At 61.9% G+C, this 56,312-nt stretch carries 50 protein-coding genes, 3 tRNA genes, 1 pseudogene and 1 riboswitch (1 of these 55 cut by a window edge); of the genes and pseudogenes, 25 read left to right on the top strand and 29 right to left on the bottom strand.

The features are described from left to right. Positions 1-491: pseudogene (locus HMPREF1022_RS12015) on the top strand (IS5 family transposase); the annotation flags it as partial. A 101-nt stretch (positions 492-592) separates the two neighbouring features. Here the strand turns inward: HMPREF1022_RS12015 and HMPREF1022_RS12010 are convergent. From HMPREF1022_RS12010 to HMPREF1022_RS11970, 10 genes are all read right to left on the bottom strand, one after another. Then, entirely contained in the window at positions 593-5,404 is a 4,812-nt protein-coding gene (locus HMPREF1022_RS12010) for an ATP-binding response regulator (protein ID WP_009303322.1), read from the bottom strand. Between the two features lie 205 nt (positions 5,405-5,609). After that, entirely contained in the window at positions 5,610-6,368 is a 759-nt protein-coding gene (locus tag HMPREF1022_RS12005; protein WP_009303321.1) for a tetratricopeptide repeat protein, read from the bottom strand. 135 nt (positions 6,369-6,503) lie between these two features. Beyond that, complete coding sequence (locus tag HMPREF1022_RS12000; RefSeq protein ID WP_009303320.1) at positions 6,504-7,175, bottom strand: tetratricopeptide repeat protein; 672 nt, start codon at positions 7,173-7,175, stop codon at positions 6,504-6,506. Next, complete coding sequence (locus tag HMPREF1022_RS17500) at positions 7,168-7,305, bottom strand: CcmD family protein (protein ID WP_009303319.1); 138 nt, start codon at positions 7,303-7,305, stop codon at positions 7,168-7,170. Before HMPREF1022_RS17500 ends, HMPREF1022_RS12000 begins: the two co-directional genes overlap by 8 nt. Before the next feature lie 33 nt (positions 7,306-7,338). Next, positions 7,339-8,010 (bottom strand): cytochrome c biogenesis protein, encoded by a 672-nt coding sequence (locus HMPREF1022_RS11995; RefSeq protein WP_009303318.1) that lies wholly within the window; start codon positions 8,008-8,010, stop codon positions 7,339-7,341. Further along, positions 8,011-8,688 carry a heme exporter protein CcmB gene (locus tag HMPREF1022_RS11990; protein WP_009303317.1) on the bottom strand — a complete coding sequence of 226 codons (678 nt, stop codon included), beginning with the start codon at positions 8,686-8,688 and terminating at the stop codon, positions 8,011-8,013. After that, complete coding sequence (gene ccmA / locus HMPREF1022_RS11985) at positions 8,676-9,398, bottom strand: heme ABC exporter ATP-binding protein CcmA (protein WP_009303316.1); 723 nt, start codon at positions 9,396-9,398, stop codon at positions 8,676-8,678. The genes HMPREF1022_RS11990 and ccmA overlap by 13 nt, the downstream gene beginning before the upstream one ends. Positions 9,399-9,415: 17 nt before the next feature. Next, positions 9,416-11,344, bottom strand: a complete 1,929-nt coding sequence (locus tag HMPREF1022_RS11980) for a heme lyase CcmF/NrfE family subunit (protein WP_009303315.1) — start codon at positions 11,342-11,344, stop codon at positions 9,416-9,418. A 401-nt stretch (positions 11,345-11,745) separates the two neighbouring features. Beyond that, positions 11,746-12,159, bottom strand: coding sequence for a cytochrome c maturation protein CcmE (locus HMPREF1022_RS11975; protein ID WP_008682862.1), 414 nt, complete (start codon positions 12,157-12,159; stop codon positions 11,746-11,748). A gap of 134 nt (positions 12,160-12,293) precedes the next feature. Further along, positions 12,294-13,364 carry a hemolysin family protein gene (locus HMPREF1022_RS11970; protein WP_008682861.1) on the bottom strand — a complete coding sequence of 357 codons (1,071 nt, stop codon included), beginning with the start codon at positions 13,362-13,364 and terminating at the stop codon, positions 12,294-12,296. A gap of 311 nt (positions 13,365-13,675) precedes the next feature. Here HMPREF1022_RS11970 and HMPREF1022_RS11965 point away from each other — a divergent pair. Then, positions 13,676-13,752: transfer RNA gene (locus HMPREF1022_RS11965), tRNA-Met, on the top strand. 74 nt (positions 13,753-13,826) lie between these two features. After that, complete coding sequence (locus HMPREF1022_RS18225; protein ID WP_009303314.1) at positions 13,827-14,486, top strand: hypothetical protein; 660 nt, start codon at positions 13,827-13,829, stop codon at positions 14,484-14,486. Positions 14,487-14,650: 164 nt separating this feature from the next. Here HMPREF1022_RS18225 and HMPREF1022_RS18220 read toward each other — a convergent pair whose 3' ends face one another. After that, positions 14,651-15,217 (bottom strand): hypothetical protein, encoded by a 567-nt coding sequence (locus HMPREF1022_RS18220; RefSeq protein WP_156802962.1) that lies wholly within the window; start codon positions 15,215-15,217, stop codon positions 14,651-14,653. On the opposite strand from HMPREF1022_RS18220, the gene HMPREF1022_RS11955 reads away from it, so the two are divergent. From HMPREF1022_RS11955 to HMPREF1022_RS11940, 4 genes are all read left to right on the top strand, one after another. Further along, on the top strand, positions 15,216-15,725 hold the full coding sequence (locus HMPREF1022_RS11955) for a hypothetical protein (RefSeq protein ID WP_009303313.1): 510 nt from the start codon (positions 15,216-15,218) through the stop codon (positions 15,723-15,725). The genes HMPREF1022_RS18220 and HMPREF1022_RS11955 overlap by 2 nt on opposite strands. A gap of 153 nt (positions 15,726-15,878) precedes the next feature. Beyond that, complete coding sequence (locus tag HMPREF1022_RS11950; protein ID WP_009303312.1) at positions 15,879-17,162, top strand: MFS transporter; 1,284 nt, start codon at positions 15,879-15,881, stop codon at positions 17,160-17,162. Beyond that, a complete protein-coding gene (locus HMPREF1022_RS11945) occupies positions 17,159-17,647 on the top strand; it encodes a methylated-DNA--[protein]-cysteine S-methyltransferase (protein WP_009303311.1) in 489 nt (162 codons plus the stop codon). Before HMPREF1022_RS11950 ends, HMPREF1022_RS11945 begins: the two co-directional genes overlap by 4 nt. Positions 17,648-17,852: 205 nt before the next feature. Beyond that, complete coding sequence (locus tag HMPREF1022_RS11940; protein ID WP_009303310.1) at positions 17,853-22,481, top strand: PAS domain-containing protein; 4,629 nt, start codon at positions 17,853-17,855, stop codon at positions 22,479-22,481. A 115-nt stretch (positions 22,482-22,596) separates the two neighbouring features. Here HMPREF1022_RS11940 and HMPREF1022_RS11935 read toward each other — a convergent pair whose 3' ends face one another. The 3 genes from HMPREF1022_RS11935 to HMPREF1022_RS11925 all read right to left on the bottom strand — a co-directional run bounded on the left by HMPREF1022_RS11935 (position 22,597) and on the right by HMPREF1022_RS11925 (position 26,264). Further along, entirely contained in the window at positions 22,597-23,214 is a 618-nt protein-coding gene (locus HMPREF1022_RS11935; RefSeq protein WP_009303309.1) for a nitroreductase family protein, read from the bottom strand. Between the two features lie 149 nt (positions 23,215-23,363). Next, the gene (locus HMPREF1022_RS11930) at positions 23,364-24,449 is read right to left on the bottom strand and encodes a glycerol dehydrogenase (RefSeq protein ID WP_008682838.1); all 1,086 of its coding nucleotides are present in this window, start codon (positions 24,447-24,449) and stop codon (positions 23,364-23,366) included. A gap of 117 nt (positions 24,450-24,566) precedes the next feature. Further along, positions 24,567-26,264, bottom strand: a complete 1,698-nt coding sequence (locus HMPREF1022_RS11925) for a sensor domain-containing diguanylate cyclase (RefSeq protein WP_009303308.1) — start codon at positions 26,262-26,264, stop codon at positions 24,567-24,569. 207 nt (positions 26,265-26,471) lie between these two features. Between HMPREF1022_RS11925 and HMPREF1022_RS11920 the strand changes: the two genes are divergently transcribed. Both HMPREF1022_RS11920 and HMPREF1022_RS11915 read left to right on the top strand, forming a co-directional pair. Further along, positions 26,472-26,816 (top strand): helix-turn-helix domain-containing protein, encoded by a 345-nt coding sequence (locus HMPREF1022_RS11920; protein ID WP_008682836.1) that lies wholly within the window; start codon positions 26,472-26,474, stop codon positions 26,814-26,816. Positions 26,817-27,071: 255 nt separating this feature from the next. Further along, positions 27,072-27,365: a helix-turn-helix domain-containing protein gene (locus HMPREF1022_RS11915; RefSeq protein WP_008682835.1), complete on the top strand. Its 294-nt coding sequence runs from the start codon at positions 27,072-27,074 to the stop codon at positions 27,363-27,365. A 39-nt stretch (positions 27,366-27,404) separates the two neighbouring features. Here HMPREF1022_RS11915 and HMPREF1022_RS11910 read toward each other — a convergent pair whose 3' ends face one another. Beyond that, positions 27,405-27,953: a CGNR zinc finger domain-containing protein gene (locus HMPREF1022_RS11910; RefSeq protein WP_009303307.1), complete on the bottom strand. Its 549-nt coding sequence runs from the start codon at positions 27,951-27,953 to the stop codon at positions 27,405-27,407. 127 nt (positions 27,954-28,080) lie between these two features. Here HMPREF1022_RS11910 and HMPREF1022_RS11905 point away from each other — a divergent pair, with 127 nt between their 5' ends. From HMPREF1022_RS11905 to HMPREF1022_RS11870, 8 genes are all read left to right on the top strand, one after another. Further along, a complete protein-coding gene (locus HMPREF1022_RS11905) occupies positions 28,081-29,028 on the top strand; it encodes a DMT family transporter (RefSeq protein WP_009303306.1) in 948 nt (315 codons plus the stop codon). Between the two features lie 159 nt (positions 29,029-29,187). After that, on the top strand, positions 29,188-30,699 hold the full coding sequence (locus HMPREF1022_RS11900) for a glutamate synthase-related protein (protein WP_009303305.1): 1,512 nt from the start codon (positions 29,188-29,190) through the stop codon (positions 30,697-30,699). Positions 30,700-30,968: 269 nt separating this feature from the next. After that, positions 30,969-31,973 (top strand): methionine ABC transporter ATP-binding protein, encoded by a 1,005-nt coding sequence (locus tag HMPREF1022_RS11895; RefSeq protein WP_008682830.1) that lies wholly within the window; start codon positions 30,969-30,971, stop codon positions 31,971-31,973. Next, complete coding sequence (locus HMPREF1022_RS11890) at positions 31,966-32,628, top strand: methionine ABC transporter permease (protein WP_008682829.1); 663 nt, start codon at positions 31,966-31,968, stop codon at positions 32,626-32,628. Before HMPREF1022_RS11895 ends, HMPREF1022_RS11890 begins: the two co-directional genes overlap by 8 nt. 34 nt (positions 32,629-32,662) lie before the next feature. Beyond that, entirely contained in the window at positions 32,663-33,463 is an 801-nt protein-coding gene (locus tag HMPREF1022_RS11885; RefSeq protein WP_008682827.1) for a MetQ/NlpA family ABC transporter substrate-binding protein, read from the top strand. Between the two features lie 384 nt (positions 33,464-33,847). Then, positions 33,848-34,162 (top strand): DUF883 family protein, encoded by a 315-nt coding sequence (locus HMPREF1022_RS11880; RefSeq protein ID WP_008682825.1) that lies wholly within the window; start codon positions 33,848-33,850, stop codon positions 34,160-34,162. Positions 34,163-34,170: 8 nt separating this feature from the next. Beyond that, positions 34,171-34,455 (top strand): hypothetical protein, encoded by a 285-nt coding sequence (locus HMPREF1022_RS11875; RefSeq protein ID WP_008682822.1) that lies wholly within the window; start codon positions 34,171-34,173, stop codon positions 34,453-34,455. Beyond that, the gene (locus HMPREF1022_RS11870; protein ID WP_009303304.1) at positions 34,419-34,682 is read left to right on the top strand and encodes a hypothetical protein; all 264 of its coding nucleotides are present in this window, start codon (positions 34,419-34,421) and stop codon (positions 34,680-34,682) included. Before HMPREF1022_RS11875 ends, HMPREF1022_RS11870 begins: the two co-directional genes overlap by 37 nt. 599 nt (positions 34,683-35,281) lie before the next feature. Here the strand turns inward: HMPREF1022_RS11870 and HMPREF1022_RS11865 are convergent. Beyond that, positions 35,282-35,357: transfer RNA gene (locus HMPREF1022_RS11865), tRNA-Ala, on the bottom strand. A gap of 133 nt (positions 35,358-35,490) precedes the next feature. Next, positions 35,491-36,684 carry a pyridoxal phosphate-dependent aminotransferase gene (locus tag HMPREF1022_RS11860; RefSeq protein WP_008682818.1) on the bottom strand — a complete coding sequence of 398 codons (1,194 nt, stop codon included), beginning with the start codon at positions 36,682-36,684 and terminating at the stop codon, positions 35,491-35,493. Positions 36,685-36,811: 127 nt separating this feature from the next. Between HMPREF1022_RS11860 and sfsA the strand changes: the two genes are divergently transcribed. Then, complete coding sequence (gene sfsA / locus HMPREF1022_RS11855) at positions 36,812-37,663, top strand: DNA/RNA nuclease SfsA (protein ID WP_009303303.1); 852 nt, start codon at positions 36,812-36,814, stop codon at positions 37,661-37,663. A 163-nt stretch (positions 37,664-37,826) separates the two neighbouring features. Beyond that, on the top strand, positions 37,827-39,116 hold the full coding sequence (locus tag HMPREF1022_RS11850) for a phenylacetate--CoA ligase family protein (RefSeq protein ID WP_009303302.1): 1,290 nt from the start codon (positions 37,827-37,829) through the stop codon (positions 39,114-39,116). A gap of 40 nt (positions 39,117-39,156) precedes the next feature. Here HMPREF1022_RS11850 and HMPREF1022_RS11845 read toward each other — a convergent pair whose 3' ends face one another. The 5 genes from HMPREF1022_RS11845 to HMPREF1022_RS11820 all read right to left on the bottom strand — a co-directional run bounded on the left by HMPREF1022_RS11845 (position 39,157) and on the right by HMPREF1022_RS11820 (position 45,540). Further along, on the bottom strand, positions 39,157-40,356 hold the full coding sequence (locus tag HMPREF1022_RS11845; RefSeq protein WP_009303301.1) for a threonine synthase: 1,200 nt from the start codon (positions 40,354-40,356) through the stop codon (positions 39,157-39,159). Positions 40,357-40,421: 65 nt separating this feature from the next. Next, entirely contained in the window at positions 40,422-41,606 is a 1,185-nt protein-coding gene (gene metC, locus HMPREF1022_RS11840) for a cystathionine beta-lyase (protein ID WP_009303300.1), read from the bottom strand. 33 nt (positions 41,607-41,639) lie between these two features. Continuing rightward, the gene (locus HMPREF1022_RS11835) at positions 41,640-42,932 is read right to left on the bottom strand and encodes a hypothetical protein (protein WP_009303299.1); all 1,293 of its coding nucleotides are present in this window, start codon (positions 42,930-42,932) and stop codon (positions 41,640-41,642) included. A gap of 783 nt (positions 42,933-43,715) precedes the next feature. Beyond that, on the bottom strand, positions 43,716-44,465 hold the full coding sequence (locus tag HMPREF1022_RS11825) for a helix-turn-helix transcriptional regulator (RefSeq protein ID WP_009303297.1): 750 nt from the start codon (positions 44,463-44,465) through the stop codon (positions 43,716-43,718). 163 nt (positions 44,466-44,628) lie between these two features. Beyond that, positions 44,629-45,540, bottom strand: coding sequence for a sirohydrochlorin cobaltochelatase (locus HMPREF1022_RS11820; RefSeq protein ID WP_009303296.1), 912 nt, complete (start codon positions 45,538-45,540; stop codon positions 44,629-44,631). A gap of 47 nt (positions 45,541-45,587) precedes the next feature. Further along, positions 45,588-45,839: riboswitch (cobalamin riboswitch) on the bottom strand. Positions 45,840-45,996: 157 nt separating this feature from the next. On the opposite strand from HMPREF1022_RS11820, the gene HMPREF1022_RS11815 reads away from it, so the two are divergent. Beyond that, positions 45,997-46,617: a hypothetical protein gene (locus HMPREF1022_RS11815; RefSeq protein WP_232221598.1), complete on the top strand. Its 621-nt coding sequence runs from the start codon at positions 45,997-45,999 to the stop codon at positions 46,615-46,617. 96 nt (positions 46,618-46,713) lie between these two features. Continuing rightward, positions 46,714-48,423: a 30S ribosomal protein S1 gene (locus HMPREF1022_RS11810; RefSeq protein WP_008682811.1), complete on the top strand. Its 1,710-nt coding sequence runs from the start codon at positions 46,714-46,716 to the stop codon at positions 48,421-48,423. A 242-nt stretch (positions 48,424-48,665) separates the two neighbouring features. On the opposite strand, the gene HMPREF1022_RS16665 is transcribed toward HMPREF1022_RS11810, so the two are convergent. The 3 genes from HMPREF1022_RS16665 to HMPREF1022_RS11795 form a co-directional block, all read right to left on the bottom strand. Beyond that, on the bottom strand, positions 48,666-49,166 hold the full coding sequence (locus tag HMPREF1022_RS16665; RefSeq protein ID WP_050801272.1) for a helix-turn-helix transcriptional regulator: 501 nt from the start codon (positions 49,164-49,166) through the stop codon (positions 48,666-48,668). Positions 49,167-49,274: 108 nt separating this feature from the next. Further along, positions 49,275-49,826, bottom strand: coding sequence for a hypothetical protein (locus HMPREF1022_RS17490; protein ID WP_009303290.1), 552 nt, complete (start codon positions 49,824-49,826; stop codon positions 49,275-49,277). Between the two features lie 60 nt (positions 49,827-49,886). Next, complete coding sequence (locus HMPREF1022_RS11795; protein WP_009303288.1) at positions 49,887-50,420, bottom strand: helix-turn-helix domain-containing protein; 534 nt, start codon at positions 50,418-50,420, stop codon at positions 49,887-49,889. Between the two features lie 127 nt (positions 50,421-50,547). Between HMPREF1022_RS11795 and HMPREF1022_RS11790 the strand changes: the two genes are divergently transcribed. After that, complete coding sequence (locus HMPREF1022_RS11790; RefSeq protein WP_009303286.1) at positions 50,548-51,234, top strand: LexA family transcriptional regulator; 687 nt, start codon at positions 50,548-50,550, stop codon at positions 51,232-51,234. Between the two features lie 168 nt (positions 51,235-51,402). On the opposite strand, the gene HMPREF1022_RS11785 is transcribed toward HMPREF1022_RS11790, so the two are convergent. From HMPREF1022_RS11785 to HMPREF1022_RS11770, 4 genes are all read right to left on the bottom strand, one after another. Continuing rightward, positions 51,403-51,492 (bottom strand) — tRNA-Ser (locus HMPREF1022_RS11785). Between the two features lie 116 nt (positions 51,493-51,608). Continuing rightward, the gene (locus tag HMPREF1022_RS11780) at positions 51,609-51,887 is read right to left on the bottom strand and encodes an HU family DNA-binding protein (RefSeq protein ID WP_269544304.1); all 279 of its coding nucleotides are present in this window, start codon (positions 51,885-51,887) and stop codon (positions 51,609-51,611) included. Positions 51,888-52,226: 339 nt separating this feature from the next. Next, on the bottom strand, positions 52,227-53,057 hold the full coding sequence (gene murI / locus HMPREF1022_RS11775; RefSeq protein ID WP_009303283.1) for a glutamate racemase: 831 nt from the start codon (positions 53,055-53,057) through the stop codon (positions 52,227-52,229). A gap of 41 nt (positions 53,058-53,098) precedes the next feature. After that, positions 53,099-54,010 (bottom strand): sulfite exporter TauE/SafE family protein, encoded by a 912-nt coding sequence (locus tag HMPREF1022_RS11770; RefSeq protein ID WP_009303281.1) that lies wholly within the window; start codon positions 54,008-54,010, stop codon positions 53,099-53,101. A 311-nt stretch (positions 54,011-54,321) separates the two neighbouring features. Between HMPREF1022_RS11770 and hisH the strand changes: the two genes are divergently transcribed. The 3 genes in view from hisH to HMPREF1022_RS11755 are tightly spaced (at most 14 nt apart) and all read left to right on the top strand, a layout consistent with a single transcriptional unit that may run on beyond the window. Continuing rightward, the gene (gene hisH, locus HMPREF1022_RS11765) at positions 54,322-54,963 is read left to right on the top strand and encodes an imidazole glycerol phosphate synthase subunit HisH (protein ID WP_009303279.1); all 642 of its coding nucleotides are present in this window, start codon (positions 54,322-54,324) and stop codon (positions 54,961-54,963) included. After that, positions 54,953-55,732 (top strand): imidazole glycerol phosphate synthase subunit HisF, encoded by a 780-nt coding sequence (gene hisF / locus HMPREF1022_RS11760; protein WP_008682777.1) that lies wholly within the window; start codon positions 54,953-54,955, stop codon positions 55,730-55,732. The genes hisH and hisF overlap by 11 nt, the downstream gene beginning before the upstream one ends. A gap of 14 nt (positions 55,733-55,746) precedes the next feature. After that, positions 55,747-56,312 carry the 5' portion of a PP-loop family protein gene (locus HMPREF1022_RS11755; protein ID WP_232221597.1) on the top strand. It continues 280 nt past the right edge of the window, so 566 of the gene's 846 nt are visible here — the first part of the coding sequence; the start codon lies at positions 55,747-55,749; its stop codon lies off the right edge, out of view.

The raw sequence follows: 56,312 nt of genomic DNA, 5'->3' as shown, positions 1-56,312 counted from the left end.
TCTCTCGACAGTACTATTGTTAAGGTTCATCCCGATGGAACAGGGGCCTTAAAAAAACAGGTCCGCAGTCCATCGGAAAGTCCAGAGGCGGCTGGACGACCAAGCTTCATATGGTTGCCGCGAATGCTGAATGCGCGTTGAATTTCAGCCTCACTCCCGGCAACGCCGGCGATGCCCCCGAGGGGCGCAGGCTGCTTGTCCAGTTGGGGCCGATGCCAGCGCCGTGCAGCTTGCTTATGGATGGCGCATATGAGGGTAATGAAACGACTCGCTTGGGACGTGAGTTGGGCTTCACTCCGGTGGTGCCGCCCAATCCCAACCGACTGAAACCGTGGGAGTATGACAAAGAGCTATACAAAAGACGTAATGAGGTAGAACGGCTTTTCAGGAGGCTCAAAGGCTTCCGCCGTGTTTTTACTCGGTTCGACAAGCTCGATGTCATGTTCCTGGCCTTTGTCGTCTTTGCGTTAATTGTTATAGCTCTGAAATAGTGTTAACAGACCCTAAAACAACTTCATGATGAAAAGTGTTTTGAACGGAAACAGCCCGCTCCCACAGGGAACGGGCTGTCGTCCGCTTTATCAGGGCGCGCTTATTTGCGCGGGGTAAGCGCGATACGGTTGCGTTCCACGGCCACGGCCAGCTCGGGCAGCAGATCCTTGAGCGCGTTCATGTCGTTGGCCTTGGCCGCCCGCTCCACACAGCGGGCCATACGGGCCAGAACCCGGAAGCCGAAGGCGTCCGACTCCGCCGCAATACGCCCGGCGGCCTCGCCCACCATATAGCCTCGTCGGCTCTGGAAAGCCTGCTGGGCGTCTTCCATGGCCGCGTCCAGGCGTTCCACCAGTTGCAGGATGGTCTTGTCAGGCCCCGGCTGCGGCGGCGTTGCGGGCGCGGGAGGCGGCGGCACAGGGGCCGCTCTGTCCGTTGCGGGTCGGGCTTCGTTTGTCCCGGCCACGGGCCGGGGTTCCGGCAAGGGCATCTGCAAACGGCCCTGAACTGTTTTTTCCGGGGTCGGGCTGCTCATGGCCCGCCGGGGCTCTTCCGCAAGGGGCGGGGCGGGCGGCGCGGGGGCGGGTGAGGGGCCGGAAACTTCCGCAATAAGCGCGGCCAGGGGCGGCACTTCTTTTTTTACGGGCTCAGCTCCGGCGATAAAGTCCATAATGGAACCGCTCAGCCCTCCGGAACCGTCTGAATCGGCCGCCGTTGCGGCAGCGGTGGTCTCCGGAACGAACGGCGAAACCGGACTGGTCTCCCGCACGGGCATGCCTGCCGTGGCTTCCTGCGGCTGGGACGTCGCGGGAGTGGGCGCGGGTGCGGGCCGTTCTTCGGTGCCGGTGGGACCAGGGGCTGCCGCTGCGGGCTTTTCCACTGCCGTCGGTTCCGGCGTCGCGGGCACGGTTGCGGCGCGCCGCGCGGCAACCTGGGCATTGGTCAGGCTCAGATCCAGACCGGCCTTGTTCACCTGCCGGAGGGCTTCTTCCGGGCCGTCGCGCCTGGGCGGAGCTGGCCTGTCAGCCGTGGCTTTGGGAGATATGGGCATGGGTTCCCCCACCCATTCGCCGGGCGTGCTCAGACTGGGACTGGTATAGGCGTTCTTGGCGGTATCCGCGGTGTTCTCCGTGTCCCGCCGGGCGGTTGTGGTCGGAACGGATCTGATCGTGATGCGTGGTCCGCGACGCACAGCGTTTTCGGTGGGGGACACGGCTTCCGCGTCCTGCGAACGGGAAGACAGGGGGCTGCCGATGGGCATGGGCTCGCCCACCCACTCGCCGGGCGTGTTCTGCCGGGGGCTGGTGTAGGAGCCTGTGGCGCTGACCGTGACAGTGGGCTTGGCTTCCGGCACTTCCGGCACGGCTGCGGCCTTGGGCGCGGCTTTGGGCCGGATGGGGACAATGGTGGCGCCCGGCCGCGCGGCAAACGTGACAGGCCGGAAGGCAGGCTTACGGGGCTGTTCCGGCTCCACGGGCTTTTCCGGGGCCGGCGGCACGGCTGCCGCTGGTTTGCTCTCCGGCACGGACGTTTCCGCAACAACTTCTTCCGGCGCGGTCACCTCCACTGGGGCGGCTGTTTTCGGCTCTTCCGGCAATTCCGGAGCGGCGGAAGCGCTTTCAGCGGCAGGCTGCACGGCCTCAATGTCGGCTTCCGGTACGGAGACAACAGCCTGGGGAGCTTCAACGGGCGGCGCGTTCTCCACTGTGTCCGCCGTTTTTTCCTCGGCTGCATCAGCGGCGGCAACGACTGGGGCGGGCTCCGCAGGAGTTTCCTCGGTACTTGAAGCCGGGTTTCCCGCTGCCATAACGCTGCCGTCAGCCAGGTCTTCCGTGGATGGGGCGTCTTCCGGGGCGGCATCGTTTGTCTCTTGTGCCGTATCGGACTCCGCAGGCTCTTCCTCACCCCAGACCGGTCCTTCCAGGCCAGCGGCCACGGAAAATTCCGCCTGCATGGCGGCGTCTTCCGGAGAAGATGCGGGAACCGGGGCCTCGTTGCTTTCGGATTCGACCGCCGTGGTTTTGGACGTCGCGGTCATAACCAGATCGTCGGGTGCGTAGGGATTGACGAACAGGCCCGCCGGAATGTCCGGCTGCTCTTGCGCGGCCTTATGGGACGCGTTCAGGCGGCTGACCGGGGTCAGACCGGCTTCCGCCGGAGGCAGGTCAAGGTCCGGCAGGGGATCGCCGTTTTCCGGCAGGCCGCTGAACAGGCCGCCCGCGGGTTTGCCGGATGTTTTATCCTCTCCCGGACCGACCACGGGGCCGCGCAGGGATTCCGCAAAGCTCAACAGATCGGGCAGGGCCGTCAGATCCGGTATTTTCAGGGGAGAGGCGCCGTGGCCGTCCTCGTTGCCGAACAGATCCGGCAGAGGCGGCCGTCCGGCCGGTGCTCCCGCCGTTGCGGCGGAAGGCGCGGCTGCTTCAGGAGCCGCCGCTGTCATATCTGTCGAGGCCGTGCCGGTTTGCTCGGCGGGTTCCGCGGGCACGGCTTCCTGTCCGGTTTCATCGGCTGTCCGCGCGGCCGCGGCGGCATCCAGAATTTCCCGTACGGTCTGGCAAAGGGCTTCGCTGTCCACCGGCTCCAGCAGGGCATGGGTGAAACCGGCGTCAGCCAGGCGGTCCCACTGGCTGTCGTCCACGGTGACGGCCAGGGCCTTGCAGAAAGGCAAGCCCGCTGTCGCCGCCAGTTCGCGGAACCGGCGCAGAATATCGCCCGCCGCCGGAGAGGCCAGCTTGCCCTGCGCTATCAGCAGGAGCGCGACCTCGCCCTTGTGCAGTTGCAGGGCCTCGCTCAAGCTGCGCGCTTCAGCGTTGCGGCAGGGCATGCCGTCCAGCATGCGGGCTAGCATCTGGCGATCCAGCGCGCTTTCCGCCGCGACCAGGACCAGTGGTTGCCTGCGCTCCACGGGCGCGCCCTCGCTGTCGTCCCGTTCCAGATATTTGAGGTGCAGGGTAAAAGCGATCGTGGTGCCGTGGGGGCTGCACTCCACGCCCAGAAATCCCTTGTGCGCGCCCGCCAGTTCCCAGGCGCGGGTCAGGGCCAGGCTGGAACGCTCCTTGGGCGGCATGCCCGAACCCGTGTCCGTGACGGTGAAGAGCAGATGCCCGGCATCGACGCTTTCCGGCACGCGGCGCACCGAAAAATGCACGGCTCCGTGCCTGGTGGCGCGTACCGCGCTTTCCAGCAACAGGCAGAGGGTTTCGTTCAGGGCTCCTGCTTCGCCCTCGTACATATGTCCCAGATGGGGCGGCATGTACCAGGCCAGGCCGATGCCCGCGCTTTCCGCCGCCGGAGCCACGGCGTCATGGGCTTCGCGCATCAGATGCTGCAGATTGAAAGGCGCGGCGGCTTCGGGGGTGGGCCGTTCCTGATTCAATTGTTTGGGATTGCTGACAATATCCGCCATCTGGCGGGCCGCGGCCAGCATGTTTTCCGCGTATTGGCGTACTGCCGGAGGCAGGGCGCAATGGCCCAGGGCCGCGCCTTCCCGCATCAGGCGGTCCAGGGGCAGGCGCAGGGCGTCTTCCAGAAGATTGGGCGGAAGGCCGGAGAGCAGACCGGCGTGCGGCGCGGTCTGAGGATCAGGGCGCGCGGCGGATGCGTCCGCCTCCGAATCATCCGGGGGCATGGGCGGTCCCGGCGGGATCAGCCGCAGATTGGGATCGTCCAGAGGCTGGTCCAGGGTGATGGTGCCGTCGGCCTCTCTGCGCACGGCTTTGGCCGCCGTGGAGTCAGCCTGTGCAGCGGCCGTGTCGTGCGGGGCCCTGGTGGCGGCGATGATCAAAGCACTGAGAGCCGTGCCCCAGAGTGGGGCGGAGGCCAGGAGATTGGGGGCAAAGCCGCTGTCCAGGCCCAGCATGCCCCCGGCCACAAAGAGCGGCGGCAGAAGGCAACCCAGCAGAAAACGCTTGGCTCCGCCCAGGCCCATGATCCAGGCTCCCAGGGCGGTGGGTACGAAAATCAGGGTGCCTAGGGGCCAGAGATCCAGATAGCGGGTCAGCCAGCCGAAGTTCGGCACCAGAGGCAGCAGGGCCAGGACCGCGCCGGGCAGGGAGAGCAGGAGGAGCTGGATGTCCAGGGCGCGCGAACGCTCACGGGTACGCATCAGATGGCGGCCCACATGGGGCAGCAGCATCAGGGCCACACCCGGCGCCAGCACGGCCCCGGACTCGCCCAGGCCGATATGGCCGGAACCGGAGGCGGGCATGCCCATGAGGCCTTGACCTAGGGCCACGCCCACGTACAGGGCCGTCCAGACGCGCCACTGGCCCTTTTCGGAAAGGCCGCGCAAAAGGCAGAGCAGCATGACCACGCCCAGGGCCAGAATGGCCGCTGTGCGCGACAGGCTGCCCCAGTTGGTGGCCGCGTCCTGCGGGGTGCGCAGCATGGGCGCGAACCACAGGCCGGGCAGACCGTCCAGGCGGATATAGCAGGTCAGAGGTTCCTTGCCCGCCTCGGGCAGAAGCAGCACATTGCGCTGGGCAGGGCTGGATTCGCGCCATTCCAGCGCGCCGCTCAGGCTGTTGGACACGGGTTCATAAAGCATGGGCATGCCGGGCACGCTTTCGCCCATGTCCAGCAAGAGCGTGGCGGGCCGGGCGCCCTCCGGCAGGGGAGCCAGGGTGAAGCGCAGCCACATGACCCCGGTTTCGCGCGGCAGATCCTTGAGCGCCAGAGGCCGATAGTCCCCGGCCTTGTCCGGAGCGGCGGCTTCCTCCACATCCATGGTGCCGGTTTCATCCAGCAGATAGTCGAGGTAGGGCAAAAGGGGCGTGCTGGACGTGGTGGGCGCGGCGGGCAGCATGGTCTGGGCCGGGGCACCGCCGCCCCAGCCGAAGCAGAGCGCGCAAAACAGAAGAACAGCGGCCGAAACCCGGAAGCGGGCCGTGCCGGAAAAAACGTATGCCATAGTGTTTCCGCCTGTCATATAACTTTCCGCCGCGCCGGACGGCGGGGCCGCTCCTTGCATGGACGCCGCGCGGTTCCGTCTCCGCGTGACGTCCGGGCGAGCCGTTACTGGCTTAAACCGGAGCAACGCTGCAACGCCGGGCGTTTAACGTTGCGTGCGGCATCCGCGCGCCCGCCGGGCAGCGCGGGCATCATCTCTGACAGCCCTAATGCAGATGCTTGATCAATTCGGACACCGGCTGCCCGTCCGGCGAACGCGCGCCGGGATTGGCCTTCAGCAGGCTTTGCCAAGCCTGCACGGCTTCGTCTTTGCGGTGCAGATCGTAATAGAGCACCACGCCCTCGTTGAACAGGGCGTTTTCATGGCCGGGCCGGGCGGCCGAGGCCTTGCGGAAGCTGTCCACGGCCTGTTCGTAGGCTCCGGCCTCGCGGTACATGATGCCCAGATCTGTAAGCACGTCGGGATTGCCCGGCGCGAAAGTCAGGGAACGCTCATAGGCCGAGATGGCCTGTTTGGCCTGGCCCGTGTCGAAATACAGATTGCCCAGGGCCGCCCAGCGGGCGGCGTCCTTGGGATCGGCCAGCAGGGTTTTTTCCAGCTCGGCAATTTTTTGGGCCAGTTCCGGGGGCATGGGCGGCGGATTGTCCTGCGCGGGCCTGGCCGCCTGCTGGGCGGCGGGAGCGGGAGGCGCGGCTTCCGGCTGCGCCGTGGCGGGGTGGGTCGTAACGGCCGGGCCGTGATCGTTGATCAGGCCGGGCAGCAGGCCGCCCAGATACAGGCCCAGCGCCAGCGTCAGCAGCATGCCCATGATGCAGGTGCTTTTGCGCACCATGCCGGAAGGCGCGGCCTCCGAAGAAGCTGCGGGAGATGCATTGCCGGAGGCGTCGGGATTGGGGCGCGTCAGAGCTTCGCGCGGCGAAGCGGCTTCCGTTTCAGGGCTTTTTTTGCTTTTACGGCGGGCCATAAGCTCCTCAATAACGTGGGTGGGGCGCGGTCGAAAGTCTTTGCGGTCAACCTACAACCTGAAAAAAAAAGAGGCAAGCCCGCAACTTATGGTCAAGAAGCGGGCCTGGCAACTGCGGCATTGACGGGAAGCGGTTCAGGATCGCGCTTCTTTCTCATTGGTTTTATTGACTTTTTTATTCATCTTGTCCTGCCGGACCGGCTGATCCGGCGTGTTCTTTTCCGCGTCACCGGCATGGGGCAGCGGGGCTTTTTCGAGCTCCTCGCGGATGCCCTTCTTGAGATCCTCGCCAGCCTTGGGGTCATGCAGGCCCGCGCTGAGGTGCTCCACGCCGCGTGCCGGGTCGTTGAGAAAATGGATGTAGAGCACGCCCAGGCTGTAACGCACCGAGGCGTTGTCATGCAGGGTCACCACCTTTTCCAGAAATTCGGCGGCTTCCTTGTGCTTGCCCTGATTGTGCTTGATGACGCCCAGCAGGTAGAGCGGCTGGGGATTGTTCACATCCAGGGTGACGGCGCGCTGGGCGAAGGTCTCGGCGGCCTCCCAGTTCTGGGCGGTCATCAGGGCTTCGACCAGGTGGACCAGGGCGTCCACGTTCTGGGGGTTTTGGGCGACCTGCTGCATGAGCGCGCCGATGGCGTCGCCGCCCATGCCCGCCGGAGCCTGGGGCGCGGGCTGCACATGCACGGTGATCTGCGGATGCTTGAAGCGCTCCGTAAGGGAAATCACCAGCATGGCCGCCAGACTCAGGGCCAGCAGCAGGGCCACCACGCGCGCCGGAGTATTGAGCTTGGGCAGATCAGTCATGGTTGAGCATCTCCCATTGGCTCAGGCGGGCCGCCAGAGCGCGTTGTTGCGCGGCCAGAAAGGCCAGATACGCGCCGAGGCCGATCCAGACGGCGGCGTTGGCGATGACGATCCAGGTGAGGGTATCCATATATGTCCTCCGTGGGAGAGTTCGCTGCGGCGTTTACGCCGCCGGGTTGTCGGCATTGGCGGTCAATGCGTCGAGGCGGGCGCGTAAATCGAGCTGGCGTTTGCGCAGCCAGACCAGCCCGGCCCAGAGCAGACCGAAAGAAAGCACGCAGGCAATGACCGTCATCTTCATTTCCGGCTCCAGGCCGCCGCCCTTGGCCGCGAAAACCGCCGGATGGATCGAGCGCCAGATCCGGGCCGAAATGAAGACCAGGGGCACGTCCAGAAAGGCCACCACGCCCACCACGGCGCAGACCAGGCTCTTGCGTTGCGGCGGCAGATCCAGGCCGCGCAGCACCAGATAGCCCGCGTAGACGAACCACATGATCAGGGTGGTGGTCAGGCGCGGGTCCCAGGTCCACCAGACGCCCCAGGACTTGCGTGCCCAGAGCATGCCGGTGACCAGCGCCAGGCCGCTGAGCAGCACGCCCACCTCGGCGGCGGCGGCGCAGAGTCTGTCCGCGCCGGGCGCGCGGCGCAACAGATAGGCGATGGAACCCAGAAAGACCGTGAAAAAGCTGATCAGCGCCCACCAGGCCAGGGGCAGGTGGATGTAGAAGATTTTCTGGATCAGGCCCAGAGTGGCCTCTTCCGGGGCGTAGACATAGATCAGCCACTGGCAGCAGGCAAAGGCCAGTCCGCCCAGCAGAGCCAGAAGTTGCGGCATTTATTCGTCCCCCGTGTAGATGAAGCTGAACAGCAACAGACCGGCCCCCAGAAAGACCGCGTCAAAGGCGCAGGCCACGCCCAGCCAGCCGCTGGGCCCGTCCGGGGAGGCGGCCCCCAGCGTCTGCGCGCCCACGCCGATACCGGCCAGCAGCAGGGGCGTGAGCAGCGGAAAAAGCACGATGCTCAGCAGGGATTCGCGCGCCGCCTGCCCCTGGGCCAGAGCCCCCAGCAGGGAACCCAGGGCACACATGCCCAGATCCACCAGCAGCAGCGCCGCCAGGCCCGGCAGCGGCGGCCCGCCCAGCTCCTGGCCCAGAAAAATCACGGACGCGGGCAGAAAGATGACCTGGGCCAGCAGCAGCAGGGTCAGGCCCGCCGCCGCCTTGCCCAGCCAGACCCCTTGGATGGGGGCGGGGCAGAGCAGCAGGCCCAGGCGGGCGTTGTTGGCCTCTTCCAGGGCGTAGAGCTGGTTGAAGATCAACACCTGGCAGAAGGCCGAACTCAGCCAGAACACGGCGGCGGCGGCCTGCGGGCTCATGCGCTCGCCGATGCCCTGGGAGAGGCTGAACACGAAAAGCAGCAGCAGGCCCAGCAAAAGGGCCTGGATCAGACCGCTGCCCCTGGCCAGGGTCAGGGCGAGATCCTTGCGGGCCACGGCCAGGGTCAGGCGCAGCATGCCGAGCCTCCCTTGTCCGCCTTATCCGTATTGTCCGCGGCGGCCGCGTCCGGCGCGGGATGAAAGCCCGTGAAGTCCGAGGGCGCGCCGTCATAGACCAGTTTGCGCTCCGCCAGGGCCAGCAGGCGGTCGGCCAGGGGCGCGTCCCCGGCCAGATCGTGGCTGATGAGCACCACGCAGGCCCCGCGCTGCCGGGCGTCCCGTACCTCGCGGCGCAGCAGGGCCAGGGAGGCCGCGTCCAGCCCGGTGCCCGGCTCGTCCAGCAGCAGGAGGTCCGGCTCCAACATAAGCACCCTCGCCAGGTTCAGGCGCTGGGCCATGCCGCGCGAAAAAACGCCCGCGCGCTCGTGGGCGTGGGCGGCCAGGCCCACCCGCTCCAACCCGGCCAGTAAGTCGGACCGGGACAGGCGCAGGCCGTGGGCCGTGCGCCAGAAAGCCAGATTCTCCAGTGCCGTGAGGCCGGGGTAGAGAAAGGTGGCGTGCCCGAGATAGCCCAGGCGGAGGCCGCCGGAACGCGTGCCGGATTCCGCCTGCCGCACGCGGCCCGCGCTGGGGCGCGACAAGCCGGCCATGATCCGCATCAGGGTGCTTTTGCCCGCGCCGTTGCCGCCCACCAACAGCGAGACGCTGCCCGCCGTGAAGGCGCAGCTCACTTCCTTGAAGATCACTTTGACGCCGTAGAGCTTGGCGACACGGTCGAGTTCAAGCACGCGCGGGCCTCCCGGCTTCAGGCCTTGCCGCCATCCGGCCCGTCCTCGTCGTCGGGTTCCCTGGCCGGGGAAGTGCGGCGGCGCAGGCCCAGCAGGGGCACGAGACACATCAGGGTGCCGCCGATCCAGATCCAGTTGACAAGAGGCTCCACGCTGACCTTGACCAGCACGCGCATGTCCTCGTCCAGACCCAGCAGGGAGGCGTAGACTTCATTGCCCAGGCCCGGAATCACATCCACCTCGGAAAACTGCATGCTGCCGAACTTGTCGTACATGCGGCGTTCCGGCGCGACAATGCCCAGATTCCTGCCGTCTTTGCTGATCTGGAGCCGGGCCGCGATAAAGTCGTAGCCGGGTTGGCGGCCGTCCTTGATTTCCAGCAGGGTGGCGGTGTAGCCGCCGACCTGTTCGGTCTGGCCCGGAGCCAGGAACATTTCCTTGTCCTGCGTGTAGGGGCCGGAAAAAGCGATGCCCAGAGCGGCCAGGGCCATGCCCAGGTGCGCGCCCAGAGCCCCCAGGCTGGCTGGCTGGCGGCGCACGGCGCTGTCCGTGAGCAGCAGGACCACGCCGAGGCTGACGGCAATGGCCGCGGACGCGCCGAGCAGGGCCGTGGGCTGGCGATAGCCCAGCGCCCAGATCACAATGCCGCCGGCGACAAACGCCCCCAGCACCGCGAAGAAACGGCCCTTGCCGCGCATGCCGCCGTTCCAGCCGAGCCAGGGGCAGGCCGCCATCATGACCAGCAGCAGCGCGCCCAGAGGCAGGCAGACCCGGTTGTAGAAATTGGCGTCCAGGCCGCGCGGGGCGGTGGTCCAGAGTTTGCTGATCACCGGCCACATGGTGGCGACCAGGATGATCGCGGCCAGGGCCAGCAGCACCCAGGCCACCAGGGTCAGGAAGCCCTCGCGGCTGTCCAGCCCGGCCAGGGGTTTGCCTTCGCGCGGGGCCGTACAGGCCACCCAGAAGGTGACCGCCAGACCGGCCAGCACAAAAACGGTCAACGGCGTGCCCACGCTGCCGTCGCCGAAGGCGTGCACCGAATCAATAACCCCGCTGCGCACCAGGTAGGTGGCGAAAAAGGCCGATACCGTGGTCAGGGCCATCATGGCCACATTGACCCGGCCGAGCTTGCCCCGGCGCTCTTCCACAATCAGGGTGTGCAGGGCGGCGGTGCCGATGAGCCAGGGAATCAGGGAGGCGTTTTCCACCGGGTCCCAGGCCCAGTAGCCGCCCCAACCCAGTTCCATGTAGGCCCACCACGCGCCCAGCACGATACCGGCGGTGAGGAAAAGCCAGGCCAGGATGATGAAGGGCCGCGTCAGGCGGAACCATGGCCCCTCGCACCGGCCCCTGCGGGAAAGGGCCTGGGCCAGGGCCAGACAGGCGGGCACGGTGAAGCCGCCGTAGCCCAGGAAGAGCAGCGGCGGATGGAAGATCATGCCCGGATTCTGGAGCAGGGGATTCAGACCGTTGCCGTCGGCCGGGGCCGGGGTCTGCATGAGAAAAGGGTTGCTCCAGTTGGTCAGGATCAGAGTGAAAAAGGCCATGATCACGTAAAAGAAGGTCCAGTACCAGAGCTTGGTGGCGGGGCTCAGATTTCGACAGGCGCGGGTGCAGGCGAAGATGCTGCCGCTCAGGCTCACGGCCAGGGCCCAGAAGAGCATGGAACCGGGCTGCCCGGCCCAGAAGGCGGTCAGGCGGTAGAAGACCGGCAGGATCAGATCCGTATAGCTGGCAACGTATTGCAGGCTGAAGTCATGCCAGTAGAGGGCGTGCAGCAGCAGGGCCGAGGCCAGCAGCAAGCCGCCGGTGACGACCCAGTGGGCTTTTTCGATCAGGCGCAGGCTGTCGGCGCGTCCCTGCCAGAGCTGGAGCAGAGCCATGCCGCCGCCCCCCAGGGCGCAGAGCAGGGCCAGAAGTTGCATGGCGTAGGCGAAAACGTACATGGGGCTCCTTTACGCGTGGATGACGGCGAGACGACCCGGCTGATCCGCCTGGTGTCTAATTTGAAAATCAGACACACAAAACCCGTAGGGTTTTACGGCGGCGTAGGCGCCGTGAGTCAGCGAAAAACCACGTTTTTTCGCTGACGATCCTGCGAAAATTGAGAGCATGACTATGCTCGAAATTTTTGCAATCAGGCACTTCAAGTGACGTGACGGGAAAAAACAGCGCCCCGTGTTGGGGGGCGCCGCGTGGCCGGAGCAATTTCAAAGTGAAATTGTTCCGGCGGCTGCGGGAGCAGACGCCCGCCACGGAGGCGTAAGCGCAATTTATGTGCGCGATTAAACGCCGGAGTGAGCGTCTTAAAAACTTTGAGAATGCACTTTCTCAAAGTTGAATTGCTCTAGCTTGTACGGTTTTCCTTCTGGTACTTGGAAGGACACTTGGTCATCAGGGTCTTGGCCGCAAAGTGCCCACCCGGCCCCATGCCGCCTTCCACGATGACTTCCGCCCCGGCCTTGAACGTGTCGGGCACAGCGCCGCTGTAGTTGACCACGATGGTCTGGCTGGCGTTGTCCTTGTCTTCCAGGCTGAAGGTGACGCCCGGTCCGCCCCGGTGCTTTTCAATGCCCCGGCTTGCCACAGTGCCGAACAGCCGGGCCGCGGTCAGCTTGTCCGGCGTGGCGGCCTTGGCTTCGGCCACGTTCAGGAAGTAAACGCTGTTTTCCGAAAAGCCGGAATAAACCAGATAGCCTACGCCGCCCAGGAAAAGGAGCAGCGCCGCCACATAGATGGAAGTATTTTTTTTGCGGGCCATGCGAGTCACTCCAGTGTTGTGCTGAGTGAAGATGGGGTACCCTAGCCCATTTCGATTTTTCTGACAAGATAAGAATTGTTATCAATATTTGCGGTGCCGCCCGTTTCGCGCGGACATTGAGGCGCGCCGGGGACTTACCTGGTGGGCGCGGTCGGCGCGGCGGGCTTGTCCTGGGGAGCCTTGCGGGTCAGGGCCTTGCGGCGGTCGCGGGCCAGGGCGCGCAGATCCGCCACATTGTCGCTTTCGTCCATGATCTCGCTGCCCAGAATTTCCTCCAGCACGTCCTCCAGCGAAACCACTCCGGCCAGGCCGCCGTATTCGTCCAGCACGGCGAACAGGTGCACCCTGGCCTTGAGCAGTTCGCGCAGCAGCACGTCCAGGGTCTGGCTTTCCTGCACGAAATGCAGGGGCCGCATGATTTCGGACAGGCGCGTGCCCTCCTTGTCCTCCTTGAGGCAGCGGCCCAGGGTGCGGCGCTCCACCAGGCCCACCAGGTCCTCGTTATTCTCGCCGTAGACCGGGATGCGGCTGAAATGCCAGATGCGCGGGTCCTTGTAGGCCTCTTCCACAGTGATGTCCTCGGGCAGGGAAAAGACCACGGTACGCGGGGTCATGATCTCATGCACGCGTTTCTGGTCCAGGGTCAGCACGTTGCGGATGAAATTTTCCTCATAGGGCTGGATGCGCCCGGCCTGGCGCGAAAGGCTGGTCACGGCGCAGATGTCGTCCTCGGAAATCTGCGGCGCGCTGGAGGGCGGCGACATCAGGCGGGTGAGCAGGCTCGTGAGCCAGAGCAGGGGCGAAAGCAGCTTGATCGTCAGGGCCAGGGGGCGGGCCAGGGCGCTGGCCAGGGGCGTGGCATAGGCCACGCCCAGGGTTTTGGGCACGATTTCGCCGAAGGCCAGGATCACGACGGTGAAGGCCAGGGCAAAGAGCGCCATGTGCTCCGCGCCGAAGACCGCCAGAAAGGCCGCGCCCGCAATGGTGGAACCGGCGGTGTTGGCCACGGTGTTCAGGGTCAGGATGGCGGCAATGGGCTTGTCCACCTCGGTACGCATTTTATAGAGCAGTTCGCCCACGGGACGGCCCATGCGGCGCAGGCGTTCAATGGAGGACCAGGGCACGGCGTACAGGGCCGCCTCGGTGAGCGAACAGGAAAACGAGACCAGAACGGCTATGCCGACGGCCAGGATAAGGGTGAGCATGACGCGGCATCCTGCGGCTGCGGTTTGACGGGCGGCCACGGGGCCCGGGGAAGGACGCGGTGGGCGAGCCCATATTTATATGGATAAACTATAGCCCGACGGACCGGGCTTGGCAATTGCCGCCCGGCGCGGCCGAGACCGGGGGAGGCGAACCGCCGCCGGGCGGCGGGCTTGAACGGAAGGCGGGGAGCGGCTTTTGGGGGATGCGCTGAGGAAAATGGCGAGCCGAAAATAAAATGCGCGGCTTTGCTTGACAGAATCCACCCGCAGGACTATATCTCTTTCTCGCGATATGACATGTCGCCACATGGCGCGGGGTGGAGCAGTTCGGTAGCTCGTCGGGCTCATAACCCGAAGGTCGTAGGTTCAAATCCTGCCCCCGCAACCAAGAAATTTAAGCCTTTAGGGGGATGACCCTTAAAGGCTTTTTCTTTTTCTACCCTATTCCTACTCGGAGCTTTGATGAGCAGCTTCAGCAAGAAAATCCAACTTCCCTATACAAAAAGTAAAGGTTATGATTTTATTGAAAGGAATTATGAAATAATACGATCTATATGCAAAAAAAATTTTACCATAACAAAGATAAATTTATCGCTTTTATATGACGATGGGGATATCTCGTGCTCAGTTGATTCTATTGAAGACTTTAAAATAAATTCATATGGAAGCAGTGAAGTAGATATCACAATGATGTCAATCGCAGTGTATACAGAAGAGGTCGGCGACATATACTTTTCGGTAGACAATGAACGCTTTATAATTTGTTCAGGCTCAAAGATGTATCTGTCAAAGATTGTTGAACTATTTGATAAATATGAAATGAGAAGTAAACATAAGACTCAATTTATTGAATGTGTAACGCATAGTTATTATAATGTTCAAGCCAAAAATATAGAAAACTCAAACATTGGTGGATCTGGAAACACTATTGCAGCAGTTAATAGTGATACGCATGAAGAAAAAAAGCAGTGCAGCCGCAAGCCTGTACCAAGCAAATTTTGGAGGGGGTTGCTTCAAGGCGTAGTAGCAAACTATGTGTGGTGGATACTAGGCCTGTTATCTGTCGGTGCAATATCAATGTATAGGGATAATATTATTGCATTTCTTGGCGTACATAAATAGTATGACTGCTCTTAGATTGTGCAAAACAGAAAAAATTTCATATTAATTCCGCCTCACACCCCCACCAGAATTCTTCAATATAGACCGTTTGGAGTTGATTCAGTTCGGATCATCTTGAGTATACCTAGATTGTTGGCGCAGATTTTGAGCTGCTCGGCTCGTTCCTAACGGTTCCGCCTGCGCGGCGGCGCTACCGCTTCTGCCCTCCCTCTTTCCTGCCCGCCTCCTGGGCCGCGCTCATGGCCTCCAACTTTTGCCATACCTGCCCCTGGCTCTGGGTTATCGTTTTGTAATCCGGCAGCCGCCAAAACAACAATGCACCCCAGAGCAGCCTCACAAGCACCGCTGTCGCCAGCGGATACGTCCAGTGCCATACGTCGTTCAGTCCGCTCATGTTCTGAGTGACCCGCTTCGCTCATCTTTAAAAAAGCCATTGGCTTGCTGCCGTGCGCATCCTTGGCCCATCCGCTGTTGACACTTGCCGCCGCCTGTGCTTCTTTTTCTTCAGGTGCTAGAAACACCTTCCACAGACGGCTTCCCACCCCGACAGATTGTGGGTTTTCTTGCGTTGTGCCTTTGGCACGGCGTAACTTCTCGCATGCTCTTTCCGGGTGTGGGCGAAATACAAGACCGGCTTGCCGGAAAATAGCCCGCTGCTCTGTGGCAGTTTCTAGCACCCGGAGTTTTTCATTTTGAAAGCTCCAATAGAAAAAACCACAGAGGTGTTTCATGTCCGGTTCTTCCCCGAGCGCACGCCGCTCACGGCCCCAATTTGCTCCGCCTGATGCGGCGTCTCCGGATTTTTCCTGCTCCCACTTCACGGATCTGGCCGAAAAGCTGCAACAGGCGGCCCAGGCCTTGCTGGCTTTTGCGGCAAAAGAACAGCCGGAACCGGCGCAACGGGACACGGCAGCCGCCGCTTCCCCCAAGGCCGCCGGGCCCGCCGGGGAAGTGCCGCACGAATTGCGCTGCTACCGCGTGCCGTCGTATATGCTGAAATATGAGGAGGAAACGCTTGCCGCGCACAAAGCCGAGGATTTATCCGGCCTGCTTGATAAGGTGCATGACGATCTTTATGTCACGGCCTACCTCATGGAACATTTCGAGGATGGTGAGGATATTGACGGCTTCACCGTTCAACTGATCGGCGACAGGCTGCAAACTTCCGTGCATGTTTTGAGTAAAGTCTGCTCTGTCCTTGCGGATTTCAGACCGGCGGAAGCGCCGTTGACAGCCTGAATCTTGTGAGACAAAGGCCCCGGTTTTCCGGGGCCTTCTATCCAGGGAAGTGCGGGGCCACATGGCGCTGAACGGCGTGTCCGGGCGGGCGGGGACGCGACGGGGGCCGTCTTCCGTCTTGGATTTGCCCGGCCTTTGGTGTAGCGTCCCGCGATGGACAAAAAGAAAATCCTTCTCCTTTCGCTGGGGCATCTCTCCTGCGACGTGAACGGCGGCGCCCTGCCCGCCGTGCTGCCGTTTCTGCGGGCCAGTTACGGCCTGAGCTATCAGGCCACGGGCGGCCTGATGTTCGCCTATTCCTGCCTTTCGTCCATCATCCAGCCCCTGTTCGGCTGGCTCTCGGACCGCTTTTCCAAGCCCTGGTTCATTCCCCTGGGCGTGCTGCTGGCCGGTTGCGGCCTGGCGGCCGTGGGCTTCATGAGCGACTACTGGGCCATTTTCGCGGCCATCGCGGTCAGCGGCGTCGGCGCGGCGCTCTTCCATCCCGAAGGCGCGCGCTACGCCAATAAGGTGTCCGGCCAGAGCAAGGGCGTGGGCCTGAGCATCTTTTCCATCGGCGGCAACAGCGGCTTTGTGCTGGGGCCGTTGCTGGTCACGGGCTGCGTGGGCTATTTCGGCATGAGCGGCACGGCGGTCTTTGCCTGCCTTGCCGTGTGCATGGCCTCCATCCTGCTCTGGCAGATCGTGCGCATGACCGGCCTTGCAACTGGCGCGGCCGTTTTGCCCGTCCCGGCCGCGCCCCCCGCCGAATCCGTTGCGAGCAAAAATCCGCAGGCCGCTGCCGCCCCTGTTGACCCTGTTGCGTCTGGTGCGCCCGCCGCCGAGGGCGCGGATGGGGACTCTGAAATCCTCGGCCGCAACAACTGGCGGGAGTTTTCCAAGCTGACCGTCGCCATTGTGGCCCGCTCCACCCTGTTTGTGGGCTTCAATACCTTTATTCCGCTGTACTGGGTCAATGTCTTCGGGCAGTCCAAGGCCGCCGGGGCGCTGGCCCTGACTTTTTTCTGCACCTGCGGGGTGATCAGCAACATCATCGGCGGCCTGCTCTCGGACCGCTACGGCTGCACCAGGATCATCCGTCTGGCCTTTGTGCTCATGGCTCCGGTGGTTTTCGCCTTCAGCCTGGCGGGCAATCTTTACGCGGCCTTTGCCCTGCTGCCTTTTCTGGGCTTTGTGCTTTATGCGCCGTTCAGCTCCCTGGTGGTGCTGGGCCAGAAGCTGCTGGCCAGGAACATCGGCTTTGCCTCGGGCGTGACCCTGGGCCTGGCTACCAGCATGGGCGGCATGGCCGCGCCCTGCCTGGGATGGATCGCCGACAATTACGGCTTGGCGCGGGCCATCCAGTGCCTGGGCCTGGTGGCCGTGCTGGGGGCGCTGTTCGCTTTTCTGCTGTCCTCGTCCAAAGCGCCCGACCGGGCGCGGGAAGCCGCCGCATGATGTACACGCACTGCTATGATCTGCCGCTGGTCGGCGGGGTTTCCCTGGTGGAGGAGGACGGCCGCATTCTGGCCTTGGACCTGATCCGCAAGGACGGCGGGCGCAAATCCGGCCCGCTGGCGGCCAATGCCGCCGACGAGGAAACGCCCCTGCTGCGCGAGGCCGGGCGCCAGCTCAAAGCCTACCTGGCGGGCAGGCTGCGTGACTTTGACCTGCCCCTGGCCCCACAGGGCACGCCGTTCCAGCAAAAGGTCTGGGCCGCGCTGGCCGCCATCCCTTACGGCGAGACGCGCAGCTACAAGCAGGTCGCCGAAGCCGTGGGCTGCCCCAAGGGTTGCCGGGCCGTGGGCATGGCCAACAACCGCAACCCCATCGCCATTGTGATTCCCTGCCACCGGGTCATCGGGGCCGACGGCGCGCTGGTGGGCTACGGCGGCGGCCTGCCCATCAAGGAATGCCTGCTGCGCCTGGAAGGGTGCCTTTAATCCGTATGCCCCGGCCCGGCTTTTGCCGGGCTGCCGCAAACTTCCGTTGCGGGCGGGCTGTATTTACGGCATATCTCTTTGGCATTTGGAATGTCCGCAATGACCCCGTAGGACAATGTGATAACTATCCGCCGTATGCCGTTCGGCACGCGGCAAAGCTGAAAAAGCGGACAGCGCGACACGCGCGGGAAGGAGTCGGCCGGGTATGGGCAAGGATGTATTTCCATCCAGTGACAGATTATCGCTGATTCTGGACCACGCGCCGGTGGCGGTATACGTCTGCGCGCTTGATACCTGGGAAATACTCTATGCCAATCGACTGGCGGCGGAACTTCTGGGCTGTCGGCCCGGCGTCAAGACCACCTGCTACGGCCTGATGGGCTTTGAGCGGCCCTGTCCTTTTTGCCGGGTCGGCGAAATGAGCGATACGGAGCCCCATGTGCGGGAGCATGCCCATCGCGGGCGCGTGTATCAGCTCAGCGGCAAGGTCATCGACTGGGCCGGTATCCCCGCCCATCTGGAATATATTCACGATATCACCGAGAAAAAACGGGCCGAAGATGCCAGTACGGCCCTGACGCGGGAATTACGCTCGCTGCTGGACAATATGCCCGGCGGCCTGTGCGTCTACCGTTTTGACGGCGAAAAACTTTCCCCGGTCTTTCACAATCCTGCCTTTTACAGCCTCTTGGGTTACTCGGACGAGCACATTGCCCGCACGCAACGGGAAACCGACTACCTGAACGTTCATCCCGAAGATGTGGAAGCCCTGAAGGCAAGCATTGAGGCGGCCATTGCGGACGAGGGCGTCGCACGGCACACCTACCGTGTCTTCAACGACAGGAAAAAAGAGTACATCTGGGTTCAGCTTGAGCTGGCGGCCAGGCGGCAGGCCGACGGGATGTTTCTGCTGTACGGCGTGTACACCGACATAACCGAGCGGCATCAACTGGAAAGTAGACTCGCCGAGGCGCACGAAAAGACGCAGGACATCATCAACGCCATTCCCGGCGGCGTGGCGATCTACAAGGTTTCCGACATCTTTGAAACCGTCTATTTTTCCGACGGGGTGCCCGAGCTGAGCGGCCACACCGTGCGGGAGTACCATGAGCTGGCCAAGGGCGACGCCGCCGAGATGACCTATCCCGAAGATACGGCCATGGTCGTCGGCAAGTTGCGCCATGCGCTTGCGCACAATGAGGTTGCGGATTTTGAATTCCGTAAAAAGCATAAGGGCGGCCATGTGGTCTGGGTGCATATCCAGGCCAAGAAGGTCGGGGAAGAAGACGGCTTTCCGCTGCTCCAGTGCGTGTTCCACAATATTTCGGCTTTGAAGAAAACGCAGCAGGAGATGGAGCACCTGGTCAACTCCATCCCCGGCGGCATCGCGGTCTATACTGTGACGGACAGCATTACGCCGGTTTTCTGTTCCGAAGGCGTGGCCGCGCTTTCGGGCTATACGAAAGAGGAATATCAGGCGCTGCGGGGCAACGACGCCTTTCAGGTGGTGTACGAAGAGGACCGGGAGCGGGTGCGGGCGGCCGTGCTCAGGGCGGTACGCAGCGGCGAGCCTGTGGAAATATCCTACCGCACCCTTCACAAGGACGGACGTCTGGTCTGGCTGCATCTGAACGGCAGGCGCATGGACGCGCTGACCGGCCCCACGACCTTCTACGCCGTGTTTACCGGCATGTCGGCGGAGACAAAGCTCTACCAAAGCCTTGCCAATGAGGCCGCGGACGGCATCTACGTCATCGGCAGGGAAGACTACAGCCTGCTCTACGTCAATGAACGGGTCAACCTGTTCATGGGCGGGGAAGCCCTGGTTTCCGGCCGGAAATGCTATGCCGTCCTGCACGGCAGGCGGAAACCCTGTGAGTTCTGCAATCTCGACCGCCGCAATGACGGCCGGAAGCGCCAGGACATGGTGATTCCCGGCTCGGACAGGATTTACGCCACAGCCACGCGCGAGACAGACTGGAACGGCATTCCCGCCTATGTCAGGTATGTGACGGATATTACGGAGAAAGTACGCACCCGCGAGGAAAAGGAGCGGCTGGAGCGCTATTACCAGACTCTGATCCGCCATCTGCCCGGCGGCATTACGGTGCTGCGCTGCGCTGCGGACGGCGCCATCGTGCCGGAATTCATCTCGGACGGCTTTGCCGCCATGACCGGCATGACGCTTGAACAGGCCTATGCGCTGTACGGCAGCGACGCCGGCGCGGGCGTGCATCCCGAGGATGTGGACTACATCCTGACCCGGATCCGCAGGCAGGTGGAAACGGGCCTGGATTCCTGCGAAACGGTCTACCGGCTGCGCAAGGGCGAACAGGGCTACATCTGGGTGAAAAACATTTCCGCCCTGATTCCGGATGAGGACGGCAACGCGCGGATTTACGCCGTGTTCAGCGACGTCACGGAAGACATGAACGAACGGGCCGAACTGCGCAACCGCTACAACGACATGCTCATAGAGCATCACAAGGGCTTTGTGCACGGCGAAATCATCACAGGCCACTGCAACATCACCCGTAACTTTATCATTGAAATTACGGACCAGACCAACAGCCGCCTGCTGGAAACATTCGGCACAGCCCGCGAGCCCTTTTTCACGGGCCTGGCCGGGCTGGTCGTGGACGAGAACGAGCACCGCGCCTTTCTGGAGACCTTTCTCGCCCCGCCCTTGCAGGCGGCCTTTGAGCGCGGCGACCTCAAGCATGAACTGGAGTGCTTTGTCAAACTGCCGACCGAAGAGCAGGGCCGCTATGTCCGGATCGTGGTCAAGCTGGTGGTCTCCCCGGACAGCGGCGACCTCATCGGCGTTCTTTCCGTGCTGGACGTGACCGAGCAGAAGATTTCGGAACAGATCCTGAACCGTCTGTCCCATGCGAGCTATGATTTCCTTGCGGATGTGGACCTGCGGCGCGACCGCTACAAGGTGCTTTCCTTCAATCACCAGGCCAGCGCGCTGCCGCCGTCCGAGGGCGGCTATACCGCGCAGGCCGCTTACCTCTTCCAGTCCCTGGTGGTGCCCAAGGACAAGGAGATTTGCGCCAGGATGCTCGACCTGGACTATATGCGCCGACGCCTGGAAGAAGAGGGTTCCTACTCTTTCCACTATTCCCTGACGGACGAGAACGGCGAAATCCTGACCAAAAACATGGTCGTCTTTTCGATCGACAAAAAACTGGGCCGGGTCTGCCTTTCCCGGACGGACATTACGGAATCCGTGCGGGAGCAGAAGGCTCTGCTCAACATGCTGGCCTACACCTTTGATCTGGCCGGTTTCCTCAACCTCGCCACCGGCGGTTTCGTCATTCACACCCGGGAAACCGTGCTCCGCAACCTTGCCCCGTATACCACGGAGGATTTTGACCTGGCCCTGGAGAAGTTCATCCGCCATGCCGACACGGAAGAGGGACAGGATGAGATACGCAGGCAGTTGTCCGTGGAGGCCATGCTGGCGCGCTTGGCCGAACAGCCCGAAGGCTATGAATTCAGCTTCCCCTGCCGTTCCGAAACCGGACTCCGCCACAAGCAGATCAGTGTTCTCTGGGGCGGGGAAAATCACCAGACCATCTGCCTGGTGCGGGCCGACGTGACCGATGTGCTCAGGGCGGACCAGCAGACCAGGGAGCAGTTGAAAAACGCGCTCACCCTCGCCCGGGAAGCCAGCCAGGCCAAGACCGACTTTCTTTCCTCCATGAGCCACGACATCCGCACGCCCATGAATGCCATTGTCGGCATGACCGAACTCGCCCTGGCCCGGCGCGACAATCCCGTTCAGATCGACGAGAGCCTTTCCGTCATCAGGACCGCCTCGGAGCACCTCCTGCGCCTGATCAATGATATTCTGGACATGAGCCGCATTGAAAGCGGCCATATAGTTCTGGTCAAGGAGTTGTTCAGCCAGCGGGAGGAAGTGGAAAAAATCGTGACCCGGGCCCTGGCCCTGGCCGGGAAAAAGGGGCAGACCTTCAGTCATTCCTTCCAGGTCCGCCATGACAAATGCATCGGCGATGTTCTGCGCATCCATCAGATTCTCGAAAATCTGATCAGCAATGCCGTCAAGTTCACGCCCGAGGGCGGCCGCGTCTCTCTCGCCGTCACGGAGCTGCCGCGGAAGAATGAGCAGATCGGCTGGTATCGCTTTGTGGTTGCGGATACCGGCATCGGCATCAGCCCGGAAGATATTCCGCATATTTTCGAGGTGTTCTTCCGGGTGGAAAACTTGCGCGTCGGTCATACGGAAGGCACGGGCCTGGGGCTTTCCATCATCAAAAATATTGTGGACTACAAGGGCGGCACCATCAAGGTGGAGAGCGAGCCGGGCCGAGGCACGCGCTTTACGGTGGACCTGCCCCTGCATCTGGCGGACGCGCCGGACGCCCCGGCCCCGCTGGAAGTCGCGGAGAGCGCCGAAGAGAATGTGGATATTTCCGGCTTGCATGTGCTGCTGGTGGAGGACAATGAGGTGAACCAGCTGGTGGCGCAGCGGATTCTTGAAAGCGAAGGCGTGACGGTGAGCATCGCCGACAACGGCAAGGCGGGTTGGGAAGCCTTTGAGAGCAGCGCGCCGGAGGCCTTTGACGCCGTTTTCATGGATATCCAGATGCCGGTCATGGACGGCTATGAAGCCACCCGCGCCATACGGCGGAGCGGGCATGCCCGCGCGGCTGACATTCCCGTCATCGCCATGACGGCCAATGCTTTTGCCGGGGACGTCCGGCGCTGCCTGAACGCGGGGATGAACGCTCATATTGCCAAGCCCATTGAGCCGAGAAAGCTCTTTGAGCTCTTGTGGAAACACACAAGGGGCCGCGCTTCCTGAAAAGCGCGGAACAGCCGTGTCCCATCCCTTCCGGATGCTCCCGCGCGAAAAGGCCGTTGCCCGAATGGACAACGGCCTTGGCCTGCCTGCGGCAACGGGCCGTCACTGGGGCACGTTACTGAATCAGGCCCACGGTCTGGGCGATGAGCACGCGCCAGCCGTCGGGCAGGGGCAGTTTGCCGTCCAGGGCCGAAACGCCGGAAGCGTGCACATAGTTGCCCAGTCCGGCGGAGGCACAGTAGAGCCCGGCGTTCTGGTAGAGCGAACCCGCGTGCATGCCGGACCAGCGGCCCTCGGGCGCGGCATAGAGCAGCACCAGCGAGCCGCCGCCCGCCGCGTCGCGGTAATCGCCGCTCAGTTCCCGGATCAGGGTGTGTTGGGCCGCGTCATAGCGCCAGACGCCGTTTTCCCGCACCACGTAGATCGTCACTTCCTGGCGGTTCATGGCCGAAGGCGCGGTGCGGCGGCCGTCGGGCCGGTTCACGCCCCAGGTGGCCCAGAGCAGGTTGCTCAGTTCCTGGGCGGACAGGGGCGCGCCGGTATAGCCGCTTTTGCTGGAATGACGTTCGGCCAGGGCTTGCATCAGGGGCATGCCGCCCTTTTTGTCCGGCGCGGGCAAATCCATGCGCGCGCCGTCGGCGGAAACCGCCCGTGCCGGACCGGCCGGGCTCAGGCTGAGCGCCAGTACGGCCAGACCCGTACTCAGGGACATCAGAATGTTGCGGATGCTCATTGTTGTCTCACTTTTGGGAAACGCCGCCTAATGGTCCTTTCGCTCTTTTCCCGCGCCGGGCCGGCCCTGTGCGCGATGTTTGCCTTTCGGCAAAGAACAAACATTTCATCAGTCAGCGCATCCCTTAGTTTGCCGGATTGTTTCATTAATCAGGCGCGCAGGGCGCGGCCCAGGCCATCCGCCGCCAGAACGGCGTCGGTCAGTTCCTCCGGCGTGACGTCGCCGATCATGTTGTGGATGCTTTCGCCCGGAGCGCAGGCCTTCGCGGCGGCCACGGCCACCCGCGCGGGGTCGGTGACGCCCATTTCCGCCAGGGTCACGGGCAGGCCCACATTCAGACAGAAGTCCTGCACCTGGCGCAGTTCCGCGCCGGGCGCGTTTTCCAGCAACAGTTGCACGATGGTGCCGAAGGCCACCACGCTGCCGTGGGCCGCCGTGCATTCTTCCAGGGCGGTGAAGCCGTTGTACACGGAGTGGGCCACGCACAGGCCGCCGTTGTCCGCGCCCACGCCCGAGAGGTAGATATTGGCCTCAATGATCGCCTCCACATCCGGGGTGAGCAGATGCTGCTCCACGGCGGCCTTGGCCCGTGCGCCGTTTTCCAGCAGGGTTTCGTAGCAGAGGCGGCAGAGGGCCAGGGCCGAACGGGTGATGCCGCCGTTTTCCAGGCTGGGGGCTTTGGCTCTGGCGCACATCCGGGCTTCGAAATAGGTGCCCAGGGCGTCGCCCATGCCCGCCACCAGGAATTTGACCGGCGCGTTGGCGATGACAGTTGAATCCACCAGAACCACGTCGGGATTTTTCGGATAGAAAAGGTATTTGCTGAACGAGCCGTCATCCTTGTAGATGACCGAAAGCCCGGTGCAGGGCGCGTCCGTGGCGCTGACCGTGGGAATGACCAGCACGGGCAGGCCTTCGTAATAGGCCGTGGCCTTGGCCGTGTCGATGGCCGAGCCGCCGCCCACACCGGCCACGCAGTCAATGCCGTGGGCGCGCACGATGTCGCGCATGCGTTGAATTTCGCCCTCGGAGCTGTGTCCGCCGAAAATCTCGAAGCGGATGGCGGCCTCCTTGCCGGCAAAACTTTGCTCCAAGTGGGCGCGGCAGGCCTTTTCACCGCTGCGGCTGCAGATGAAGAGGAAGGATTTGCCCAGATTTTTGGTTTCGTCATACGTGGAAAGCAGGGCGTCCTTGCCCTGGATATATTTTGCGGGTGCCCGCATCAGTTTCAACATTGGTATTCTCCTGTGTTCTTCTTGGGAAATAAAAAGCACGCGGCGCGCCTATGGGGCTTGTCGCGTGCTTTCATTGTGTATGCCGGCGGAGGGAACTGTCAAGAAAGAAGGCCCGGTTCAGTTGACCGGGAGGCGGTCGTCGGCGCGGATGTTGTGGCCCGTGCGAGCCTCGATCCAGTTTTTGATCTCTTTGTGCGCGATTTTGCGCTGGGCCCGCTTCTGGCGCAGCATGGCCGTATCCGCCTGCACCATGACCCTGGCCAGGGTCATCTCCGGGTTTTCGCTGCAGGCCAGGCCGAAGGCCGCCAGAATCGGCATCCGGCCGGGGTGCCGGTTGCGTTCGGCAAAACAGGCTTCGATCTTGCGCAGCAGCTCCCTGCCCTTGTCCGGCGCGCAACCCGGCAGCAGAACCACAAATTCGTCCCCGCCCATGCGCGCCACGCAGTCCGTGAGCCGCAGGGGCTTGCGCAGCAGCGTGGCGGCCTCGGCCAGCAATTCGTCCCCGGCCGCGTGGCCCAGGTTGTCGTTGACCATTTTCAGGCCGGTAATGTCGCAGGAGATCACGCAGACCGGGCGGATGCCGTTTTTCTCGATGCGTTCGGCCTCCAGGTTGCAGTAGGCCCGGCTGCGCAGGCCGGTGAGCGCGTCGTTTTTGACCAGTTCCTCCAGCCTGTCCCGTTCGGTCTGGGCCGTGGTGATGTTGGTGACGATGTTCACCAGATGGCACGCCCGGCCGTTATCATCCCTCCGGGTCACGCAGCCGCGTCCGAAAAGCCAGGCCCAGTCGCCGTCGGCGCGCCGCATGCGGTAGGTGCATTCAAAGGAATCGCCGTAGCGCGGCGACTGGATGACGGCCAGTTGCGTGTCCACGATTTTGTCGTGGTCGTCGGGGTGGATTCTGTCTTTCCAGGCATCCACATGCGCGGGAAATTGCTCCGGCTCATAGCCGAGCATGGCCAGACAGCGGGGGCTGTAATAGACCGCGTTGGTGCGCAGGTCCCAGTCCCAGAGGCCGTCGCCCACCGTGTCCAGGGCGTAATGCAGCCGTTCGTCGTCGGATGAACGGAGCATGCCGGGGCGGAGGCTTTCCTCGCGTTGCAGGGTGCCGGCCAGCAGGGTGGCCCGGCCCGTGTGGTCGCGCTCCAGCACGGAGCCGCGCACCAGCATGCGCGCGTACTGGCCGTTGTTCAGCCGGACCCTGATGATGTCGTCAATGGATTCGCCCAGAAATTTCTGTTCGATGAACAGCCGGTAGCGGCGGAGCAGGCTTTTGCGGTCGGCCGGGTGGATGGCTGTCGTACGGTTGTCGTAGCTGACGGAGTAGGTCCCGGAAGCGGTCTCGCCCAGCAGGGCCGCGCAGATGCTGTCCCGCCAGACGTTTCTGCTTGGGACGGAATATATCCAGATGCCCACTTCGGGCAGGCCGCTTTGCCGGGCCTTGGCCTCCACGGCGGGATCGCCGGCCAGGGCCGGAGTGATCGTAAAACGGCCCATGATTTTGCTGGCCCGGCCTTTTTCGTTGCGGGCCAGCACCAGCAGGTGTTCCTGAATCCATTGGTTGTTGAAGGGATAGTCGCACTCCAGGCAGGAACCGGCCGTGCCGCTGAGCACGCCCTCGCGCAGCTCGTTGAGCCTGGGCAGGGCGTGGGGCGGAATGTAGCCGAGAAAATCCGCCATGCGCGTGGGCGGTTCGGGCAGGTGCAAACGGCTGCATGCGCCCAGGCTCAGAAAAAGCGCGTCGGAAACGATGTCCCATTCCCACAGCGGCTCGCTGGAGGTAAGCGGGATAAGACAATGTGCCGGATGCGTGGACATGGGAAGGCCTTTGCTGTGGTTGTGGCGTTCCTCCGGCGGGCCGCCGCCTCCGGATGTCATTGTTGCATTGCGGCAGGGTCGCAACAATGACAGAGGCGTGTCAACCCGTCTTTTTTCCGTCGGATTTTTTATGCAGTGTGTATCTATATACCGATATAGGACTTTAATCCTTTATGCAAGCCGGGAAGTTCATGTTTTAATGGCAGGATGGAAACGGAACAGGCCAAGCAGATTATGGGCCGCATTGTGGCCGCTCTCCGCGAAGAGAGACTCATGAGCCGTTACGCCCTGGCCAAACGGGCCGGAGTGGACTGTTCATGGCTGCGCCGTTTCGAACAGGGCCGCTCGGGCGTGCGGGTGGAGACTCTGATCGCCATTGCCCAAGGCCTGCAAATGCCCGCCGCGCGGATCGTGGCTCTGATCGAAATCGCCCTCTGCGAAGCCGCCGTCTACCCCGGGCCGTGCGCCGAGCCCCATGCCGAATCCCGTTCCGACCAGGAGCGGCAAAGCTGCTTCGGCCCCCTGAGACGTAAGGATGCGGACCTGTACTGAGCGGGCGCGCCCGACGCAGCCGAGTCTGTTCCAACGCTGAAATCCCGTTCGCTCCGCCCTGTCGCCTTGCTTGTCAGCTGTTCCCGGCCAGCTGCGGCCGCATTACGGCCCTTTCAGAGGCGACGCTGTGCACGTTGCCTTTTTCCCGGTATTGTTCGTGGCGTCCCGCGTGGTTGTGTTGCGGGCGTTTTTCGCCTGCCGGATATCCGTATAAATGTACGGATATTTTGTCAAGGGCCGCGCTATGGTTCGCGCATGGAAAAAATACCCACATTGCAGTGGGCCGTGGCTGCGGTGATTCACCGGCTGCGGCGCAAAGCCGGGCTTTCCCAAGGGCAGTTGGCGGGCTTGGCGGGGCTTTCCGAGGATTATATCTCCGGCATGGAGCGCGGCATCCAGTGCGGCTCGCTGACCGCCATGCTGCATATCGCGGCGGCCCTGCGCATGGAAACGGCGGAACTGGTCCGCCTGATCGAGGCCGAGATGCGCGCAGGTCCCTGCCCGCCGGAACGCGGGGCGGGCAAGCCGTCCAAGTGGGAAAAAGGCTAGGCGGCGCGGAGAACATGCCGGAGGCGCGGAGCCGAGCCGTCAGCGGGCCGCCGGAGGGTGCGCGCGGGATCTGAAGCGGCGCACTTTGAGCAGTGAGGCGCAGGCGTTATCGCACCACTTGCGGGTCTGATTTTTGCTTTCATCATAAAAGAACCAGCCACACTCGGGATTGGCGCAGCATTTGAGCCGTTCCGGCGCGTATTCCGTCAGCAGCAGCGCAAAAGAGCGCACAACGCAGGCCGAAAACCATGCCGGGTCGCGGTTGCACGGAACCAGCCCCAGGCGTAGCCGTCCGTCCTCCGCCGCTTCCAGGCGCTGGCTGAACGGGGCGGCTTCCAAGCGGGCGTTGAGCCGCGCCTGGAGCCTGGCGGACAGGCCGCGCAAGCCGCGGAATTCCGCGGCGGCTTCAGCCAGCAGCCCGCGCAAGCCGCGCAGAACATCAAGCGTGGCCGCATCAGTCCCGGGTTCGGGCAGATCCCATTTTTCGCAGAAGCGCGTCAGCCATTCCGGCTGTTCCAGCGGGTCCTCAAAGGGTTTGCGCCGCGCAAACCAGCGGCTGTTGATAAATTCCAGGCACAGAAAATCCATCCACGTCTCCCCGTGCTGTAACGATCAAAAACTATATTGACGGTTACAATAGGCCATGCCAGTATGCCGCATCCTGATCGCATTGTGCGGATTTCTTTGGATGTAGCAGGAAAAGGAGGCGGCCGCCATGGGCGGTAAAGGCCTTGGCAGCGCCATGCTTATGGTCGCCGCCTTGATCTGGGGCACGGCCCTGGTCGCGCAGCGCCTCGGCATGGAGCATTGCGGCCCCTTGGCGTTCAATGCCGCCCGGTTCGGGCTGGGCGGCATTGTGACCGGGCTGGCTCTGCTGCTGCGCGCCGCGCGGGCGCAACGGCCGAAAGCCGCGGAGCGCGCCGAAAGAAACGCGAATCGCGCGCTGCTGCTGCGCGGCGGTTTATGGTGCGGAGCCGTTCTTTTTCTTACCGCCTCCCTGCAGCAGTACGGCATATGCTTTACCAGCGTGGGCAAAGCCGGTTTTATCACCAGTCTGTATCTTGTCCTGGTGCCCTTGCTGGGGCTGTTTCTCGGGAAAAAAATTGCCCTCGGGCTCTGGCTCTGCATTGCGGGGGCGGTGGTCGGCATGTATCTGCTCTGCCTGTCCGGCGCGGGCCCGGCTCTGAGCCTGAATCCCGGCGACGGGCTGATGCTGCTCTGCGCGTTGTCCACGGCCGCGCATATTTTGCTTGTGGGACGTTTCGCGCCGCTGGTGGACGGCGTGGCATTGTCCTGCCTGCAATTTGTGGTCTGCGCGCTGTGCAGCGCCCTGGCCGCCGCGCTGTGGGAGCAGCCGGGGACGGAAGCATTCCTCGCCTGGAAAGCGTTGCTGTATACCGGCATTCTGTCCTGCGGCCTTGCCTATACCCTGCAAACCTTGGGGCAGGCCACGGTGCCTCCCGGCCTGTGCGCCCTCCTGCTCAGCCTGGAGGCGGTATTCGCCGCTGTGGCGGGCTGGCTTGTGCTGGGGGAGGCCCTTTCTCCGCGCGAGTCGGCGGGCTGCGCGCTGATTTTCGCGGCCATTGCGGCGGCGCAGGCGCCGGGCGTCGGGCATTCCGGCTCAGCGCAGGAAAGAGGTGACGGAACGCTGGGAAAAACGTAAGATCAGAACCATTGATACCACGGGTCGGAACCGGCCGTCATATTTCGGATGCGCCTCGCATCCGGCGCATGGCGCGGCCTCCGCCCTTGAAAATACGCCTGACGATTGCCTGATGGTCTGATCGGCTCCCTTTCCCCCAACCGCAAGGAGATATGCGCCATGTCCCTCAACCCCGGAATCGCCTCCAGCTTCAACGAAACCAAAACACGCAGCCACACGCTGTCGCCGCAGAGCGGCATGTGCTCCTTCTGCACCGCCGACTGCCCCGGCACCTGTGAGATCGGCCTGTCCGCCGTGCTGGGCGCGCAGAGCGTCTACCCCACCACCACGGGCAACAACCAGATCGCCTCGGAGAAGGATTATCCGCTGGATTACTCCCACTTCAACATCAACGGCCGCGTCTTCGGGGCTCAGGGCGTACCGGCCGGAACGGATCAGGCGGCCATCTTCAACGTCAGGCTCGAACGCACGCTGGGCAGGCGGCATCCGGTCAAGATCGCCCTGCCGGTGATCCTGCCCGCCCTGCTGAAAATGAACTGGCAGGATTATTTCGCCGGGGCCGCCATGGCCGGGGTCTGCTGCGTCATCGGCGAAGGCTCGCCCTCCAAGGACCCCGCGCTGCAAATGCGGAACGGGAAAATTGCGGAATTTCCCTATCTGAATGAAATCATGGACGCCTTCCGCCGCTATTACCGGGGCTACGGGCAGATCGTGCCGCAGGCCAATTTCGAGGAGGACGGCCAGGGGCTGCCGGAATACGCCGTCAGCCGGTGCGGGGCCGAGGCCATTGAATTCAAGTTCGGCCAGTCGGCCAAGGGTACCCAGCCCGTGACCCGGCTCAAGGATTACGACGCCGCGCTCAAGAAAAAGGCGACCGGAGCCCTGGTCCATCCGGACCCGGAGGACCCCGCGGTCCGGGCCGCGGCGGAACGGGGCGAAGCGCCCAATTTCTATGCCTACGGCCGTCTGCCCATGTGGGACGAGGAGTATCTGGTCACCCGCATCGGCATGCTGCGGGACATGGGCCTGAAAAACGTCTATTTCAAGATGGCCGGCTTTGACCCCGTGGACATTGAGCGGGTGCTGCGTATTGCCGCGTCGGCCGAAGTGGACGTGGTCACCTTTGACGGCGCGGGCGGCGGCTCGGGTTACAGCCCCTGTAAAATGATGAACGAGTGGGGCCTGCCCACCGTGCCGCTGGAAAGCACGGTCTGCGGCATTGCCCGCCGCCTGAGACGGGAAGGCCTGGAACTGCCCTCCATGGTCATCACCGGCGGCTTCGCCACCGAGGACCAGGTCTTCAAGGCCCTGGCTCTGGGCGCGCCCGGCTTTCAGGCCGTGGGGCTTTGCCGGGCCGCCATGGCCGCCGCCAACAGCGCCAAAAAGGTGGGCGAACTGATCGAAGCGGGCAACATCCCCACCTATCTCCAAAAATATGGCGACAGCAAGGAAACGCTGTTCGCGGATCTGCCGGATCTCAGGCATCTCTACGGCAAGGAGGCGGAGAGCTTCCCGGCCGGGGCCATCGGCGTGTTCTCCTATCTCAACCGCATCGCCATGGGCCTGCGCCACTTCGCGGCCCTGAACCGCAAATTTGACGTAAGTCTGCTGGGCCCGGACGATCTGATTCCGCTGACCCCGGAAGCCGCGAAATTGCTGGCCGGGCGATAGGCGCGCAGTCCGATAGCATGAAGCACTCTGTTCCGGCCTTTCGTGGTTGTGGTGGAAGGCCGGGGCGGAGGTGCAAAATCCATTCAGGCTTCAGCGGACGGGCGGCGCGTTCCCACGGACTGTTCCGCCGGGAGTGAAATTGCTCTGCCTGCGCGCCTTTGCCGCCTCTTTGCGCCTGCGGCAAAATGTGCTATTGTACCCCCTCCGTTCCGGAAGGGGCCACATGCGCTCCGCCTATGCCGGAGCGGCAGCGTCACGGCGGAGGCATTATGGCTGACGGCCCCATCATCAGTATCGAGCACCTGGAAAAGCGCTTTTCCGGTAAAAATGCCGACGTGTTCGCCCTGCGCGGCATTGACCTTGCCATCAGCCGGGGAGACATCTTCGGCATCATCGGCAAGAGCGGCGCGGGCAAGTCCACGCTGGTGCGTTGCATCAACATGCTGGAACGCCCCACGGCCGGAAGCGTCTTTTTTGAAGGCAGGGATCTCTGCCGCCTGCCCGAGGCCGCGCTGCGCAAGGCGCGGCGTTCCATGGGCATGATTTTTCAGCAGTTCAACCTGCTCATGCAGCGCACGGCCCTGCAGAACGTCTGTTTTCCGCTGGAGCTGACGGGCGCGCCCCGGGGCGAGACCCGCAAGCGGGCCGAGGAACTGCTGGATATGGTGGGCCTGGCCAACCGCATGGATTCTTACCCCTCCCAGCTTTCCGGCGGCCAGAAGCAGCGTGTGGCCATTGCCCGCGCCCTGGCCACCAAACCGCGCGTGCTGCTCTGCGACGAAGCCACCTCCGCGCTGGACCCGGCCACCACGGATTCCATTCTCGCGCTCATCAAGGATATCAACGTCCAGCTCGGCATCACGGCGGTGGTCATCACCCACGAGATGAGCGTCATCGAAAAGATCTGCAGCCATGTGGCCATCATCAGCAAGGGCGTCATTGTCGAGCAGGGTCTGGTGGAGGACGTCTTTTTCCACCCCCGGACCGAGGCGGCCCGCCGCCTGGTCCTGCCCGAGGCCCTCCGCAAGCTGCCGCAGCCCAATCTGTACCGGCTCATCTTCAACGGCCGCTCTTCCTTTGAGCCCGTCATCGCCAACATGGTGCTGGAATGCGGCTGTCCGGTGAACATCATGTATGCCGACACCCGCGACATCAACGGCGTGGCCTTCGGCCAGATGGTCCTGCAACTGCCCGATAGGGAGGACTCCCGCGCGCGGATCATGGCCTTTGCCGAGGCGCATTCCATCATGCTGGAGGAAATGAAACATGTTTGACCAGCAGACCGTTGAAATGCTGCTTGTGGGCGTATGGGACACGCTCTACATGACCGTGGTGGCGACATTTTTTTCCTATGTCTTCGGCATGGTCATGGGCGTGGTGCTGGTCATCTGCCGCAAGGACGGCATCCGGCCCAACGCGCTTGTCTACAACGTGCTGGACGTGGTGGTGAACCTCACGCGTTCCTTCCCCTTCCTGATCCTGATGATCGCGGTCATCCCCTTCACCCGCTTTCTGGTGGGTACCACCATCGGCAACAACGCCACCGTGGTGCCGCTGGTGCTGGCCGCCGCGCCCTTTGTGGCCCGCCTGGTGGAATCCTCCCTGCTGGAGGTGGACAACGGCGTGGTGGAGGCCGCCCAGAGCATGGGAGCCAGCACCTGGCAGATCATCGTTAAAGTGCTGCTGCCCGAGGCGCGGCCCTCGCTGCTCAACGGCAGCGCCGTATCCGCCATCACCATTCTCGGCTACTCGGCCATGTCCGGGGCCGTGGGCGGCGGCGGACTGGGCAAGCTCGCCATCATGTACGGCTACAACCGCTATCAGACCGACATCATGGTCATTACGGTGGTTTTGCTGATCATCATCGTGCAGGCCTTCCAGTCTTTTGGCAACTGGGCCACGCGTCGCAGCGACAAACGCGGCTCGTAGCCCGGCTCCAACCTTTTACACAAGGACAAAACCCATGAAAAAATTGCTTCTGGCTTTTGCCGCCCTGTTGGGCACGGCTTCCCTGGTCTGCACCGCTCAGGCCGCGGGCACGATCACCGTGGGCGCGTCCCCCACGCCCCATGCCGAAATCCTTGTCGAGGCCGCCAAACTGCTCAAGCCGCAGGGCTACGTCCTCAAGATCGTGGAATATTCCGACTATGTGCAGCCCAATGTGGCCCTGGACAGTAAGGAGCTGGACGCCAACTACTTCCAGCACAAGCCATACCTGGACGACTTCAACGCCCAGAAAGGCACCAAGCTCAGCTCTATGGGCCCGGTGCACTATGAGCCCTTCGGCATCTACGCGGGCAAGACTAAGAGCCTCAAGGACCTGAAGGACGGCGCGCTGGTGGCCGTGCCCAACGACGCCACCAACGAGGGCCGCGCGCTGCTGCTCCTGCAGGACGAGGGCCTTATCAAGCTGAAGAAGGATGCCGGTCTGGCCGCCACCCGCCGCGACATCGTGGAGAATCCCAAAAAGCTCAGGATTGAGGAAATCGAGGCCGCCCAGCTGGTGCGCGCCCTGCCCGACGTGGACATTGCCATCATCAACGGCAATTACGCCATTCTCGGCGGTCTGAAAGTGGCCGACGCCCTGGCTGTGGAAGCCGCCGACTCCGTGGCCGCCGCCACCTATGCCAATATTCTGGCCGTGCGCGAGGGCGACGAAAAGCGTCCCGAACTCCGGGCCCTGTATGAGGTTCTGATCAGCCCGGAGATGGCCGCCTTTATGAAAAAGAAGTATGCGGGCGCGGTGCTGCCCTCCGTGAAGTAGGCTTTTCCCGCTGGTTTTAGAGCGTTTTAATATTGAAAATATCTCAGCGCACGGTGCGGATTTTCCGTGAAAACCCGCACCGCGAAATTATCGCAAGGCGAATTTACTTCGCCGTTACGCGCTGATTTCAAGCGCAAAATGCTCTGAGGAAGCTCTTGCTTCCGGCTGGATACAAAAAGCGGCCCATAACGTTCAGTCATGGGCCGCTTTTTTGTATCTTCGCGCTGCCGGGTTGTAGAGAGGGCCCGGCGCTCGGAAGCGGGAAGCGTTTTCGCGGATTTGTCATCCCGGCGGTAATGGGGTACCAATGAACCATGGACAGATCAGCAATGCTCTGTTCCCTACATAAAATATAAGGGCGCTGCCCGAACAGGAGATACTATCATGGCTGAAAAAAATGAAGAAAGCATGGATACGTTGCGGAATGAACTGAACACCCTGCGCGATCAGATGGAAACGCTGGTGAAATCTCTCGGCGAAAAAGGCGGCGAGGCCTCCTCGGACATGGTCGCCAAGCTGGAAAGGGAACTGGAACACTACCGGAGAATGGCGGCCGATAAAGTGCACAAGGCTTACGAAGCCGGGAGCGCCGGCATTGAGCAGGTGGGCGAACAGGTGCGCCGGAATCCTGTGACAAGCCTGCTCGTGGCCTTTGGCGCGGGCTGCGCGCTTTCCTGGTTGTTCCGCCAGTACAGGTAAGAGCCCGCGTGAAGGGTCTGGCTGAACTCATCATCAGTTTCTTTGACCTGCTTGAGGCCGAAGGGCAGCTCCTGCGGCACAATGCTCTGCGCACATTGCGCACGGCAATGCTGCTGGGTTTGGGACTGCTCTTCGGCGCGGCGGCTTTGGCTTTTTTTGTGGCGGCGCTGTATAAGGCCCTCTCGATCGTGCTGCACCCGGCCTGGGTGTTGTGCATCATCGGGCTGGTCTGCGCGGGCATCGCCGGAGGCTTGTTATGGATGTCGCTCCCAAAGAAAAAACATACACAGTAGGCGAGGCCAAAGAGCGTTTACGCCGGGTTTCGGCCCGGTTTGATCCCTTTGCCGTTGTCAGGCGAAAGCCCCTGCACGCCACGGGCGCGGCCTTCCTGGCCGGGCTTGCCTGGGGGGCGTTGCGCCGTGGCGGCGCACCCGCGCCGGTGAGCCTGCTGCCCTTGGCCGCGCAGATCGTGAGCCTGGGGATGCGCTGGGGCCTGCGGCCAAAGGATGCGGCCAATTAATGTGTAAAACGTGGACAAATGAGAGCGAGCCGCCCCGGAAGAGGCGGCTCGCGACAATGGGTTTCTTGCCGTTTACCATGAAAAATTGACTCCTGGCAGCTCTCTCCCCATTTGGCTTAACAACTACGACGGTATGGGCTATCTACTCGGATCTTATGAATTTCGTATAAAAGAAAGCCTAGTGACCAGAGATGGGCAGTGTATAGCGGCAATTCTGAAATACAGGATAAAAGGCGATCCTAATAACAGCTACTTCGATACACAAGAAAATCTGGATATGTTTTTGGATTCATGCCCTGTGCTTTTTAAATTTTCTGAAAAAGATGTATATGATATTTGGAATGGACTTCCCCGACATGGGGGCTCATGCATTTTTCTTAGTGCGGACAAGAATCTGAAAGCCATTAACGTTAATGAGTTCAATATTGAAATTAAGCGTAATCTAAATCCGAATTCCAGTGTCAGACTGTGTGCGGATCCAACTGCGCGATATCCCCAACCTCTATATTAGCGCCGTTTGCCCTCATCTGTGGTGCCGTGCTCGATCTTAAAACACAAACCCCCGACCATCTGTGTGATGATCGGGGGTTTTCGAAATCTGGTGGAGCTGGACAGAATTGAACTGACGGCCTCTTGAATGCCATTCAAGCGCTCTCCCAACTGAGCTACAGCCCCACGGCAGAAGGCATACTGCCCAAAAGGGCGGCTTCTGTCAATATTTTTTATAAGTTTTTTTCAGGGCCGCGCGGGCCGTGGTTTTCCGTGGTCCGTAATCCGGCCATATCCGGCCGCATCTGGATTGTCCGGCTCAGCGCCGGGCCTCATGGGCCAGTTCGCCCAGCACCTCGCCCACGCGGGAAAGGGCGTCGGCCAGCACGTCGTCCGCCACCGCGTAGGAGAGGCGGATACAGTTGTCGTCGCCGAAGGCCGCGCCCGGCACCAGGGCCACATGGGCCTTGTCCAGCAGGTACGTGCAGAGCTCCGTGGAGTTGCGCACCTGGCCGCCGTAGCACTGGTGCACGTCCACAAAGAGGTAGAAGGCCCCGTCCGGCTTGGGACAGACAGCCCACGGCCAAGCCTTGATGATGTCCAGGGCCAGATCGCGCCGCCGCAGGAAGGCCGCGCGCATTTCGCCCACACACTCCACCGGGCCTTCCAGGGCGGCAAGGGCGGCCTTCTGGGACACGGAACAGATGCTGGAGGTGCTGTGCCCCTGCATGGAGGAGATTTTTTTGATCAGGTCCGGGTGCGCGGCCAGAAAGCCCACGCGCCAGCCGGTCATGGCATAGCTCTTGGACAGGCCGTTGAGCACGGCCACCAGTTCGGGGCAATGCTCGAACCAGGTGATGGCGCTGGTCATCTTTGCCGGGGGAAAGACCAGTTGGTCGTAAATTTCATCCGACAGTACAAAGATGTTCCGCGCCAGGGCCCAACGCATGATCTGCATGAACTCGCGGTCGGAATAGACCGCGCCCGTGGGATTGCTGGGCGAGTTGAGGATCAGCAGCCTGGTCTTGTCCGTGGTCTTTTCCTCAAGCATGAGGGGCGTGACCTTGAAATTGCGTTCCGGCCCGGCATGCACGGTCACGGGCACGCCGCCCGCCAGTTCCACCATGTCGGGATAGCTCAGCCAGTAGGGCGCGGGAATCAGCACCTCGTCGCCGGGGTTGATGGTGGCCTGCATGAAATTGTAGAGGCAGTGCTTGCCGCCCGCGCCGATGATGATGGATTCCATGGGCACGGGCGTGCCGTAGTTCCGTTCAAAGTAGCGGCCCGCGGCCTTGCGCAGATCGGGAATGCCGGGCACGGCGGTGTAGCGGCAGAAATTGGCGTCAATGGCGGCCTTGGCCGCGTCGCAGATATGCCTGGGCGTGGGGAAATCCGGTTCGCCCACGGCCAGGCTGGTCACGTCCACGCCCTGCGCCTTGAGCTCCAGGGCCCGGCTGTTGACACTGAGGGTCAGAGAAGGTTTGATGCTGCGCAAGCGTTCGGAAATCTGCATGGAGGGCTCCTTAGAAGAGCGGCATGGCATTGAAAATGTCGCCCTTCTGACGTTTGGCGCGCGGACGCGGCGAAAAAGAACGAAAAATCTGCCGCGAATTTTTTAGCAGGTTCAAAGCGGGGTGTAAATGCGGGACAGGGATGAACAGGGATTGCCGTCCGGGCCGGGCGGCTGTCCGGCCGGTGAAGGTTCCGGCAATGCGGATGCGGTGCCGCTGCTGCCCTTCGCGCCGGATTGCGTGATCGGGAAGTTCGTGCAACGGCAAAAGCGTTTCAGTGTGGAGTTGTGCCTGGACGGCGCTCCGGTCTGGGTGCACAGCAACAACTCGGGCAGCATGTTGGGCCTGACCCGGCCCGGCGCGCTGGTGCTGGCCTCTCCGGCGGCCAATCCGGCCCGCAAGCTCAAATATACCCAGGAAGGCGTCTGGCTGGCGGAAAGCGCCGTACCCGGGCCGCCTCTCTCGTCGTCAAACCCGCCCGGCCCGGTTCCCGGCGGGCGTGGATTCTGGGTGGGGGTGAACACCAGCGTGCCCAACCGTATGCTGGAGGCGGCCTTTCTCGCCGGGCGGCTGGCTTTTGCCGAGGGCTACGCCGAGCTGACCCGTGAGGCCAAGCGCGGTCAGAGCCGCCTGGACGGCCTGTTCAGCGGGCCGGGCCTGCCGCCGCTCTGGGTGGAATGCAAAAACGTGACCATGGTGGAGGACGACGCGGCCTGCTTTCCGGACGCGGCCAGCGAGCGCGGGCAGAAGCATCTGCGCGAACTCATGGACATTGTGCCCCACGGCGAGCGGGCGGCCATGTTTTATCTGGTGCAACGGCCTGACGGGCACTGTTTCGCACCGGCGGACTTTATTGATCCGGCCTACGCCGGGCTCTTTTATGAGGCGGCCGCGCGTGGGGTCGAGATCTATCCCTACCGGGCCGTGGTCAGTCCGCGCGGTGTGGATCTGGGCGGCTTGCTGCCCGTGCGCCTTTATTGACTTTCCGCGCGCGGGGAGTCTAGAAACGGGGCGGAACAACGAAATCGGAACAACAGGAAGCGGACACAAACAGCCGTTCCCGCCCGCACGGCCCGCGTATGGCCCTGGCACGGGCAGAGAACGGCGGGACAGACCGGCCAGACAAACAGAGGGGGCTCCTTCCATGCCCGACACGACCCATCGTTTCATTCCCCGGCTCACGGACGAGCAGATCCGGCAGATCCAGCTGGACGGCCTGCGCTACACCCTGCGCCAGGCGCGCAACTCCCCGCAGTACCGGGCGCGGCTGGATGCTTGCGGCGCGCGTGCCGAGGATATCCGCAGCCTGGATGATCTGCGCCAGCTGCCCACGGTGGATGTGGAGGATCTGCGCGAGGGCTACCCCCTGCCCCTGCTCTGCGTGCCGGAAAAGGACGTGGTGCGCATCCATGCCTCCAGCGGTACCACGGGCAAGCGCAAAATTCTGGCCTACAGCCGCCGCGACATCGAGACGTTCAGCACCCAGATGGCCCGCTGCTACGAGTTGGCCGGGCTTACGCCCGAGGACCGCATGCAGGTGGCTGTGGGTTACGGCCTGTGGACCGCCGGGGCGGGCTTTCAGCTGGGCAGCGAGCTTTTCGGCATGCTGACCATTCCGGTGGGGCCGGGTAATCTGGAAATGCATCTGCAACTGCTCAGGGACGTGGGCGCCAGTTGTTTCGGGGCCACGGCCTCCATGGCCCTGCTGCTGGCCGAGGAAGTGGAGCGCGCGGGCATCCGCGATCAGATCCGGCTGCGCAAGATGATCTGCGGGGCCGAGACGCGCAGCGAGAAAATGCGCCTGGCCATTGAGAGCAAGCTGGGCCTGGAAGGCAGCTATGACATCGCGGGCATGACCGAAATGTACGGTCCGGGCACGGCCATGGACTGCGACGCCCATGAGGGCCTGCATTACTGGGCGGATTTGTTCATCATCGAAGTGCTGGACCCGGACACCCTGCAGCCCGTGCCCGAGGGCGAAGTGGGCGAGATGGTGGTCACCAGCCTGCGCAAGGAGGCCGTGCCCCTGTTGCGCTACCGTACCCACGACCTGACCCGCCTGCTGCCGGGCCGCTGCTCCTGCGGCCTGAACATGCCCCGGCATGACCGCATTCTGGGCCGCTCCGACGACATGGTCATCTACAGGGGCGTGAACATCTATCCCGGCCAGATCATGGAAGTCATCGGCCAGTTCCCGGAACTGGGCGGCGAATACCAGATGGAGCTGACCAGGGACGAGCGCTCCCTGGACCATCTGGCCCTGATTGTGGAGCGCGCCCAGGATCAGCCGTCCGGCAATGACGCTGCCCTGGCCCAGGCTCTGGAGCGGCGGCTGCACAAGGCCATTCTGGCGCGCATGGAAGTGCGGGTGGCGGATTACGCCGGCCTGCCGCGTACGTTCAGCAAGTCCAAGCGGGTGATCGACAAGCGCTGATCCCGCTCCGTCCCGATCCGCGCTGAAGGCTCCGCGCGACTCAAGCGATAGACGCGTCCAGCGCGACTTCCCGCGCGGTATAATCCGCTGTTTCCGGGTATTTCAGCCCCGTGCCGGTATTCAGCAGCACGACGCGGTCTCTGGGGCCGATGACGCCGTCACGGCGCAGTTGCGGCAGGGCCGCCACTGTGGCCGCGCCTTCCGGGCAGATGTAACAGCCTTCGCGCGCGGCCAGTTCTTTTTGAGCGCGCAGAATGGCCGTGTCGTCCACGGCCACGGCGTAGCCGTCGGTTTTGCGGATGGCCTCCAAGGTCAGGAACGCGCCCACCGGGCGCGGAGCCGTAATGCCGAAGGCGCAGGTTTTCGCGTTTTCCCAGAATTCCACATCCGGGCGTGCTTCCTGAAAGGCGCGGACCATGGGCGCGCAGCCCGTGGACTGCACGGCGATCAACCGGGGCAGTCTGGAGCCGATCCAGCCGATCTTCTGCAATTCGCGCAGGCCCTTGTAAATGCCGATGATGCCGAGTCCGCCGCCGCAGGGCACCAGCACCGCGTCCGGCACGTCCCAGCCGAACTGTTCGGCCAGCTCAAAACCCAAGGTCTTTTTGCCTTCAATACGCCAGGGTTCCTTGAACGTGGCGGCGTTAAGCCAGCCATGTTCGGCGATGGCGCGATTGACCACGGCCCCCGCATCGGTGATAACTCCGTCCACCAGGAAAAGAGAAGCCCCGAGCATGCCGATTTCCATGCGGTTCATGGCCGGGGCGTTTTTGGACATGACCAACACCGCCCGGATGCCCGCCCGCGCGCAATAGGCCGCCCAGGCCCCGCCGGCATTGCCGTTGGTGGGCATTGCCAGGGTATGCACGCCCAGCTCTCGGGCACGGGATACCCCCACGGACGCGCCGCGCGCCTTGAAGGTGCCCGTGGTCTGAGGGCTTTCATCTTTCAGCCGCAGATCCGCCAAACCCAGTTCGCGGCCGAGTTTTTCCAGTGGAATAAGCGGCGTCATGCCCTCGCTCAGGCTGATAATGTTGGCGGCGTCGCGCACGGGCAGCAATTCCCGGTAGCGCCACAGCGTATGGGGACGGGAAGTCAGGTCCTCTTTGCGTATCCGCGCGGCGATTTTTTCACTGTCGTAGACTGCCAGCAGCGGCGCGCCGCACGTGCAGGTCTGAATGATCTGGTCGGCCGCATGTACTGCCCTGCATTTGGGGCAGTGAAGTTCCTTAACGAACATAGGCGCCTCCTTGCGTCCGCGCCGCCGAATCGGATTCCGACGGCGCGGATGGTTGCCCGGTGTGGTCAGCTGTCTTTTTTCAACCGCCTGAAGCCCGCATCAAGATCGTTTTTGAGATCTTCAACATCTTCAAGGCCGATTTGCAAGCGCAGGGTCAGGCCGCCCGGCTTCCACTGCGTTACGGTACGGTACTCCGCGCAGTCGAAGGGTGCGATCAGGCTTTCATACCCTCCCCAGGAAAACCCCATGGAGAATACTGTCAGGCCTTCCAGCATGCTTGCCAGGCCCTTGCGGGTGAACTGCCCCCGCAGCACGATGGAAAAAAGGCCGGAGGAACCCCGGAAGTCGCGCCGCCAGTTTTCGTGCCCAGGGCAGTCCGGCAGGGCGGGGTGCAGAACCTTGCTGACTTCAGGTCGTTCCTTGAGCCAACGGGCGATCTCCAGAGCGCGTCTTTCCGCCTCTTTCAGCCTGAGGTGCATGGTGCGCATGCCGCGCAGGGCAAGAAAGCAGTCCTCCGCGCCGGGCAGCATGCCCATACGCTCGTATGTCGAACGCAATGCGGGCCAGCTCTCCTCATTGGCTGAAACGATGCCCAGCAACAGGTCGGAATGGCCGCCGAGGTACTTTGTACCCGCTTCCAGGGAAAGGTCGATGCCGTGTTCATGCGCCCGGAAAAAAACGGGCGTGGCCCAGGTGTTGTCCATGATCGTCTTGATCCCGTGTTTGCTGGCGACCGCCGCAATAGCGGGGACATCCGGGACTTCGAAGCTCTGAGAGCCCGGAGCTTCCAGAAAAATGGCGCTGGTGTTTTTTTGCAGCAGCTTCTCAATCCCCGCTCCGACCATCGGATCGTAATAGCTCGTCGTTACCCCGAACTTGGCCAGGATCTGGCTGCAGAAATTGCGGGTCGGCCGATACACACAGTCCGGCATGAGCAGATGGTCCCCCGCCTTGGTCATGGCGTACAGGGAAAGGCATATCACACCGATGCCCGAGGGAGCCATGACTGATCCCCCGGCCCCGGCCAGAGTGGTCCAGGCGTCCTCAAGGTTGGCGATGGTGGGCGAACCCGCCGTGCCGTAACTGAAGCGCGCGCGGCGTTGTTCCACGTCGTCGAGGGTCTGGTAAATAATGGTCGAGCCGCGGTAGACCGGGGCGTTGACGAAACCGTATTGCTCAGCCGGGTTGCGGCCGAGCTGGGTCAGGCGGGTGCTGACCCGAAGTTTGGTGTTGTCCGGATGCGCAGTCATATCTTCTCCTGTTCAGGCAGATGGTGCCGGGGCTCAACCCCGCCAGAAGATGGCGATCAGGCCGTTGGCGAGACAGAGCGTGCCGATAGCCAGAATAAACCAGTTGACGAAACCGCCGCGATATTTTGCCAGGGCCGGAACTTTGTAGAAGGCGTACTGCGGCATGTAATAGGCAATGAAAATGCTCACCGGCACCAGCGCCACTTTGATCAGCTTCAGCACGTTGAAGTTGGCGAGAGTGGTGGCCGTGCAGATTAAAAAGATGATCAGAGCGACGCCCCAGGTGAACAGGGCGGAATTGACCTGTGCGGCGGGAATATGCAGGGACATTCTGGCGAAGCTCTTGATGCTTTCCTCCGTCGCCAGATACTGGGCGAAAAAGGCCTTGGTCGCGGCGAAAAAGACGATGATCTGTGGGGCCAGAGCCAGGGCCGGGCTGTCAAACTTGCGCGCCAGAAAGGAAAGCACAGTCAGGTTTTCCACCTTGGCCTGGGTGATTTCCGCAGGCGACAGGGCGAAAATGCTGCTCCAGGCGAAAAAGACCACGGTGACCACTACAATGGCAACGGCCACAAAAAGGATCTGCGTCACCTTATAGGCGGAGTTGCTCCCGTAGCGCTTTTTTTGCGCCACCACGAAGCTGGAGACGATGGAAGTGAAGCTGAAGGCGAAAACCACCATGGGCAGGGCGTGGAAACAGGAGGCGAGCAGGCCCCCGGCGCCTCCAAATCCTTCAGCCGTGGTCATGAAGGAGGGATTCCAGTACGGGATGGAGACAATACCGAAAAACACCAGCGAAATAATAAAGGGAAAAACAATCAGAGCCATGAAGCGGAGTATCACGGCCACCCCGAGCGCCCCGATGATCGTCAGCACTCCCACTACGAGGGGCGCGGCGATATAGCGCGGCAGCAGGCCCATGCCCAACTGGGTGTGGATCAGATCAATAAGAGTATTGGCCACGGTGATGGTATAGACCGTGGCAGCTGGAAATACTGTTGCGAAATAGCAGAAGGTGAAGAATTTCCCCCACTTGGGGCCAAGGAATTCATCCACGGTGTCAAGAATATTCCCGTCTTTCCCGTTGCCGTAGGACCCGGCCTGGATCAGCCGGGCCAGTGCGCGGTAGGTCAGATAGGTCATGGGAAAGGAAAGCAGGGAAAGAATCAGCATGGGCCAGAAACCCGCCAAACCCAGACTGATCGGCCAGAACAGGCTGCCGCTGCCCACCGCCGTACCGTAAATGCCGAGTACCCAGAGTGTGTCTTCTCTGCACCAAGGCAGACCTTTTTCGGTTTTTGATTCCGTCAGGATTGCACTGCTCATTGTTCGTCTCCTTGGGTCAGCTGTTGGGTGTAACATTTCTGCTTACGTCTGCCGCAGCGGGGCAGGCTGCCGCCGCCAGTGCGTCGTCGGTTGGAGTCAGGGAGGTTCTGTGCGGAAAAAGGAGTTGCGGGCGGAGCTTTTGGGTATGCGCCGTGGCGGCGAGGGGAACTTTGCGGCGGGGAGGAAGCGCGGGTCCGCCGGAGGGAGACGGACCCGCGTCGGGGGTGACAGGCAGGGCATGGGCAAGACCGCGATTGAGAGGGAGGATCCGACCTTTGTCGTCCTGCTGTCGTCTCCGCGCATGCTTCTCTCCCCGTGGTTATGATCGTCGGGAGCCTTCTTCTGTATGGGGCAGGATGGCACGGCGCTGCAAAAAAAGTCAACAAAAAATTTTAATTTAAAATTTTTTTTAAATATAGAATGGGAAATACGACCACAGGCGGCACTGCCATATTGGTGTCTTTTGCAAGGTTCGGCGCATTATGGCCCGGGGATGAGGACTGTGGCACTTCGGCACGGCGACAAAGAATGGCAGGGGGATGCCCTCGGACGCATATGAAGGCACGCTGTTCCGGGATAAAGCGAGGTCAGTGGCAGCGGCTGTTTTCGTGGAGCAGTGCAAAGGCGAGGCGGAATGTTTGCGCCTGATACGCGGCCTGGTATTGCTACTCAGCGCCTGGGTCGGTGCCACCCGGGAAGCGGGAGGGAGGTTCAGCGGGTGTGCGCCGTCATGAGATCAGGGCGCAGCCTGTCGGCATGCCCTGCCTGCGCCCCTGTCCATGTCTAGTCCTGGGCGTCTTTCTTGAGTTCGCGCATATAATTGTACACGGTATAGATGGAAACCTGCATGGTCTTGGCCAGATACTGCACCATGCCCTTGATCAGGAACGCGCCTTCCTCGTCGAGAATGCGGATGAAGTTTTTCTTTTCCTCGCGGTTCATGGCCGCCGGATGTTTGCCGGCCCGTTTGATGGCGGTCTCGATGATGGCCTCGCTGGTTTCGCCCATGCAGGAGGCGAAGGCCTCGCTCATGTCTTTGCCGGGGTGGCTTTCATAACGCATGACCGAGTGCAGCACACCCTGAAAGCGTTCAAAATCCGTGAGGTCGAAGTTAAGGCAAAATGCTCCGATCACCGCGCCTCGACTGTTGCGGATGAAGCTGGTGGAGGATTTGAGCGTTTTGCCCGAGGGGGTGGAAGTGGGATAGGCCACGATATCTTCCACTTCGTTGCCGCCCTGCCGCCAGGCCTTGGTCACTATGTTGGTAATGGGCGCACCGGCCTGGCGTCCGGTCAGCGAGCCTTCTATGTGAATCAGGGAGTGCTCCAGATCGCGGAAATCATGGATGGCCACCTCGCAGAGATGGCCGAAGGTGCGCACCACCACGTCCGCGATATGGATGGCGTTTTTGAACAGGGCCTGCTCCTCCGGGCCGTATGTCTCCATGCTGCGCGTAGTTTCCGGCGTCTGTGCGGGGGACGCATTTTTTTTATCCTGGCGCGTGGAGCGGGCTTTTCTGATCAGCTTGGGCATGCAAAAACCTCCAAACCTGCGGCGTGGGCGCGTGAAACCGTATTCGTGGGAACGCTACTGTAAATCCTTCAGCTTGGGTACCCCCTAGCGGTACGAAAACGCCGCCCGTCTCCACGGAGTGTGGAAACGGACGGCGTCTTTGCTGCGGTGGATAAATCCGGTTTTACTGCTTCTTGGGTTCCTTGGTCAGATCGTCCACATTTTGCTTGGCATGGTCCACAAAGAGATCACGCACGCCGGGCACTTCGCCCAGGCCCTTGAGGTTGGCCTCCACCTTGAAACCGGCGGCCTTGAGCTTGGAAGCCCAGGAATCCTCCTCGTCCCCGGCCAGGTCGTTGCGGGCGTGGTCCCCGGCCACCACCATCAGGGGCTGCAGCCAGACTTTCTTGATCTTGTGGGCCTTGAGCTCGGCCAGCAGGTCGTCAATGCCGCGCGCGCCTTCCACCGTGGCCATGAAGACCAGGGGGTCACTTTCCTTGAACGTGGCCCGCGTGCCTTCAAAAACCAGGTCCGCCCGGCCGTGGGCCTGTCCGTGGCCCATGAGCACCACAGCCTCGCCCTTCCGGCGTTTGTCGCCCATATCAGCAAGCACGGCTTTGGCCACGCTTAAGGCATCCTTGTGCGACTCCAGCAGGGGGCGGCCCAGGTACACGGCCTCAAAACGGCCCGGGTGCTTCTGGATATCCAGCAGCACGGCCCGCTCAAGCTCCGTAAATTCCTCGCCGGGCATCACATGCAGGGACTGCACGCGCACCACTTTCACCCCCGCCTTGGCCAGCGCGGCCAGGCCGTCGCTGATGCCGCCCACGGGCTTGCCCTGCTTGGCAAGTTTTTTGCGGATGATCTGCGAGGTGTAGGACCAGACCACGGGCGTGTCCGGAAACGCGGCCTTGAAGGACGCGTCCACGGCCTTGAACGAGGGCAGGGCTTCGGGCACGCTGGTGCCGAAAGCCACCAGCAGCACCCCTTCCTTGGGGGCTTTCTGATCCGCCGCTTGGACGGACGCGGCCAGCAGGGCCAGCAGAAGCAGGAAAAGCGGCAGGACGCGCGGGAACACGCGCAACGTACGAGACATGGCAACCTCCTCAATCGTGCGTTGAAAGGTGGATACGGCGGCGGCGGCGCAAAACGCCCCGGCCAGCGGGTGTTCGGACTTGAGGGATGTGGAGGCCCGCGTTTCTGATCATAATCAGGACAACGGCCCCGCGCCTCGGCTTCGCCTTCACCTGTGACGGCTGGCTGTCGCGCCCCGCCGGGATGTTTCCGGCAAGGCGAAGAAGCTCTGTACCCTCTTACCGCAGCGCGACTGTTTCCGATTTGCACGGAATTCCCCGCTACAGCGGGCAGAGGACAACAGGGGGGCGCAAAAGTCAAGACAAGTGTCGAAGCTGAAAAATGAGATAGCCGCCGTGACTCAGCGAAAAAGCACATTTTTTGCGATCAGGCCCAGGGGCTGTTTCCAGGCGCGCGCCGGGCCTTGGCCCGGCGCGCGTTTCAAGCTATACTTCCGAATATGGATACCTCCCTTGAGATGGATATTTGTTGCGGCACCGGCAAGCGGCCTGAAACCCCCGCCGGGCTCAGCGCCGAAGTTTCGGCTGCGGCCGCGGCCCTGCTGCGCCGGGGCGTGCTACTGCCCGCGCGAGGCGGGGATGCCGTGAGCCTGGGGCGTTTTCTGACCTTGGGGTTGGGGCTGGAAGAAGCATATGTGGAAAGCCGCATCCAGACCATTTTGCGTAACGGTCTGGCTGTGGATGATTTTGCCGTGCCCCTGGCCTCCGGCGACCGGCTGGCCCTTTCGGCGGCCATGCCCGGCGTGGCCGGGGCAGCCCTGCGCCGGGGCGGCCGGTACGCGGCCATGCGCGCCGCCATTACCCAGCGCCGGGAGGACGCGCCTCCCGCGCCCATAGCTCAACTTGAGGAACCGGTCTGGATCGAGCTGCGTTGCTTCAACAGCATTGCCGAGGAGTTGGCCGGGCATCTGCTGTGCCGGGGCCTGGCCGCCCGGCCCGCCGACGCGGGACAAGTCCTGCTTCCGCTGGCGGCCACGCCGCCAGCCGGTCTGGCGCTGCCTGAGCCGGGCCTGCTCTGGCTCGCGGCCTGGCAAACCCGACCCTGCTTCGCATTTTTCCGTCTCTCTCCTTGGCCGTAAAACCTTGCGCCGGACAATTTCTCTTGTGCTTTTCCTTTGCCTCTGATAATTTTTCCCACTCTCTCAGCGAGGGGAAATTATTTGGAGGCATGGCAGATGGCAGACAAGGAAACCGGGCACGACGAAATTAATTTCGAAAGCGCCCTCGAAAACTATCTCAATCCCGATTTCGGCGACCTTGAAGAAGGCTCCATTACCAAAGGCGAGATCGTCCGTGTGGATGACGACAATGTGCTGGTGGACGTGAATTTCAAGTCCGAGGGGCAGATCCCCGCGGCTGAATTCCGTGACGCCGCGGGTAACATGGCCGTCAGCGTGGGCGACAGGGTGGACGTTTATGTGGTGCGCAAGAACGAAATGGACGGCACCATCACCCTTTCCTTTGAAAAGGCCAAACGCATGCAGGTCTTCGATCAGCTCGAGGACGTGCAGGAAAATAACAGGGTCATCAAGGGCCATATCGTGCGTCGCATCAAGGGCGGCTACACGGTGGACATCGGCGGGGTGGAGGCGTTTTTGCCCGGTTCGCATGTGGATCTGCGTCCCGTGCCGGATATGGACGCTCTGGTCAACCAGGAATTTGAATTCCGCGTGCTCAAGATCAACCGCCGCCGCAGCAACGTCATTGTTTCCCGCCGCGTGCTGCTGGAAGAGGAGCGCGATTCCAAGCGTCAGGATCTGCTGCGCACCCTGGAGGAAGGACAGATCGTCCAGGGCAAGGCCAAGAACATCACCGAGTACGGCGTGTTTGTGGACCTGGGCGGCCTGGACGGCCTGCTGCACATCACGGACATGAGCTGGAAGCGCATCCGCCATCCCAAGGAAATGATCACCATGGGCCAGGAGCTGACCCTCAAGGTGCTTTCCTTCGACCGTGAGAACAACAAGGTTTCCTTGGGCCTCAAGCAGCTCGTGCCCGATCCCTGGCAGGATATCTCCGCCCGCTTCCCCGAAGGCGCCAAGTGCACCGGCAAGGTCACCAATCTGGTGGACTACGGCGCGTTTGTGGAGCTGGAGCCCGGCGTGGAAGGCTTGGTGCACATCTCCGAAATGTCCTGGACGCGCAAGCTGCGTCATCCCTCCCAGATGGTCCACACCGGCGACGAAGTGGAAGTGGTCATCCTGGGCGTGGACGGCGAAAAGAAGCGCATCAGCCTGGGTATGAAGCAGGTCCGTCCCAATCCTTGGGAACTGGTGGCCGAGAGATATCCTGAAGGCACCGTCCTTGAGGGCGTCATCAAGAACATTACCGAATTCGGCATGTTCATCGGCATTGAGGACGGCATCGACGGCCTTATCCACGTGTCCGACATTTCCTGGACCAAGAAGGTACGCCATCCCAATGAGCTGTACAAGGTGGGCGACACCGTACAGGCCAAGGTGCTCACCGTGGACCAGGAGAACGAGAAGTTCACCCTGGGCGTTAAGCAGCTGGTGGACGATCCCTGGGGCCATGTGCCGGATACCTATCCCGTGGGCTGCACCATCAAGGGCGTGGTGACCAACATCACCGACTTCGGCCTCTTTGTGGAAGTTGAAGAGGGCATCGAAGGCTTGGTGCATGTCTCCGAACTGTCCGGCAAGAAGGTCAAGACCCCGGCGGAAATCTACAAGGAAGGCCAGGAAATCCAGGCCAAGGTCATCCATGTCAGCGCCGAGGAGCGCCGTCTGGGCCTCTCCATCAAGCAGATCAAGGATGAGGAGGAGCGCCGCAAACCTAAGGAATTCCATTCCGGCCCGCAGGAAGCCGGGCAGAGCCTGGGCGACCTGCTCAAGCAGAAGTTTGAGGAAAGCGAAAACAGCTAGACCGGCTGTTTCGACGATACAGAAAAAGGGCGTCCGCGAGGGCGCCCTTTTTCTGTATCAGACCTGAATGTGCGGGAGTGGGGAAGGGAGTCAACGGGGCGTCAAGAAGACTCGCCTGCTTGCTTTTTATGGGAAACAATTAGTGCGCTCCATTTTTGAGAATGCACTAAAATTGAGCAATAATATATCGTCAGCGCTACTTTAATATGCAAAGAAAGAACTTAATATGATTAATTAAAATGCTATCGAGATCTGTTTTTTGAAGGATACGATGTGTATTTTGGGCTTTCAGCTGATTCAATCTGTTTAAGGAGATGAGACGCCGTCGTATTAATGCGTTGGGCCAAACGTATAAGTTCATCCAATGAAGGCTGCAATAACCCTCTTTCAATTTTTGAGAGGTATGCCTGTTCAAGGTCGGATTGGAGAGCCAGCTTCTTCTGCGTAAGTTTTGGAATTGATAACCTTTTCTTTTTAATGAGGATTCCTAATTCTATGGCCAAAAGAGAGGGCTCAGTCCCTTGCTCTGAACTTGCTTGCATCTCCGAAGATTCACAGTAGAGATCTTTTATTTGAACTCCAAGGGCCTGCGCAATGGAAATCAATGTATCCAGGCTGCACTCTCTGATTCTTTCACTTTTAGTGCGTGCGACTGTATCGGCGGAAATGCGAGCCCTCGCCGCAAGGGTCTGGTTGGTCAACCCTTTGGCCGCCATGAGTCGTTTTACGTTGCTGCTGATCATGAACTACTCCGTTTTTCATGATTAGCTGACGTTCAGAGAGTTTTGGTAAATATTTTTAATTGTCACTATATGTATATAATTTGATAATTATATTTCTATATAAAATATTTATTTATAGTGTGTTGCGTTTATTGCTTGCAACTTTTTGCTGAAAAGATCAAAAAATATTCCAATCTCAATACCGGTAGCAGCAACAAGCTTTGCTGCATTAATGACACCGGGAATTTGTATGCCTTTTTCTACTCTTTGCAGACTTCTATGGTCGTATTTTGCTATAGAAGAAACGCAATTCTGCGATAAATTTGTTGCAGCTCTGCATTCAGATAAAAGTATTCCAAAAATTTTAGTTTCATCTGATGGGAGTAGAGCTGAATTCAATTTTTTTTTAAATTCATTTTGAGATAAGACGGGGAGCTTTGAAGATTCAATAGATTGGAATAAATGGGGGGATAGAGAAGTAAAGAAAGATTGTATGTCGGCATTTGCGGCAAGAAGCATTTTTACGGCAATAATAACATTAGGTTCCTGATTTCCGGCTTCTACTTGATTCACATTGCTCAGATGTGTTCCCGCCCTGACGGAAATCTCCCACTGTGACAGCGTAGTTTGAGAACGAACCGCCTGAAACAGGCTACCGAATATGCATAATTCCTTGCCCATGTCATAGCAAATGCCTCAAAGCCCGGAATCATACTAGATGGTTGAAAACATACTTGATATTTACCCAATGGGAGACAAAAAAAATCCTAACCACTCAAAGAACTGCCCCGGCGGCATTTCGATTGCGGTAACTAACTTCACCGCAGTCGTCACCATCGGTTCTTGCTCTCCTTTCTCAACGCGTTGCAAGCTCCTTAAATCGTAATCAATGTTGTTTGCTGTCGTTTTCTGAGACAGCCCCTTTTGGGTTCGACAATATCGCAGTAAGTCTCCATATCCGGTAATTTCAAAGAATTCAGAAGAATAAGAAGCATTGCCTTCTTCCAGTCCTTCCATAAAAGAATTTGTTTGCTCAGGATGGGGATACAAATTCATTCTTCCAGCTAATTCGGAAAAAAAAGAATTCAAATCCCCGCCACATGCGCCGACAAGCCGCATCGCGCCAAGAATGCGCGGCTCCTGATGGCCTGCTTCGATTTGGTGAACACTGCTGAGATGAATTCCGGCCTTAACTGAAACATTCCATTGAGAAAGCCCGCTGTTTCCCCGAACTTCCCGAAATAACTGGCCAAAAATACATACTTTTTTACCCATTAGAAATTATTGCCAGAAAATACTGGATCAAGCTAGACGGTCTAAATCATACTTTGAATTAACCCAGAAATATTATATTTTCTGAAACAAGGGCGATTATGCGAATTCTATTGGCGGGGAGTATGAAATGGATCATATCTATAAAGAAACGATAGAGCGGATTAAGGCCGTAACCCATACCCGCACGCAAACCGCGTTGGCTGAAATTCTTGAGATCAAGCAATCGAGCATTTCCGACGCCAAAAGACGGCAATCCGTGCCGGGGGCCTGGTATATGACGCTCTTTGAAAAGCTGGGCGTGAACCCCGACTGGCTGAAAAGCGGCATCGGCCCGGTGTATCTGCGCACCGAGGTCGGGTACATTCCCGGCGACGGTGACGGAACGCCCCTGGCCCCCGGCTTGTTGGGCTCGCCTTTGTCGCAGCCTGCGCTTGTCACCATGTACGCCATGCGCGGCGACGACACGGGAAACGGGGCAGCCGTGCCCACGCTCCGGCCGACAGGCAGCATCCTCTTGCCCAGGGCATACGCGAGAGAGGGCATAGTCGTTCTGGCAGTGGACAACGACGCGGCCGCGCCCACAGTGCGCCGGGGAGCGTATGTCGGCATTGACACGCGCGCCGACTGCCCCGCGAGCGGCGAACTGTTCGCCATCACGCTTCCCCACGGGGAGATCGTCCTGCGCCGCCTGCTTTGGGATGAGGATTATTTCCGCTTATGCGCCGAGAACCCCGCGTATCCGGATCGCAGGATACGTTTAGTCCGGACGGAATGGATTCTCGGGCGATTGGCCTGGGTCATGCAGGAAATATAAACGGCGTGCGCGCAATAACCGCCGCCATGAGGGCAGAGGCCACTCCGCTTTTTGGGTGGGCGGCAAGGCGGGAGCCGGGGGGAGAAGGCGGGACAAGTCGGCAATGAAACAAAAAACGCCGCGTCGCCGGTCTTTCGTTCCGGCAACGTGGCGCTATTCTGTGCTGCATGGCGGAAGGGGAGGGATTTGAACCCCCGGATGCCTCACGGCATCAACGGTTTTCAAGACCGCCGCATTAAACCGCTCTGCCACCCTTCCGTATAAACATAAGCACTGCCGCCGCACCGCATGGGGCGGGGTAGTCCGAACGCAAAGGCGGCGCCCCGTTCCTTCTGGAATAAAGGCGCCGCCGAAAAATCCGTAGACAGCGAGCCTTACTTAATGGCGTCTTTCAGGCCCTTGCCGGGCGTGAATTTGGCAACTTTGCTGGCGGGGATGGTGATTTCTTTGCCGGTGCGGGGGTTGCGGCCCTTACGCGCGGCGCGCGCCACAACCTTGAAGCTGCCGAAGCCGGTAAAGGTCACGGATTCGCCGTCGGCGAGAGCTTCACGCAATGAGGCCACCACGGCGTCCAGGGCTTCCTCGGCTTTAGCTTTGGTGGGCAGGCCGGCCTTGGCGTGGATTTTTTCAACAAGCTCAGCTTTAGTCATGATGTTTCTCCGTACAGGATTTTCGGGTTGCCCCGTTTGTGCCAAGTCAGACCAGACGGCCCGCACTGCGGATTTTGGAGGCCGCCTCGCGGAACTCTGGGATCAGTGCGTTATTGCTCAGCGACAGGCACGGCGCGCGCCCTGGGGATTTCCGTATCTGGCCGCCGACCTGGTGCCAACGACCATAACTTTGCTTTCTCTAAGTAATGCCTGGGGGCATGTCAACAGAAAAAGCGCGGAATCGCCCGGCCGCTCTTGTTTTCCCGGCAGATGCCTTCTTGCGCGCGCAAAGGCGGCGTTTTCGGCGACGCAGCCGGGAAATACACTAACATGTTGAAAAAATTACAAATCAACAAGTTCAACATCCGCGCTTTTCAGCGGACTGCCCAGAAAGTGGCCACCCGTGCGGGCAAAACGCTCCCGATTGTCCGTGGTCATAAAACGGCGGACGCCGGTATGCTCGTCCGTGCGCAGCAGGTCCAGGCTCGTCAGTTCTTCCTCCACGCTCTCGGCTGTGGTGGCCGCTGAATCCACAATGCGCACCTGCGGGCCCACCACGTTTTGCAGGGCCGCCTGCAGAAGCGGAAAATGCGTGCAGCCCAACAGCAGGGTGTCCGGGCGCGGCGCGGTGACCGCCGGGGTGAACATATCCTCCAGATAGCGCCGGGCAATACCCTCCACCAAGGGGCCGTCCATCCAGCCTTCCTCGGCCATGGGCACGAACAGGGTGCAGGCCCGGCCCTGCACATGGGCTTCGGGCCGGATGCGTGTGATAGCCTGCTGGTATGCGCCGCCGGTAATGGTAGCCTCGGTGGCGATGACCACGATTTCGCCGTTGCGGCTGGTCCGGGCCGCGGCCCGCGCGCCGGGTTCCACCACGCCCACCACGGGCAGGGGCGCGAAATGCTCGCGCAGGGCGGGCAGGGCCGCCGCCGTGGCGGTATTGCAGGCCACCACCAGCATCTTCGCGCCTCTGTCCACCAGCTTCCGGGCGGCCAGCAGGGTATAGCGGGTGATGGTCTCCCGGCCCTTGGTGCCGTAAGGCAGCCGGGCCGTATCACCCAGATAGAGCAGATCCTCGCCGGGCAGGCGGTCGGCCAGGGCCTTGAGCACAGTAAGGCCGCCCACGCCAGAATCAAACAGGGCCACGGGCAGCAGCGAAGCGTCCTTCATGATCGTAATCGTCCTTTACCGCGGCGGTCGTGCCGCGAAACTCAGAAAGCTTGGCCCAGATAGCGGGCTGCTGTAAAGAGCAAAATGCCCGCCAGCAGATATTTCAGGGCTGTGGCCGGGATGTGTTTCTGACAGCGCGCGCCCAGATACATGCCCGCCATGCCGCCCAGGCCCAGCAGGAGGCCCAGCCGCCAGTCCGGGGCTACAGCCAGGCCGGGATGGAGCGGGGCCAGCAGGCTGTAAAAGCCGACTCCGGCAACGGAGGTCAGAAAGGTGGCGAAAAGCGAGGCCCCGGCCACAGCGTGAACCGGCAGCCCGAAAAAGGAGACCAGAAAGGGGGCCATGATGGCCCCGCCGCCGATGCCGTATACGCCGCCCACCAGGCCCACAATCAGGCTGAGCAGCACAATGCCCCGGCAGGAAATGCGGTATTCCTGGTCCTGAAAGCGAAAGGCCAGTATGCGGGTGTTCCAGGACAGGACCTGGCAACTGCCCCCGGTCGTCAGCCGCGCCGCCGGGCTTGCGGCCGGGCTCGTGCCGCCGGACGGATTCCGTCGTCGGGACAACAGGTCGCGCAGCATTTTCGCGGCCACGTACAGCAGCACCAGGCCCGCGAAGATTTTGAAGTGGCGGGGATCAGGCAGCAGATTGATGCGGATGAGCGCTCCGGCGAACACGCCGGGCAGGGTGCCCAGAGCCACCACCAGGGTCAGGGGCCAGAGCAGACGGCCTTCGCGCCAATAGCGCCAAACCCCGGCGGGGCAGGCCAGCACGTTGAAAAACTGGTTGGTGGCGCTGACGCTGGGGTTGACGTAGCCCAGCACGCTCATCTGGAACGGCAAAAGCAGAAACGCGCCGGAAACGCCGCCCATGGAGGTGAAAAAGGAAACACCCAGTGCCACGGCAAAAGGAACAAAGGGGGAGCATTCAATACCGGCGGTGGGAAAATACATGGCCGCCTCCCGTGGGGTTGGGCGTGTGAATCCCGGCGTGGGCGTCATTGCTCCGGCTGGGCCGGCGGCAGCGCCGGCCGTCCGGAGGTAACGATCTGGTGTATCAGCTCATGGGCAAAATGTTGAGCCTGTCCGGACAGGACTGGAAATATGGATATAGATAATCACGGTTTTCATAATAAGCGTGATTATCAAAAATGTCATCCCCTGCCCCTTGCTCCACCCCGCATTGCCTGCCGCTCCCGAACCGGCTATATTCGGCGCGCAAACCCGCGCTTTCGCGCGAGCGGCACCGTAACCAAGGAACACATATGCTGGCGATCCTGGACTACAAGGCGGGCAATCAGACGAGCGTCCGCCGTGCCCTGGAACATCTGGGCATTCCCTGCGCCGTCACGGCGGACCCGGCCCTGCTGGAAAGCGCGCGGGGCATCATTTTTCCCGGCGTGGGCGCTGCCGGGCAGGCCATGAGGGCCCTGAACGAGGCCGGGCTGGACACGGCCCTGCGCCGTGCCGTGGCCGTGGGCCAGCCTCTGCTGGGCGTCTGCCTGGGCTGCCAGATCCTGCTGGAGCGCAGCGAGGAAAACGACATGCCCACCTTGGGCCTGGTGCCCGGCGTCTGCCGCCGTTTCGAGGACAATCTCCGGCAGGAGGACGGTAGTCCCGCGCCCGTGCCGCACATGGGCTGGAACAGCCTGCGCGCGGCAACGCCCTGCCGCCTGTTGGCGGGCGTGGAGCCCACGGCGGAATTCTATTTCGTGCACGGCTATTATGTGGAGCCGGACCCCGCCCTTGTCATCGCCACCACGGTTTACGGCCGGGAATTCTGCTCCCTGTACGGGCGCGACGGACTCTGGGCCGCGCAGTTCCATCCGGAAAAAAGCGGGCGGCCCGGCTTGGCCCTGCTGCGCAATTTTTACGAATACTGCCGGGAGGCGCGCCATGCTCAGTAAACGGGTGATTCCCTGCCTGGACGTGCGCAACGGGCGGCTGACCAAGGGCGTGAAGTTCGCGGGCAACCAGGACATCGGCGACCCGGTGGAAAGCGCCCGGCGTTATTATGAGGAAGGGGCCGACGAAATCGTTTTTTACGACATCACGGCCTCGGCCGAGGCGCGCGGCATCTTTCTGGATGTGGTGGAGCGGGTGGCCGAGCAGATCTTTATCCCCTTCAGCGTGGGCGGCGGCATCGCCACCGTGGCGGACATGCGCGCCGTGCTCCTGGCCGGGGCGGAAAAAGTCTCGGTCAACTCCGCGGCGGTGAAGAATCCCCGCATCATCAGCGAGGGCGCGGAGGCCTTCGGCTCCCAGGCCATTGTGGTGGGCATGGACGTGCTGGCCGTGCCCGTGAGCGAGGCCATCCCTTCGGGCTATGAGATCGTGATCCACGGCGGCCGAGCCCGCATGGGCCTGGACGCCCTGGCCTGGGCCCGGCGCTGTCAGGATCTGGGCGCGGGCGAGCTCTGCGTCAATTCCATCGATGCCGACGGCACCAAGGACGGTTACGAGCTCAAGCTGACCCGCGCCATTGTGGACGCCGTGTCCATTCCGGTCATTGCCTCGGGCGGCGCGGGCGAACCCCGGCATATGTACGAAGCCGTGAGCGAGGGCGGCGCGTCGGCGGCCCTGATCGCCTCCATCGTGCATTACGGGGAGTACAGCATCCGCCGGTGCAAGGAAGATATGGCCGCCCGGGGAGCGAAGGTGCGGCTGACGTGGTAGCTGGGGGCCCAAACTTGCCCGAAGACCTGCCCATAGTCCTGCCTGAAGCCTTTGCCGCGGCCCTGCGCGGTCTGCCGCCGCTGGCCGTGGCCTTTTCCGGCGGCCTGGACAGCCGCTTTCTCTGCCATGCGGCCCGGCTCTGCGGCTGCGACGTGCTGGCTTTGCACGCGCGCGGGCCGCACATTCCGCCGGAAGAGAGCGCGCGGGCCGCGCAATGGGCGCGGGAGAACTCCCTGCCTTTGCTTCTGGTGGATTTTGACCCCCTGGCGCTGCCGGAGGTGGCGGCCAACAGCCGGGAGCGCTGCTACGGCTGTAAAAAGGGACTTATCGCGACCCTGCGCATGGCTTTGCGGGAAACGGAGAGCGAGCGGGACGAAAGCCGCCGCCTGCTCTGCGACGGCAGCAATGCCGACGATCTGCGCGCCTTTCGGCCCGGACTGCGGGCTCTGGCCGAAGCCGGGGTGCGTTCGCCCCTGGCCGAAGCCGGGCTGTCCAAGGAAACCATCCGCGCCCTGGCCGCGTCCACCGGGCTGGACAGGCCGGAGCAGAAGGCCCGCCCCTGCCTGCTGACCCGTCTGGC

Source organism: Desulfovibrio sp. 6_1_46AFAA (assembly GCF_000224635.1).
Lineage (GTDB): Bacteria > Desulfobacterota > Desulfovibrionia > Desulfovibrionales > Desulfovibrionaceae > Desulfovibrio > Desulfovibrio fairfieldensis.
The sequence above is the reverse complement of the archived record's forward strand: the minus strand, read 5'-3'. Positions and strand labels throughout refer to the sequence as shown.

Coding starts and splice junctions, on each gene's coding strand:
- HMPREF1022_RS12010 (WP_009303322.1), bottom strand. CDS start 5,404: ATGGCATACGTTTTTTCCGGCACGGCCCGCTTCCGGGTTTCGGCCGCT.
- HMPREF1022_RS12005 (WP_009303321.1), bottom strand. CDS start 6,368: ATGGCCCGCCGTAAAAGCAAAAAAAGCCCTGAAACGGAAGCCGCTTCG.
- HMPREF1022_RS12000 (WP_009303320.1), bottom strand. CDS start 7,175: ATGACTGATCTGCCCAAGCTCAATACTCCGGCGCGCGTGGTGGCCCTG.
- HMPREF1022_RS17500 (WP_009303319.1), bottom strand. CDS start 7,305: ATGGATACCCTCACCTGGATCGTCATCGCCAACGCCGCCGTCTGGATC.
- HMPREF1022_RS11995 (WP_009303318.1), bottom strand. CDS start 8,010: ATGCCGCAACTTCTGGCTCTGCTGGGCGGACTGGCCTTTGCCTGCTGC.
- HMPREF1022_RS11990 (WP_009303317.1), bottom strand. CDS start 8,688: ATGCTGCGCCTGACCCTGGCCGTGGCCCGCAAGGATCTCGCCCTGACC.
- HMPREF1022_RS11980 (WP_009303315.1), bottom strand. CDS start 11,344: ATGTACGTTTTCGCCTACGCCATGCAACTTCTGGCCCTGCTCTGCGCC.
- HMPREF1022_RS11975 (WP_008682862.1), bottom strand. CDS start 12,159: ATGGCCCGCAAAAAAAATACTTCCATCTATGTGGCGGCGCTGCTCCTT.
- HMPREF1022_RS11970 (WP_008682861.1), bottom strand. CDS start 13,364: ATGCTCACCCTTATCCTGGCCGTCGGCATAGCCGTTCTGGTCTCGTTT.
- HMPREF1022_RS18225 (WP_009303314.1), top strand. CDS start 13,827: ATGAGCAGCTTCAGCAAGAAAATCCAACTTCCCTATACAAAAAGTAAA.
- HMPREF1022_RS11955 (WP_009303313.1), top strand. CDS start 15,216: ATGTCCGGTTCTTCCCCGAGCGCACGCCGCTCACGGCCCCAATTTGCT.
- HMPREF1022_RS18220 (WP_156802962.1), bottom strand. CDS start 15,217: ATGAAACACCTCTGTGGTTTTTTCTATTGGAGCTTTCAAAATGAAAAA.
- HMPREF1022_RS11950 (WP_009303312.1), top strand. CDS start 15,879: ATGGACAAAAAGAAAATCCTTCTCCTTTCGCTGGGGCATCTCTCCTGC.
- HMPREF1022_RS11945 (WP_009303311.1), top strand. CDS start 17,159: ATGATGTACACGCACTGCTATGATCTGCCGCTGGTCGGCGGGGTTTCC.
- HMPREF1022_RS11940 (WP_009303310.1), top strand. CDS start 17,853: ATGGGCAAGGATGTATTTCCATCCAGTGACAGATTATCGCTGATTCTG.
- HMPREF1022_RS11935 (WP_009303309.1), bottom strand. CDS start 23,214: ATGAGCATCCGCAACATTCTGATGTCCCTGAGTACGGGTCTGGCCGTA.
- HMPREF1022_RS11930 (WP_008682838.1), bottom strand. CDS start 24,449: ATGTTGAAACTGATGCGGGCACCCGCAAAATATATCCAGGGCAAGGAC.
- HMPREF1022_RS11925 (WP_009303308.1), bottom strand. CDS start 26,264: ATGTCCACGCATCCGGCACATTGTCTTATCCCGCTTACCTCCAGCGAG.
- HMPREF1022_RS11920 (WP_008682836.1), top strand. CDS start 26,472: ATGGAAACGGAACAGGCCAAGCAGATTATGGGCCGCATTGTGGCCGCT.
- HMPREF1022_RS11915 (WP_008682835.1), top strand. CDS start 27,072: ATGGAAAAAATACCCACATTGCAGTGGGCCGTGGCTGCGGTGATTCAC.
- HMPREF1022_RS11910 (WP_009303307.1), bottom strand. CDS start 27,953: ATGGATTTTCTGTGCCTGGAATTTATCAACAGCCGCTGGTTTGCGCGG.
- HMPREF1022_RS11905 (WP_009303306.1), top strand. CDS start 28,081: ATGGGCGGTAAAGGCCTTGGCAGCGCCATGCTTATGGTCGCCGCCTTG.
- HMPREF1022_RS11900 (WP_009303305.1), top strand. CDS start 29,188: ATGTCCCTCAACCCCGGAATCGCCTCCAGCTTCAACGAAACCAAAACA.
- HMPREF1022_RS11895 (WP_008682830.1), top strand. CDS start 30,969: ATGGCTGACGGCCCCATCATCAGTATCGAGCACCTGGAAAAGCGCTTT.
- HMPREF1022_RS11890 (WP_008682829.1), top strand. CDS start 31,966: ATGTTTGACCAGCAGACCGTTGAAATGCTGCTTGTGGGCGTATGGGAC.
- HMPREF1022_RS11885 (WP_008682827.1), top strand. CDS start 32,663: ATGAAAAAATTGCTTCTGGCTTTTGCCGCCCTGTTGGGCACGGCTTCC.
- HMPREF1022_RS11880 (WP_008682825.1), top strand. CDS start 33,848: ATGGCTGAAAAAAATGAAGAAAGCATGGATACGTTGCGGAATGAACTG.
- HMPREF1022_RS11870 (WP_009303304.1), top strand. CDS start 34,419: ATGGATGTCGCTCCCAAAGAAAAAACATACACAGTAGGCGAGGCCAAA.
- HMPREF1022_RS11860 (WP_008682818.1), bottom strand. CDS start 36,684: ATGCAGATTTCCGAACGCTTGCGCAGCATCAAACCTTCTCTGACCCTC.
- sfsA (WP_009303303.1), top strand. CDS start 36,812: ATGCGGGACAGGGATGAACAGGGATTGCCGTCCGGGCCGGGCGGCTGT.
- HMPREF1022_RS11850 (WP_009303302.1), top strand. CDS start 37,827: ATGCCCGACACGACCCATCGTTTCATTCCCCGGCTCACGGACGAGCAG.
- HMPREF1022_RS11845 (WP_009303301.1), bottom strand. CDS start 40,356: ATGTTCGTTAAGGAACTTCACTGCCCCAAATGCAGGGCAGTACATGCG.
- metC (WP_009303300.1), bottom strand. CDS start 41,606: ATGACTGCGCATCCGGACAACACCAAACTTCGGGTCAGCACCCGCCTG.
- HMPREF1022_RS11835 (WP_009303299.1), bottom strand. CDS start 42,932: ATGAGCAGTGCAATCCTGACGGAATCAAAAACCGAAAAAGGTCTGCCT.
- HMPREF1022_RS11825 (WP_009303297.1), bottom strand. CDS start 44,465: ATGCCCAAGCTGATCAGAAAAGCCCGCTCCACGCGCCAGGATAAAAAA.
- HMPREF1022_RS11820 (WP_009303296.1), bottom strand. CDS start 45,540: ATGTCTCGTACGTTGCGCGTGTTCCCGCGCGTCCTGCCGCTTTTCCTG.
- HMPREF1022_RS11815 (WP_232221598.1), top strand. CDS start 45,997: ATGGATATTTGTTGCGGCACCGGCAAGCGGCCTGAAACCCCCGCCGGG.
- HMPREF1022_RS11810 (WP_008682811.1), top strand. CDS start 46,714: ATGGCAGACAAGGAAACCGGGCACGACGAAATTAATTTCGAAAGCGCC.
- HMPREF1022_RS16665 (WP_050801272.1), bottom strand. CDS start 49,166: ATGATCAGCAGCAACGTAAAACGACTCATGGCGGCCAAAGGGTTGACC.
- HMPREF1022_RS17490 (WP_009303290.1), bottom strand. CDS start 49,826: ATGGGCAAGGAATTATGCATATTCGGTAGCCTGTTTCAGGCGGTTCGT.
- HMPREF1022_RS11795 (WP_009303288.1), bottom strand. CDS start 50,420: ATGGGTAAAAAAGTATGTATTTTTGGCCAGTTATTTCGGGAAGTTCGG.
- HMPREF1022_RS11790 (WP_009303286.1), top strand. CDS start 50,548: ATGGATCATATCTATAAAGAAACGATAGAGCGGATTAAGGCCGTAACC.
- murI (WP_009303283.1), bottom strand. CDS start 53,057: ATGAAGGACGCTTCGCTGCTGCCCGTGGCCCTGTTTGATTCTGGCGTG.
- HMPREF1022_RS11770 (WP_009303281.1), bottom strand. CDS start 54,010: ATGTATTTTCCCACCGCCGGTATTGAATGCTCCCCCTTTGTTCCTTTT.
- hisH (WP_009303279.1), top strand. CDS start 54,322: ATGCTGGCGATCCTGGACTACAAGGCGGGCAATCAGACGAGCGTCCGC.
- hisF (WP_008682777.1), top strand. CDS start 54,953: ATGCTCAGTAAACGGGTGATTCCCTGCCTGGACGTGCGCAACGGGCGG.